General features: G+C 66.7%; 48 protein-coding genes and 1 tRNA gene (2 of these 49 cut by a window edge). 21 read left to right on the top strand and 28 right to left on the bottom strand.

Annotated features, from left to right (window positions below):
- From K4043_RS09485 to K4043_RS09475, 3 genes are all read right to left on the bottom strand, one after another.
- Positions 1 to 127: the 5' end (the start) of an aminotransferase class I/II-fold pyridoxal phosphate-dependent enzyme gene (locus tag K4043_RS09485; RefSeq protein ID WP_152151874.1), read on the bottom strand. Its footprint begins 1,175 nt before the window's first position; only the first 127 of its 1,302 coding nucleotides appear in the window; it begins with the start codon at positions 125 to 127; its stop codon lies off the left edge, out of view.
- A 124-nt stretch (positions 128 to 251) separates the two neighbouring features.
- Entirely contained in the window at positions 252 to 2,837 is a 2,586-nt protein-coding gene (gene clpB, locus K4043_RS09480; RefSeq protein ID WP_123730379.1) for an ATP-dependent chaperone ClpB, read from the bottom strand.
- 105 nt (positions 2,838 to 2,942) lie between these two features.
- Entirely contained in the window at positions 2,943 to 4,259 is a 1,317-nt protein-coding gene (locus K4043_RS09475; RefSeq protein ID WP_265309119.1) for a retropepsin-like aspartic protease, read from the bottom strand.
- Between the two features lie 114 nt (positions 4,260 to 4,373).
- Here K4043_RS09475 and K4043_RS09470 point away from each other — a divergent pair, with 114 nt between their 5' ends.
- Entirely contained in the window at positions 4,374 to 5,084 is a 711-nt protein-coding gene (locus K4043_RS09470) for a glutathione S-transferase (RefSeq protein WP_265309117.1), read from the top strand.
- Positions 5,085 to 5,256: 172 nt separating this feature from the next.
- Here K4043_RS09470 and K4043_RS09465 read toward each other — a convergent pair whose 3' ends face one another.
- The 4 genes from K4043_RS09465 to K4043_RS09450 all read right to left on the bottom strand — a co-directional run bounded on the left by K4043_RS09465 (position 5,257) and on the right by K4043_RS09450 (position 10,168).
- The gene (locus K4043_RS09465; protein WP_265309116.1) at positions 5,257 to 6,855 is read right to left on the bottom strand and encodes a hypothetical protein; all 1,599 of its coding nucleotides are present in this window, start codon (positions 6,853 to 6,855) and stop codon (positions 5,257 to 5,259) included.
- Positions 6,856 to 6,983: 128 nt separating this feature from the next.
- Complete coding sequence (locus tag K4043_RS09460; RefSeq protein ID WP_265309115.1) at positions 6,984 to 8,705, bottom strand: thiamine pyrophosphate-dependent enzyme; 1,722 nt, start codon at positions 8,703 to 8,705, stop codon at positions 6,984 to 6,986.
- An 84-nt stretch (positions 8,706 to 8,789) separates the two neighbouring features.
- Positions 8,790 to 9,650, bottom strand: coding sequence for an SH3 domain-containing protein (locus tag K4043_RS09455; protein WP_265309114.1), 861 nt, complete (start codon positions 9,648 to 9,650; stop codon positions 8,790 to 8,792).
- 35 nt (positions 9,651 to 9,685) lie between these two features.
- A complete protein-coding gene (locus tag K4043_RS09450) occupies positions 9,686 to 10,168 on the bottom strand; it encodes a DUF3574 domain-containing protein (protein ID WP_184997222.1) in 483 nt (160 codons plus the stop codon).
- Positions 10,169 to 10,409: 241 nt separating this feature from the next.
- Here K4043_RS09450 and K4043_RS09445 point away from each other — a divergent pair, with 241 nt between their 5' ends.
- The 4 genes from K4043_RS09445 to otsA all read left to right on the top strand — a co-directional run bounded on the left by K4043_RS09445 (position 10,410) and on the right by otsA (position 16,940).
- Entirely contained in the window at positions 10,410 to 12,860 is a 2,451-nt protein-coding gene (locus tag K4043_RS09445; RefSeq protein WP_265309112.1) for a TonB-dependent receptor, read from the top strand.
- 91 nt (positions 12,861 to 12,951) lie between these two features.
- The gene (gene otsB / locus K4043_RS09440; protein WP_265309110.1) at positions 12,952 to 13,710 is read left to right on the top strand and encodes a trehalose-phosphatase; all 759 of its coding nucleotides are present in this window, start codon (positions 12,952 to 12,954) and stop codon (positions 13,708 to 13,710) included.
- Positions 13,711 to 13,797: 87 nt separating this feature from the next.
- Positions 13,798 to 15,579 (top strand): glycoside hydrolase family 15 protein, encoded by a 1,782-nt coding sequence (locus tag K4043_RS09435; protein ID WP_123730371.1) that lies wholly within the window; start codon positions 13,798 to 13,800, stop codon positions 15,577 to 15,579.
- Positions 15,576 to 16,940: an alpha,alpha-trehalose-phosphate synthase (UDP-forming) gene (gene otsA / locus K4043_RS09430; protein ID WP_265309109.1), complete on the top strand. Its 1,365-nt coding sequence runs from the start codon at positions 15,576 to 15,578 to the stop codon at positions 16,938 to 16,940. Before K4043_RS09435 ends, otsA begins: the two co-directional genes overlap by 4 nt.
- 72 nt (positions 16,941 to 17,012) lie before the next feature.
- Here the strand turns inward: otsA and K4043_RS09425 are convergent, their stop codons facing one another.
- Genes K4043_RS09425 through rluD form a run of 3 tightly spaced genes read right to left on the bottom strand, consistent with a single transcriptional unit; the run spans position 17,013 to position 19,209 of the window.
- Positions 17,013 to 17,438, bottom strand: a complete 426-nt coding sequence (locus K4043_RS09425) for a thiol-disulfide oxidoreductase DCC family protein (RefSeq protein WP_265309322.1) — start codon at positions 17,436 to 17,438, stop codon at positions 17,013 to 17,015.
- Complete coding sequence (gene pgeF, locus K4043_RS09420; protein WP_265309107.1) at positions 17,435 to 18,214, bottom strand: peptidoglycan editing factor PgeF; 780 nt, start codon at positions 18,212 to 18,214, stop codon at positions 17,435 to 17,437. The genes K4043_RS09425 and pgeF overlap by 4 nt, the downstream gene beginning before the upstream one ends.
- On the bottom strand, positions 18,214 to 19,209 hold the full coding sequence (gene rluD, locus K4043_RS09415; protein ID WP_123730367.1) for a 23S rRNA pseudouridine(1911/1915/1917) synthase RluD: 996 nt from the start codon (positions 19,207 to 19,209) through the stop codon (positions 18,214 to 18,216). Before rluD ends, pgeF begins: the two co-directional genes overlap by 1 nt.
- Positions 19,210 to 19,325: 116 nt before the next feature.
- Here rluD and K4043_RS09410 point away from each other — a divergent pair, with 116 nt between their 5' ends.
- Positions 19,326 to 20,210: an outer membrane protein assembly factor BamD gene (locus K4043_RS09410; protein WP_123730366.1), complete on the top strand. Its 885-nt coding sequence runs from the start codon at positions 19,326 to 19,328 to the stop codon at positions 20,208 to 20,210.
- A 211-nt stretch (positions 20,211 to 20,421) separates the two neighbouring features.
- Here K4043_RS09410 and K4043_RS09405 read toward each other — a convergent pair whose 3' ends face one another.
- The 3 genes from K4043_RS09405 to sucC form a co-directional block, all read right to left on the bottom strand.
- Positions 20,422 to 22,056, bottom strand: coding sequence for an NAD+ synthase (locus tag K4043_RS09405; RefSeq protein WP_123730365.1), 1,635 nt, complete (start codon positions 22,054 to 22,056; stop codon positions 20,422 to 20,424).
- Between the two features lie 258 nt (positions 22,057 to 22,314).
- On the bottom strand, positions 22,315 to 23,190 hold the full coding sequence (gene sucD, locus K4043_RS09400) for a succinate--CoA ligase subunit alpha (protein ID WP_123730364.1): 876 nt from the start codon (positions 23,188 to 23,190) through the stop codon (positions 22,315 to 22,317).
- Positions 23,191 to 23,365: 175 nt separating this feature from the next.
- Positions 23,366 to 24,535: an ADP-forming succinate--CoA ligase subunit beta gene (gene sucC / locus K4043_RS09395; RefSeq protein WP_166923844.1), complete on the bottom strand. Its 1,170-nt coding sequence runs from the start codon at positions 24,533 to 24,535 to the stop codon at positions 23,366 to 23,368.
- Positions 24,536 to 24,866: 331 nt separating this feature from the next.
- On the opposite strand from sucC, the gene K4043_RS09390 reads away from it, so the two are divergent.
- Complete coding sequence (locus K4043_RS09390; RefSeq protein ID WP_265309102.1) at positions 24,867 to 26,480, top strand: ATP-binding protein; 1,614 nt, start codon at positions 24,867 to 24,869, stop codon at positions 26,478 to 26,480.
- Between the two features lie 73 nt (positions 26,481 to 26,553).
- Entirely contained in the window at positions 26,554 to 27,939 is a 1,386-nt protein-coding gene (locus K4043_RS09385) for a sigma-54 dependent transcriptional regulator (RefSeq protein WP_123730361.1), read from the top strand.
- Positions 27,940 to 28,006: 67 nt separating this feature from the next.
- Here K4043_RS09385 and pilB read toward each other — a convergent pair whose 3' ends face one another.
- On the bottom strand, positions 28,007 to 29,707 hold the full coding sequence (pilB, locus tag K4043_RS09380; protein WP_265309321.1) for a type IV-A pilus assembly ATPase PilB: 1,701 nt from the start codon (positions 29,705 to 29,707) through the stop codon (positions 28,007 to 28,009).
- A gap of 162 nt (positions 29,708 to 29,869) precedes the next feature.
- On the bottom strand, positions 29,870 to 30,259 hold the full coding sequence (locus K4043_RS09375) for a prepilin-type N-terminal cleavage/methylation domain-containing protein (RefSeq protein WP_321160136.1): 390 nt from the start codon (positions 30,257 to 30,259) through the stop codon (positions 29,870 to 29,872).
- Between the two features lie 362 nt (positions 30,260 to 30,621).
- On the opposite strand from K4043_RS09375, the gene K4043_RS09370 reads away from it, so the two are divergent.
- The 3 genes from K4043_RS09370 to coaE are packed head-to-tail and all read left to right on the top strand — an operon-like array spanning position 30,622 to position 33,374.
- A complete protein-coding gene (locus K4043_RS09370) occupies positions 30,622 to 31,881 on the top strand; it encodes a type II secretion system F family protein (protein WP_265309101.1) in 1,260 nt (419 codons plus the stop codon).
- A gap of 7 nt (positions 31,882 to 31,888) precedes the next feature.
- Positions 31,889 to 32,752, top strand: a complete 864-nt coding sequence (locus tag K4043_RS09365) for an A24 family peptidase (RefSeq protein ID WP_265309099.1) — start codon at positions 31,889 to 31,891, stop codon at positions 32,750 to 32,752.
- Positions 32,753 to 32,762: 10 nt separating this feature from the next.
- The gene (gene coaE, locus K4043_RS09360; protein WP_265309098.1) at positions 32,763 to 33,374 is read left to right on the top strand and encodes a dephospho-CoA kinase; all 612 of its coding nucleotides are present in this window, start codon (positions 32,763 to 32,765) and stop codon (positions 33,372 to 33,374) included.
- A 36-nt stretch (positions 33,375 to 33,410) separates the two neighbouring features.
- On the opposite strand, the gene K4043_RS09355 is transcribed toward coaE, so the two are convergent.
- From K4043_RS09355 to K4043_RS09330, 6 genes are all read right to left on the bottom strand, one after another.
- Complete coding sequence (locus K4043_RS09355; protein WP_123730355.1) at positions 33,411 to 34,775, bottom strand: HAMP domain-containing sensor histidine kinase; 1,365 nt, start codon at positions 34,773 to 34,775, stop codon at positions 33,411 to 33,413.
- Entirely contained in the window at positions 34,738 to 35,415 is a 678-nt protein-coding gene (locus tag K4043_RS09350) for a response regulator transcription factor (RefSeq protein ID WP_019183933.1), read from the bottom strand. Before K4043_RS09350 ends, K4043_RS09355 begins: the two co-directional genes overlap by 38 nt.
- Before the next feature lie 135 nt (positions 35,416 to 35,550).
- Positions 35,551 to 36,033 carry a hypothetical protein gene (locus K4043_RS09345; RefSeq protein WP_265309096.1) on the bottom strand — a complete coding sequence of 161 codons (483 nt, stop codon included), beginning with the start codon at positions 36,031 to 36,033 and terminating at the stop codon, positions 35,551 to 35,553.
- Positions 36,034 to 36,294: 261 nt separating this feature from the next.
- Positions 36,295 to 37,188, bottom strand: coding sequence for a 30S ribosomal protein S6--L-glutamate ligase (gene rimK / locus K4043_RS09340; protein WP_123730353.1), 894 nt, complete (start codon positions 37,186 to 37,188; stop codon positions 36,295 to 36,297).
- Between the two features lie 149 nt (positions 37,189 to 37,337).
- Positions 37,338 to 37,411: transfer RNA gene (locus tag K4043_RS09335), tRNA-Gly, on the bottom strand.
- A 124-nt stretch (positions 37,412 to 37,535) separates the two neighbouring features.
- On the bottom strand, positions 37,536 to 39,365 hold the full coding sequence (locus tag K4043_RS09330) for an autotransporter domain-containing protein (RefSeq protein ID WP_265309093.1): 1,830 nt from the start codon (positions 39,363 to 39,365) through the stop codon (positions 37,536 to 37,538).
- A gap of 205 nt (positions 39,366 to 39,570) precedes the next feature.
- Here K4043_RS09330 and thiS point away from each other — a divergent pair, with 205 nt between their 5' ends.
- Genes thiS through K4043_RS09310 form a run of 4 tightly spaced genes read left to right on the top strand, consistent with a single transcriptional unit; the run spans position 39,571 to position 43,209 of the window.
- Positions 39,571 to 39,771, top strand: a complete 201-nt coding sequence (gene thiS / locus K4043_RS09325; RefSeq protein ID WP_123730349.1) for a sulfur carrier protein ThiS — start codon at positions 39,571 to 39,573, stop codon at positions 39,769 to 39,771.
- 37 nt (positions 39,772 to 39,808) lie between these two features.
- Positions 39,809 to 40,603 carry a thiazole synthase gene (locus tag K4043_RS09320; protein WP_265309092.1) on the top strand — a complete coding sequence of 265 codons (795 nt, stop codon included), beginning with the start codon at positions 39,809 to 39,811 and terminating at the stop codon, positions 40,601 to 40,603.
- The gene (trmB, locus tag K4043_RS09315) at positions 40,603 to 41,337 is read left to right on the top strand and encodes a tRNA (guanosine(46)-N7)-methyltransferase TrmB (RefSeq protein WP_265309091.1); all 735 of its coding nucleotides are present in this window, start codon (positions 40,603 to 40,605) and stop codon (positions 41,335 to 41,337) included. Before K4043_RS09320 ends, trmB begins: the two co-directional genes overlap by 1 nt.
- 24 nt (positions 41,338 to 41,361) lie before the next feature.
- The gene (locus K4043_RS09310) at positions 41,362 to 43,209 is read left to right on the top strand and encodes an SLC13 family permease (protein WP_121039313.1); all 1,848 of its coding nucleotides are present in this window, start codon (positions 41,362 to 41,364) and stop codon (positions 43,207 to 43,209) included.
- 185 nt (positions 43,210 to 43,394) lie between these two features.
- Here the strand turns inward: K4043_RS09310 and K4043_RS09305 are convergent, their stop codons facing one another.
- A complete protein-coding gene (locus tag K4043_RS09305) occupies positions 43,395 to 43,742 on the bottom strand; it encodes a Rieske (2Fe-2S) protein (RefSeq protein ID WP_265309089.1) in 348 nt (115 codons plus the stop codon).
- Positions 43,743 to 43,919: 177 nt separating this feature from the next.
- On the opposite strand from K4043_RS09305, the gene K4043_RS09300 reads away from it, so the two are divergent.
- The 4 genes from K4043_RS09300 (at position 43,920) to K4043_RS09285 (ending at position 47,151) form a co-directional block, all read left to right on the top strand.
- Positions 43,920 to 44,195, top strand: coding sequence for a hypothetical protein (locus tag K4043_RS09300; protein ID WP_121039319.1), 276 nt, complete (start codon positions 43,920 to 43,922; stop codon positions 44,193 to 44,195).
- A gap of 108 nt (positions 44,196 to 44,303) precedes the next feature.
- A complete protein-coding gene (locus K4043_RS09295) occupies positions 44,304 to 45,011 on the top strand; it encodes a fumarylacetoacetate hydrolase family protein (protein ID WP_123730346.1) in 708 nt (235 codons plus the stop codon).
- Between the two features lie 54 nt (positions 45,012 to 45,065).
- Positions 45,066 to 45,479, top strand: coding sequence for a large-conductance mechanosensitive channel protein MscL (gene mscL / locus K4043_RS09290; RefSeq protein WP_123730345.1), 414 nt, complete (start codon positions 45,066 to 45,068; stop codon positions 45,477 to 45,479).
- 250 nt (positions 45,480 to 45,729) lie between these two features.
- Positions 45,730 to 47,151 (top strand): M20/M25/M40 family metallo-hydrolase, encoded by a 1,422-nt coding sequence (locus K4043_RS09285; protein WP_265309086.1) that lies wholly within the window; start codon positions 45,730 to 45,732, stop codon positions 47,149 to 47,151.
- A 307-nt stretch (positions 47,152 to 47,458) separates the two neighbouring features.
- Here K4043_RS09285 and K4043_RS09280 read toward each other — a convergent pair whose 3' ends face one another.
- From K4043_RS09280 to K4043_RS09260, 5 genes are all read right to left on the bottom strand, one after another.
- Entirely contained in the window at positions 47,459 to 48,298 is an 840-nt protein-coding gene (locus K4043_RS09280; protein ID WP_265309085.1) for a TrmH family RNA methyltransferase, read from the bottom strand.
- Complete coding sequence (locus tag K4043_RS09275; protein WP_259259334.1) at positions 48,291 to 49,808, bottom strand: alanine/glycine:cation symporter family protein; 1,518 nt, start codon at positions 49,806 to 49,808, stop codon at positions 48,291 to 48,293. Before K4043_RS09275 ends, K4043_RS09280 begins: the two co-directional genes overlap by 8 nt.
- Before the next feature lie 129 nt (positions 49,809 to 49,937).
- Positions 49,938 to 53,063, bottom strand: a complete 3,126-nt coding sequence (locus K4043_RS09270) for an efflux RND transporter permease subunit (RefSeq protein ID WP_123730341.1) — start codon at positions 53,061 to 53,063, stop codon at positions 49,938 to 49,940.
- The gene (locus K4043_RS09265; RefSeq protein ID WP_265309084.1) at positions 53,060 to 54,148 is read right to left on the bottom strand and encodes an efflux RND transporter periplasmic adaptor subunit; all 1,089 of its coding nucleotides are present in this window, start codon (positions 54,146 to 54,148) and stop codon (positions 53,060 to 53,062) included. The genes K4043_RS09270 and K4043_RS09265 overlap by 4 nt, the downstream gene beginning before the upstream one ends.
- A 225-nt stretch (positions 54,149 to 54,373) precedes the next feature.
- Positions 54,374 to 55,357: a LysR family transcriptional regulator gene (locus tag K4043_RS09260; protein WP_121039345.1), complete on the bottom strand. Its 984-nt coding sequence runs from the start codon at positions 55,355 to 55,357 to the stop codon at positions 54,374 to 54,376.
- A 239-nt stretch (positions 55,358 to 55,596) separates the two neighbouring features.
- On the opposite strand from K4043_RS09260, the gene cysK reads away from it, so the two are divergent.
- Both cysK and K4043_RS09250 read left to right on the top strand, forming a co-directional pair.
- Positions 55,597 to 56,556 (top strand): cysteine synthase A, encoded by a 960-nt coding sequence (cysK, locus tag K4043_RS09255; RefSeq protein WP_265309082.1) that lies wholly within the window; start codon positions 55,597 to 55,599, stop codon positions 56,554 to 56,556.
- Positions 56,557 to 56,796: 240 nt separating this feature from the next.
- On the top strand, positions 56,797 to 57,396 hold the full coding sequence (locus K4043_RS09250; protein ID WP_123730339.1) for an O-acetyl-ADP-ribose deacetylase: 600 nt from the start codon (positions 56,797 to 56,799) through the stop codon (positions 57,394 to 57,396).
- 4 nt (positions 57,397 to 57,400) lie between these two features.
- Here the strand turns inward: K4043_RS09250 and K4043_RS09245 are convergent, their stop codons facing one another.
- Positions 57,401 to 57,671, bottom strand: the 3' portion of a protein-coding gene (locus K4043_RS09245) for a M1 family metallopeptidase (RefSeq protein WP_265309081.1). The gene runs 1,046 nt beyond the window's last position; the window shows 271 of its 1,317 coding nt (coding positions 1,047–1,317); its start codon lies beyond the right edge, outside the window; it ends in the stop codon at positions 57,401 to 57,403.

Below are 57,671 nucleotides of genomic sequence, written 5' to 3'. Positions count from 1 at the left end.
AGGCGTAGGCCACGGTCTGGTAGATCGGCACCGCCACCGCGCGGGTGGTGGGATCGGGCCGGTAACCGCCATGCACCGCGATGGTCTCCGCGCGCCACTGTGATTCGGGACTGCCGTGTTCGGACATATCGCATCGTCTCCAGGTGAATGCCGACGATACCGAACAAAAAACCCCCGCCGAAGCGGGGGTTCATGCCAAACATGCATGGTGTGAGGCCCAACGGTTATCAGGCCGCCGGTGCGCGCAGGGCTCAGCCCTTCACGAACACCAGCTTGCCCTCGGCCGCATCGACCCGGATCACATCGCCGTTGAGGAACTCGCCGGAGAGGATCTTCTGCGCCAGCGGGTTCTCCAGCTGCGACTGGATCGCACGCTTGAGCGGGCGGGCGCCGTAGACCGGATCGAAGCCGACGTTGCCCAGCAGTTGGAAGGCGTCGTCGCTGACCTCGATGCGCAGGCCACGCTCGGCCAGGCGCTTCTCCAGGCCCTGCATCTGGATGCGGGCGATCTGCTTGATCTGCACCTTGTCCAGCGGATGGAACACGACGATGTCGTCCAGGCGGTTGATGAATTCCGGGCGGAAATGCGCCTGCACCACGCCCATCACCGCCGCCTTCATCTGCATGTAGGCCTCCGGGCTGTCATCACTGCTCATGTCCTGGATCTGGTGCGAGCCCAGGTTGGAGGTCATCACGATGACAGTGTTGCGGAAGTCCACCGTGCGGCCCTGGCCATCGGTCAGGCGGCCGTCGTCGAGCACCTGCAGCAGGATGTTGAACACGTCCGGATGCGCCTTCTCCACTTCGTCCAGCAGGATCAGCGAGTACGGGCGACGGCGCACCGCCTCGGTCAGGTAGCCACCTTCTTCGTAGCCTACATAGCCCGGAGGCGCACCGATCAGGCGCGCGACGCTGTGCTTCTCCATGAACTCGCTCATGTCGATGCGGATCATCGCGTCGCTGCTGTCGAACAGGAATTCGGCCAGCGCCTTGCACAGTTCGGTCTTGCCCACGCCGGTCGGACCCAGGAACAGGAACGAGCCGCTCGGGCGATCCGGATCGGACAGGCCCGCACGCGAGCGCCGCACCGCATCGGACACCACCTTGATCGCCTCTTCCTGGCCCACCACGCGGTTGTGCAGCATGTCTTCCATGCGCAGCAGTTTGTCGCGCTCACCTTCCAGCATGCGGTTGACCGGGATGCCGGTCCAACGCGAGACCACCTCGGCGATCTCTTCGGCGGTGACCCGATCCTGCACCAGCTTGAACTCGCTGGTTTCCACTTCCTGCGCGGCCGCCAGCTGCTTTTCCAGCTGCGGCAGCTGCCCGTACTGGATCTCGCTCATGCGGCCGAAATCCTGGCGGCGCTGGGCCGATTCCAGCTCCAGCTTGGCCTGTTCGATCTGTTCCTTGATCCGGGTCGCGCCCTGCAGCGTTGCCTTCTCCGACTTCCAGATTTCGTTGAGATCGGAGAACTCGCGCTCCAGCGCATCGATGTCATTCTCAAGATCGGCCAGGCGCTGCCGCGAGGCATCGTCCTTTTCCTTCTTGAGCATTTCACGCTGGATCTTGAGCTGGATCAGGCGCCGCTCCAGGCGGTCCAGTTCCTCCGGCTTGGAGTCGATCTCCATGCGGATGCGCGAGGCAGCCTCGTCCATCAGGTCGATGGCCTTGTCGGGCAGCTGCCGGTCGGCGATGTAACGGTGCGACAGCGTGGCCGCCGCGACGATCGCCGGGTCAGTGATTTCCACACCATGGTGCACGGCGTACTTTTCCTTGAGCCCGCGCAGGATCGCGATGGTGTCTTCCACGCTCGGCTCGCCCACCAGCACCTTCTGGAAGCGGCGCTCCAGCGCAGCGTCCTTTTCGATGTACTTGCGGTATTCGTCCAGGGTGGTCGCACCGACGCAGTGCAGTTCACCGCGGGCGAGCGCCGGCTTGAGCATGTTGCCGGCATCCATCGCGCCATCGGCCTTGCCCGCACCGACCATGGTGTGCAGCTCGTCGATGAACAGGATCACCTGCCCTTCGCTCTTGGCCAGGTCGTTGAGCACGCCCTTCAGGCGCTCTTCGAACTCACCGCGGAACTTGGCGCCGGCGATCAGCGCGCCCATGTCCAGCGAGAGCACGCGCTTGCCACGCAGGCCTTCGGGCACTTCGTCGTTGATGATGCGCTGGGCCAGGCCTTCGACGATGGCGGTCTTGCCCACGCCGGGTTCGCCGATCAGCACCGGGTTGTTCTTGGTGCGGCGCTGCAGGACCTGGATGGTGCGACGGATCTCCTCATCGCGGCCGATCACCGGATCCAGCTTGCCGCTCTCGGCCCGCGCGGTCAGGTCGATGGTGTACTTCTCCAGCGCCTGGCGCTGGTCTTCGGCGTTTTCCGACTGCACGGTCTCGCCGCCGCGCACCTTGTCGATGGCGGTCTCGATCTTCTTCCTGTCGGCACCGGCGGCGCGCAGCGCCATGCCCAGGGTGCCGCCATCGTCCACCGCGGCCAGCACGAACCACTCGCTGGCGATGAAGGCATCGCCGTGCTGCTGGGCCAGCTTGTCGGTGTTGTTGAGCAGCCGGTTCAGATCGTTGCCGATCGACAGGTTGCCTTCCTGCCCGGAGACCTTGGGCAGGGCCTCCAGGATTTCATTCAAGCGTTCGCGCAATACCGGCACGTTGACACCGGCCTGGGCCAGCAGCGGGCGCGTGCTGCCGCCCTGCTGGTCCAGCAGGGCGCTGAACACATGTACCGGTTCGATGATGTTGTGGTCGCGGCCCACGGCCAGCGACTGCGCGTCGGCCAGCGCCTGCTGGAAACGCGAGGTGAGCTTGTCCATCCGCATGTTCTTGTCCTCGATGTAAACGGGGCTGGCCGTGCCAGCACTGTCCCTGAGATGCGGTTACGCGCGCGTGTTTCAAGGGTGGATGAGATGCCGATTCAGGCGTGGTCAGGCCGTCGGAGGCCTGCCCAGCAGGGGCGGCTCGGCCGGACGCGGCAGCAGGCAGCCGATGCCGCCAGGCAGGTCTAGAAACACCTCATAGCCGCCGGTGACGCCATAGCCGATCCGCCAGGACGAGGGAAACAGATCCGGGGGCTGGAAGGCGATATCCACCGGAATGTGGGTCACGGTGTCGGTCAGCTGCAGAGGGGTATTGGCCTGGGCGTACTCGATGTCCTCCGCCCCGCGGGTGGTGATGACGTTCTTGCGCTGGATCGCGGCAGCGGGCACCGACGAGCGTGGCGCGCCGCGCATCTGGAAGGCTCCGTTGAAGCCAGTATCGACCAGCATCAGGTTGTTGTCCTGGCCGCGGATGGGAAAGCGCTGTTGCTGGAACGGTCCCCACAGCGACGAGGTCACTGCCATCCGGCGCGTGCACGCGGCCGGCGACTGTGCCCCCAGCAGGGTCAGCGTTTCACGCGAGAGCGTGATCCGCCCCAGCGCACGCAGTACGTCCAGCCCGATCAGGTTGAGCTCGCGCGTGGGTTCGCTGTTGAACGACACATCACCCACCCGCTGCCCACCCAACTCGATATCGATCGGTGCCACCAGGCCCGCCTGCTGGATATCGCCCTCGAGGATGCGCGACACCACGAAGTTCTCCGTCACCGCCAAACCAAGCGAGTCGGCCAGCCCGCGGCTGATATGCGAGCGCGGGGCACCCGTATCGACGATGAAGGCCGCCTCGTGGGCGACCGGCGCGCCATCGCGCGTGCCGTGCAGGGTGAGCGTCACCGAGGGCAGCTCATTGCTGAACTGGATCGGCACCGCCACGTCCTGCGCCCGCTCGGCTGCGGGCAGCGCGCTGCGCGGCCAGGTGGTGAAGGACGCGAATGCCGGCCGGGTGACATCGGGTACTTCATCGCCGGCCCTGAGCATCGGCACGATGGTGCGCTGGTAGTCCTCGCGCACGCGCAACATCAGGCTCGCCCATCCGGCGATATCGCCCTCGATCAGCGCATTGCCCGCGAGGGTGGACTCGCACAGGAACGCCAGACCCTGCAATGCGGGTGGGGCATCCCGGGTTTCCTCCAGGCACTGGCGTGCTGCACGGTTGGAAGCGGCCAGTTCACCACGGACGCGGTGGTACCCGGCCGCGCCCAGGTGACGCCGCGGACCGGGTGCGCCGCTCATGTCGCGCAGCGTGGTCAGCTCCGCGCGCAGCACCGCGTCGCTGTAGCCGAACCCATCGTGCAGCGCCACCGGATCGGCCGCTACCGTGGCCGGCATCACCGCTACGCACATGCCCAGCACCCATCTCCGCATCGCGTACTCCCGTCTGCATCCCCGCTCGACCCTAGCACGGGAACCACGCTGCACTCACGCCTGCTTTCGACAGCGCGGGTCATGCTGAAGGCCGATTCGGCACGGAGTGGCGGCATGCATTACGAACTGTATTACTGGACCGGCATCCAGGGTCGCGGCGAGTTTGTCCGCCTCGCGCTTGAGGATGCCGGCGCCGGCTACACCGACATGGCGCGCGTGCACGGCGATGCCGTGATGCAGCCGTACCTGGACGGCAAGGTCGAGGGTCTGCAGCCGTTCGCTCCGCCCTTTCTACGCACGGGCAAGCAGGTCATCGCCCAGGTCGGCGCGATCCTGGATCATCTGGGACCGACGCTCGGCCTGGTGCCCGACGCCAGCTCACGGCGGCAGCAGGCACTCCAGCTGCAATTGACCATCGCCGATCTGGTCGCCGAGGTGCACGACACCCATCACCCCATCGCTGCGTCGAAGTACTACGAGGATCAGAAGCACGAAGCCAAGGCGCGCGCCGCGTCGATGCGCGGCGAGCGCATGCCCAAGTTCCTGACGTATTTCGAAAGCGTGCTCAAGCACAATGGCGGGCGGCATCCGCTGCGTGAGCATTCCTACGTGGATCTGTCGCTGTTCCAGCTGCTGAGCGGGCTGGACTACATGTTCCCGCGCCGCATGCAGGCGCTGTGGCCCACGCTGCCGCAACTGCGTGCTTTGAAGGACCGCGTGGAGACCCGGCCCAACATCGCCGCGTACCTCGCTTCCGAACGGCGTCTGCCGTTCAACACCAACGGCATCTTCCGGCATTACCCGGAGCTGGATGGCGAGCAATGATGCCTCGCCGGCGGCCGCGACGCGTGCAGCGGTAGCTCACGACCGTTGGTCGTGAGCACGTAGTGCCGGCCGCTGGCCGGCTCCGCAGCAGAACGGCCCATTCGGCAGCTCACGACCGTGGGTCGTGAGCGCAAGGAAAAGCAGCCGGCCAGCGGCCGGCACTACCGGGGCGTTACGCACGCTCCGCAGGCTGCTTCTGCAGCGAGAGCAGCGCCAGCAACCCGGCCAGCGCCACATACGCGCCGGTGAACTGCCAGCTGATGATCTTCGGCAGTCCTTCCAGCTGCCACGGCAGGTAGATGCCACCGCGCGGGTCCACCGAGTGGATCAGGCCGAACAGCGTCAGCGCCGCAGCCACCAGCAGGAACCCGGAGGCGCGCAGCAGCTTCCCGTCGATCATCGCCACCACAGCGGCGATCCACAGCATCGAGGTGATGATGAAGCCATTGCCCAGGGTGAAGATCACCGCCAGCTCCGGCAGGCCATGCCCGTCCAGGGTGGTGGTCATCGCTGCCAGCTGTTCCGGTGCGATCCAGCCCGGCGCCTTGATCGCCAGCAGGTAGGCCACCGAGGGCAGGAAACCGAGCACCATCGCGCCGGCATGTTCGCGCGGCGTGGCCTGGAAGGCCTGGGTGGTGATGTCGATCGCCACGTACACGATGATCGGGGCCAGCACGGCCAGCGGCAGCCACTGCACCAGCCCCGAAATCACGCCCAGCATGCCGCCGATGCCGACGAACAGGCCGGTCAGCAGCGTGTAACCGCTGCGCGCGCCCATGTGCTTGTAGGCGGGCTGGCCGATGTACGGTGTGGTCTGCGCCACACCGCCGCAGAAGCCGGCCACCAGCGTGGCGATGGCTTCCACCAGCAGGATGTCGCGGGTGCGGTAATCGTCACCGGCCGCGCGCGCGCTCTCGGAGACGTTGATGCCGCCCACCACCATCAGCAGGCCGAACGGCAGCAGCAGCGGCAGGTAGGTGATCGCGGTCGGCAGGCCATCGATGAAGCCCAGCGTCGGCCACGGCAGCACCACCTGCGGCGGCACCCACTCGGGCACCTTGAAGCCCGGTGCACCCAGCCCGGCAAGCCCGAGGCCGTAATACAGGATCGTGCCGAACACGAACGCGACCAGCACGCCGGGCGCGCGGATCGGCAGCTTGCGCTTGGCGATCAGCACGTACAGCAGCAGGCCCAGCGTGACGAACCCGACGATCGGCGAGCGCAGCGTTTCCAGCAGCGGCAGGAAGCCCATCAGCACGATCGCGATACCGGCGATGGAGCCCAGCAGCGAGGCACGCGGCAGCGCGCGGGTGACCGCTTCGCCGAAGAACGAGAGGATCACCTTCAGCACGCCCATGATCACCAGCGAGGCCATGCCCAGCTGCCAGGTGGCGATGGCCGCATCGTGCGGTGCCAGGCCCTGTCCCTTGAAGGCGAGGAAGGCCGGGCCGAGCACCAGCAGCGCCATGCCGATGCTGGTGGGCGCATCCAGGCCGAGCGGCATCGCGGTGACATCGTCACGACCGGTGCGCGCGGCCAGGCGTCGGGCCATCCAGGTGTAGAGCACGTTGCCGACCAGCACGCCGAAGGCGGTGCCCGGGAACATGCGGCCGAAGACCACATCGGCCGGGAACTGGAAGATGCCGACCAGTGCCATCGCGATGAAGCCGAGGATCGACAGGTTGTCGACCACCAGGCCGAAGAAGCCGTTGAGATCGCCGGCAACGAACCAGCGGGGACGTCCGGAGCGGACGGGAGCAGTGGCGGACATGCGCAGGGCGGCCGTGGGGAGGGGGTAGCCGATGGTAGGGCCTCCCCGCCCCCAGTAACAGGCGCATGAATGGAACACCGGGAGACGCCCGCCGACGGGGGACGCGGCACTACCGGACCGCGTGGGGATCAGGGCTTGTTGAGGAAGTTGTTCGCCAGCAGGTCCCGCACATCCCCGACCCGCCCGCTCAGCAGCGCCTTGGCGGCGTACAGGGCAGTACCGGCCACCTGCTTGGCCTCCACCTGCGGCGGCATCACCAGTTCGGTCGGGCTGGTGTGCACGTCCAGCAGCGCCGGGCCGGGATGGGCCAGGATGTCCTGCACGGCCTGCTCCAGGTCGTCCGAGCGGGTGACCGTGCGCCCGTAGAAACCAATCACTTCGGCCAGCCGGCCGAAATCGGGGTTCTTCAGATCGGTGTAGTTGTCCAGCAGGCCTTCGACCTTCTGCTCCAGCTCCACGAAGTTCAGCGAGCTGTTGTTGTAGACCACCACCTTGATCGGCAGGTTTTCCTGCACGGCGGTGAGCAGGTCGCCGAGCAGCATCGCCAGGCCGCCGTCACCGGACAGCGAGATCACCTGTCGGCCCGGATAGGCCTTCTGCAGGCCCAGCGCCTGCGGCATCGCGTTGGCCATCGTGCCGTGCAGCAGGCTGGTCAGCGTGCGGCGGCGGCCGTTGACGCGGATATGGCGCAGGATCCAGACCATCGGCGAGCCGCCGTCGGCAGTGAACAGCGCATCATCGGCGGCATGGCGGTCGATCAGCGCGGTCAGGTGCTGCGGGTGGATCAGCTCGCCCTCGCCCGGCTGTTCTTCCTTGGCCCGCGTGGCCAGCGCCTTCTCCCGGTGCTGCAGGCATTCGTCCAGGAAGCTGCGGTCCTCGCGCTCGGGCAGCAACGGCAGCAGCGCCTCCAGGGTCGGGCCGATGTCACCGACCACGCCAAGGTTCACGGGATGCCGGCGGCCAAGATGGCTGCCATCGCGATCCACCTGGATCAACGTGGCCTTGTCCGGGTAGTACTGGCCCCACGCGAAGTCCGCGCCGAGCAGCAGCAGCGTGTCGCAGGCCATCAGCGTGTGATACCCGGACTCGATGCCGAAGATGCCGGTCATGCCCATGTTGTACGGGTTGTCGTACTCCACGAAATCCTTCGCGCGCGAGGTATGCGCGATCGGCGCCTTGAGCCGGGCCCCGAGGGCGACCAGCGCATCGTGCGCATGCTCGCAGCCGGCGCCGGCATAGATGCCGATCCGCTTGCCCTCGCCGATCAGCGCCGCGATGCGCTGCAGTTCGTCGTCCGAGGGTCGCAGCACCGGCTGGGTGTAGTGCACCGAGAACGGCGCATCGTGCTTGACCTCGGCTTCGCTGATGTCGGCGGGCAGTATCACCACCGCCACCCCGCGGCGGCTGATGGCGGCCTGGCAGGCAAGGGTCACTACGCGGCGCGCCTGTTCTGCGCTCTGTACCTGTTCGCAGAACACGCTGCAGCTGCCGTACACCGCCTTGAAATCGACTTCCTGCGGGAACTCCATGCCCAGCTCGGCGGTGACCACCTGGCTGGCGATCAACACCATCGGCGCGCGGTTGCGGTTGGTCTCGAACACGCCGTTGATGAAGTGCAGGCCACCGGGACCGCACGAGCCGGCGCAGGCGGTGAGCTGCCCGCTGATCAACGACTCGGCACCGGCGGCGAACGCGGCCACTTCCTCATGCCGCATGTGCACCCACTCGATCTCGCTGTGGTGGATGGCATCGGTGACGTAGTTGAGGGTATCGCCGACGATGCCGTAACAGTGACGGACACCGGCGGCCTGCAGGGTTTCAACCACGATCTCGGCAACGCGCTTGCTCATGACATGCTTCCACGACGAGGGGGAAGGGTCAGCGTAGTCCCGGGCAAGTGACACTCATGTGGGTTTACCCGTGGCAGCGCCCGATCACGGCTGCGTGTTCACCCAGCCCACCACCGCGCCCCGTGTGGGATTGTCATAACGCACCTGCACCCAGCCATCGCGCTCATCCAGCAGTTCCACGCGGTCATCGCGCACCAGATACCGCTTGGTCGTGGCATCACCGGGCCGGCTGTACAGGGGCAGCCGCGCCACCATCACATGACCGGAAATGCGCAGCAGTGGCACGCCGGCACGCGGCGTCTCCAGGCCATCGCCGATGGCGGTCTCCAGCACGTTGCCGTCAGGATCAAAGGTGCTCCAGACCGCCAGCGGACCGCTGTCGGCGGTCTGCTTGATGAACACGTAAGGCTCGAGCACGTCGTCGAGCATCAGCAGGCGCTCGGCACGGTACAGGTACAGGCGCGCACCGTCGTAGCGGTACTGGTCCACGTACCACATCGGACCGCTGCGGCAACTGCTGCTCAGGGTGCGGTTGTCTTCGTCCACGGTCAGACCCATCAGGTCACCGCATTGCGCGCGGTCGTTCGGGATGGGCGCCAGCGCAACCAGTTCCTGTCGCGCTGGAACGTAGCGGTAGACCGCGACCGCTTCGTTGACCATGCCGACCGAGGCACGTGCCACCAGCTCCGGATGGCCATCGAAATCGACGTCCTCGGCGGACAGGCGTGCGTTGCCGTCCGCGTCGGTCACCCCGGGCAGCACCTGACGCTTGCCCGACGGTGCCAGTACGACGGAAATACCGCCGTCGTCCTGCAGCGTCGCCTGCACCTGCACGCCGGCAGCCACCTCGAGCTGAAGCCGGGCCGGGGCGGCAGCCTGCGCGTGCGCGCACGTCACCGCCAGGCCCATCAACAGCGCGGCCAGCATCGCATCCCTGTGTTTCATCATCACTCCGTGCAGCGCCACCGCGGCGCCCTGGCTCAGAACGATACTTCAACCGCCTGCTGTGCCCACAGCACCGACTGGTGCCCGGTGGCCTGTTTCCATGCCAGGCGGATCGCTTCGATGTCGGCGCGGCGCTGCGGGGTGTTCTCGTGCAGGACCACCAGCACCTTGGTGCGCAGGCGGTTTGGCTCGGGCGCACCGCGGAACAGCCACTGGCCGTAGGCGTCGAACACGGTCAGGCCGTCCGGGAAGCGCGGGGTCACTTGCTTGTCGAGGAAGGCGCGCCACTGCGCGTCGGTGATGCCTTCGGTCTGCGGCCGATCGGCCACGCCGGTTTCTTCCCCCACCCCGAAATAGAGCTCGCTGCGGACCCAGCCGGCCGCCGCATCCGGGCGCGCCGCATCGCCCTGCAGGGTGGCCGTGGCGGTGGCGGGCGGGGTCGGCTTGGCAGCCGGGGCGGCGGTGGCACAGCCGCTGGTGGCCAGGACCAGGGCAAACACAATGGCGCGGAACGACATGGACAACTCTCCGGAAACACGGGGACAGGCAGGGGAAGGAGCGTGCCGGACATCCGGGTCCGGCGCAGATCGCCAACGGCTATCTGCTGATAACCACCGCGATGGGACTTGCGTCACACGGGGCGATCACGCGAAGATAATATATCGCTTCATCCGGATGGATTGGTAGTACCGACCACTGGTCGGCAACGCCGGTCCCCCCTCCCCCGTCCCTCCCCCTCGTCGTCCTGCTGGAGTCCGCATGTCCCGTCCGTCCGCGTCCCGCCTTGGCCTTGCCATCGCGCTCGTCCTCTCCTCCCCCCTGCTGGCCCAGGACGTACTTGCGCAGGACGCGCCGAACACTGCCAAAACGCTGGACACCGTGATCGTCACCGGCACCCGCGCCGTCGACCGGACCGTGCTGGAATCGACCTCGCCGGTAGACGTGCTCACCGCCGAGGACATCCGCAAGGCCGGCGTGGTCAATGGCGAACTGGGCAGCGCGCTGCAGGCGCTGCTGCCCTCGTTCAACTTCCCGCGCCAGTCCAACTCCGGCGGTGCCGACCACATCCGTGCCGCCCAGCTGCGCGGGCTCTCGCCCGACCAGGTGCTGGTGCTGGTCAATGGCAAGCGCCGCCACAGCAGTGCGCTGGTCAACACCGACAGCAAGATCGGCAAGGGCACCACCCCGGTCGATTTCAACGCGATCCCGGTCAGCGCGATCAAGCGCATCGAGGTGCTGCGCGATGGCGCCGGCGCGCTGTACGGCTCCGATGCGGTGGCCGGCGTGATCAACGTGATCCTGGATGACGCCCCGGAAGGTGGCGCGTTCGAAGCCAGCTTCGGCGCCAACCACACCGATCTCAAGCCGATCGACCGCACCCTCACCGATGGCCAGACCAGCTACGCCAGCGCCAAGGTCGGTACCGCACTGGGCGACGACGGCGGCTTCCTGCGCGTCGGCCTGGAGCTGAAGAACCACGAGGGCACCAACCGCGCCGGCTTCGATCAGATCCCGCCGTGGGACCAGAGCGATACCAACCTTGCGCTGCAGGGCAAGCGCAACTACGTGCTCGGCGACGGCAAGACCAAGGATCTCAACGCCTGGTACAACGCGCAGCTGCCGTTCGGTGAAACCTCCACGTTCTACAGCTTCGCCACCTTCAACCAGCGCGACAGCGAAGGCGCGAACTACTTCCGCTATCCAGACAGCGATGCCAACTGGGCCCAGGTCTACCCCAACGGCTACCGCCCGATCTCCGAAGGCGAAAACCGCGACGTACAGGCCGTGGCCGGTGCGAAGGGCCAGTGGGGCGAGTGGAACTACGATGCCAGCCTGGATTACGGCATCAACACGTTCACCTACCGCCTGCGCAACTCGATCAACGCCTCGCTGGGCCCGACCAGCCCGACCCGGTTCAAGACCGGCGACTACCGCAATGAACTGACCGTCGCGAATGTCGATCTGGGCCGCGTGTTCTCGCAGGGCGACAGCATCACCCACAGCCTGGGCCTGGGCCTGGAAGCGCGCCGCGACCATTACCAAACCCGCCCCGGTGACCCGAGCAGCTATGCCGCGGGCCCGTTCACGGATCGCCCGACCGGCTCGCAGGCCGGTGGTGGCCTGACTCCGCAGGACGCCACCTCGCTGTCGCGCGATGTGGCCAGCGCCTATGTCAGCCTGTCCAGCCAGTTCGGCGAGCATTTCTCCAGCGATCTGGCGGCGCGCTACGAGCACAGCGACGACTTCGGCGGTGAGCTCACCGGCAAGCTGGGCCTGCGCTACGAATTCACCCCGGCCTTCGCGCTGCGCGGTGCGATCTCCAACAACTTCCGCGCGCCGTCGCTGGCGCAGATCGGCTACGAGTCGACCTCCACCGGCTACAACGCGGCCGGCCAACTGGTGCAGGGCCGCGTGCTGTCGGTCAACAATCCGATCGCGCGTGGCCTGGGCGCCACCGATCTGAAGCCGGAGAAGTCGCTCAACACCAGCCTGGGCTTCACCAGCCGCATCGGCGACCACTTCGATGTCTCGCTGGACTTCTTCCAGATCGACATCGATGACCGCATCGCGCTGTCGGAGAGCATCACCGGTGATGCGTTGACCGACTACGTGCAGCAGCAGTTCGGGGTGGCCGGCCTGCAGAGCGCCAGCTTCTTCGTCAACGCCGCCGATACCCGTACCCGCGGTGCGGAACTGGTGAGCAACTGGCGGCAGTCGCTGGGTGGCGGCGAACTGGTGCTGACCGGCACCTATGCCTATACCAAGACCACGCTGAAGAACGTGCTCGCCACGCCGCCGGGCCTGCTCGCGCTGGATCCGGACTACGTGCTGTTCGGCGTGGAAGAAACCAATACGCTGACCGATGCCACGCCGCGCACCCGCGCCGCGCTCGCCGCCAGCTGGGCCGACGATCATTGGTCGCTGACCAGCCGTCTGAGCCGGTATGGCAGCGTGACCCGCGTGTTCAACTTCGGCGATGGCTACATCCCCCGCCAGACCTACGGCGCCGAGTGGCAGCTGGATGCCGAAGTGGAATACAAGATCACCCCGCAGTGGAGCGTGGCGGTGGGTGGGCAGAACCTGACCGACAACTACTCGGATCTGTCCAACGACGACATCTACTACTTCGGCAACCTGCCGTACGACGTGCTGTCACCGATCGGCAGCAATGGTGCGTATTACTACGGGCGCGTGCGCTATACGTTCTGACGGGGGAGCAGCCGGCCAGCGGCCGGTATCACGGCGTGGATGTGGTCATCATTAACCTGGTAATCACATCCACGCTGGCATGTTGGCCGCTATGGCCAACGACTTCCCCCAACGTCCGCCGCCGCCACTGCTGGACGATGCCTGTGCGCTGTTCCTGGACGTGGATGGCACCCTTATCGAATTCGCGGACGACCCCGAGTCGGTCGTCCTGCTGCCCGATGTGCGTGAAGCCATCGGCCGCATCAGCGACCGGCTGGATGGCGCGGTCGCCCTGATCAGCGGGCGACCGCTGGCCCAGCTGGACGCGCTGTTCGCTCCCTTGAACCTGCCCGCCGCCGGGTTGCACGGCCATGAGCTGCGCAACCATGAACAGCGCGCGCAGAGCAGCGATCCGTCCGCCGATACCAGCGAATGGCTGCATGCCCTGCACCAGCAGGCGATGCGGTTCGCGCACGGCACGCCCGGCGTCCTGGTCGAGGACAAGGGTCGCAGCCTGGCCCTGCACTGGCGCGGGGCACCGCACGCCGCCAATGACGTGCGCGCCTTCGCAGAGCGGCATATCCGCGGCCATGCCGGCTACCGGCTGCAGCCCGGCGACCATGTCATCGAGTTCCTGCCGGAAGGCAGCGACAAGGGGCGCGCGATGCGGCAGTTGATGCTGCAGCCGCCGTTCCGCGACCGCATGCCGGTGTTCGTCGGCGATGACCTCACCGATGAATTCGGCTTCGGCGCCGCCAACGACCTGCATGGCTGGAGCGTGCTGGTCGGTGAACGCGAGCCCAGCGATGCGGTGTTCGCCCTGCCCACCATACGCAGCGTGCACGCCTGGCTTCGCGAGAATGCCTACTGATGCCTTGACCCCCAAGGCCCCCTGACGCCGCGCGCAGGTCTCCCCCACCGGTGTGCCACCGCGGCATGACACGAGACTTTCTGCATCATGAGCGAACCCGATCTGAATCTGGGCGTGGTCGGCAATGGCAGCTTCGGCGCGCTGATCGACAAGCACGCGCGCGTCGTCTGGAGTTGCCTGCCGACCTTCGACGGCGACCCGACCTTCTGCGCCCTGCTCGGCCCCAATCAACAGGAAGGCGGTGACTTCGGCATCGAGCTGGAGGACATGGTCGACAGCGAGCAGAGCTACCTGACCAATACCGCCATCCTGCGCACCGTACTGCGCGACAAGCATGGCGGCGCGCTGGAAATCATCGACTTCGCGCCGCGCTGGCGCCAGAACGACCGCTTCTACCGGCCGGTCAGCCTGATCCGCCAGGTGCGGCCGCTGTCCGGCAACCCGCGCATCATCGTGCGCGCGCGTCCGCTGGCCGACTGGGGCGCCCGCGTCCCCGATGCCACGTGGGGCAGCAACCATATCCGTTGGGTGCTCCCCGACCATGTGCTGCGCCTGACCACCGATGTGCCGCTGCGTTTCGTCCGCGATGGCCTGCCGTTCGTGCTCAACCATCCCGTGCATCTGGTGCTCGGCGTGGACGAATCGCTGAACCGTTCGCTCAGTGGCTACGTGCAGGAATCCTTCCAGCGCACGCGCGACTACTGGCGCGAATGGGTGCGTTATCTGTCCATCCCGCTGGAATGGCAGGACGCGGTGATCCGCAGCGCGATCACGCTCAAGCTCTGCCAGTACGAAGACAGCGGCGCGATCATCGCCGCGATGACCACCTCCATTCCCGAAGCGCCCGGCAGCATCCGCAACTGGGATTACCGCTACTGCTGGCTGCGCGATGCCGCCTTCGTGGTGCGCACGCTCAACCGCCTCGGTGCGACCCGCACGATGGAGCAGTTCCTGGGCTACATCTTCAACCTGGCCACCGCCGATGGCAGCCTGCAGCCGCTGTATGGCATCAGCTTCGAAGCCAAGCTGGAGGAAACCGAAGTCGCGTCGCTGTCCGGCTACCGCGGCATGGGCCCAGTGCGGCGCGGCAACCTGGCCTGGGTGCAGCGCCAGCACGATGTGTACGGCAGCGTGGTGCTCGCCTCCACCCAGTTGTTCTTTGATCGTCGCCTGCAGGATCCGGGCGATGCGCATACGTTCGCGCGGCTGGAGCCGCTTGGCGAGCAGGCGTTCACCCTGCACGACGTACCCGATGCCGGGCTGTGGGAGTTCCGCGGCCGCACCGAAGTGCACACCTACACCAGCGCGATGTGCTGGGCCGCGTGCGACCGCCTGTGCAAGATCGCGGTGCGCCTGAAGCTGGATGACCGCGCCACTTACTGGCGTGAGCGCGCCGACACCATCCACACGCGCATCCTGCGCGAGGCATGGAGCGAGGAACTCGGCCACTTCACCGATACCTTCGGCGGCCACCGGCTGGATGCCTCGTTGCTGCTGCTGGCCGACATCGGCTTCATCGAGGCGACCGATGCGCGCTTCGTCGCCACGGTCGAAGCAATTGGCCGCGATCTCAAGCACGGCAACGCGCTGTACCGCTACGTGGCGCCGGATGACTTCGGTGAGCCGGAAACCAGCTTCACCATCTGCACGTTCTGGTACATCGACGCACTGGCCGCGATCGGTCGCCTGGACGAAGCGCGCGAGATGTTCGAAACGCTGCTGGAGCGCCGCAACCATCTGGGCCTGCTGTCGGAGGATCTGGCCTTCGACAACGGCGAAGCGTGGGGCAACTTCCCGCAGACCTATTCGCACGTCGGCCTGATCACCGCCGCCATGCGCCTGTCGCGCAGCTGGCAGGAGGCCTCATGAGCCGCCTGGTCGTCGTCTCCAACCGGGTCGCCGTTCCCGGTGAATCCCGCGCCGGCGGCCTGGCGGTCGGCCTGCTGGCCGCGCTCAAGGAGCGTGGCGGCCTGTGGTTCGGCTGGAGCGGCAAGTCGGTCCGTGACAACAGCGGCGCCCTGCACAAGCAGGTCGATGGTGACATCCGCTACGTCACCATGGACCTCAACAAGCGCGACGTCGATGGCTACTACAACGGCTTCGCCAACCGCACATTGTGGCCGCTGCTGCACTTCCGGCTGGACCTGGTCGACTACGATCGCGCCACGCGCGAAACCTATCGCCGGGTCAACGCGCTGTTCGCCGAAAAGCTCGCGCCGCTGCTGCGCGAGGACGATATCGTCTGGATCCACGACTATCACCTGATCCCGCTCGCGTCGTTGCTGCGCGAGCGCGGCATCGGCTGCCGCATCGGTTTCTTCCTGCATGTACCGATGCCCTCGGCCGATCTGCTGCAGGCGCTGCCGGATCACCTGCGGCTGTTCTCCAGCCTGTACGCCTACGATCTGGTCGGCTTCCAGACCCAGCGCGATGCGGACCGTTTCCAGTCCTACGTTCGCCTGTTCGGTGGTGGTCGGGTACTGCCGGATGGCGAGCTGGAAGCGCCCGGCGGTCGGCGCTTCCGCGCTACCGCTTTCCCGATCGGCATCGATACCGAGTTCATCGCCCGCCAGGCCAAGGCCGGTGCGAACAAGCCGGCGGTCAAGGACCTGCGCGGGAGCCTGCGCAATCGTCAGCTGGCGATCGGTGTGGACCGGCTGGACTACTCCAAGGGACTGCCCGAGCGTTTCCAGGGGTTCGAACGGTATCTGGAGCGCCATCCGGACCAGCACGGCTCGCTGACCTACCTGCAGATCGCCCCGGTCTCGCGAGGGGATGTCACCGAGTACCGTCACCTGCGCAGCCAGCTGGAACAGATCGCCGGCCACATCAACGGCGGGCATGCCGCACCGGACTGGACCCCGTTGCGCTACGTCAACCAGAACTTCACCCACGCCACCCTGACCGGTTTCTACCGGGCGGCCGCGGTCGGGCTGGTGACGCCGCTGCGCGACGGCATGAACCTGGTCGCCAAGGAGTACGTGGCCTCGCAGGACCCGGAAAACCCGGGCGTGCTGGTGCTCTCACTGCTGGCCGGTGCCGCCGATGAATTGAAACAGGCGCTGCTGGTCAACCCCCATGACCTCGATGGCGTGGCCGATGCGATCGCCACGGCGGCGACCATGCCGCTGAAGAAGCGCGTGGAGCGCTGGCAGGCGATGATGGAGCACCTGCGCACCTACGACATCAATCATTGGCGGCGGACGTATCTGCAGGCGCTGGAAGGGTGATGCCTGCCAGCGGCCGGCACTACCAGGACCGCTTGCGGTAGTGCCGGCCGCTGGCCGGCAACCCGTCCCTGCTTAGTCGAGGAAACGCGCCGCCTGCGCCGGAGTCGGCAGAAAACACGTGTCGTGACGACCGAACCACCGATACCGGTTGCGCGCGAGCGCGCGGTACGCGCGGTCGCGCAGCCTGCGGGGCAACCAGCGCAGCACGCCCAGCACACGCCATGCACCGCCCAACCCGGTCAGCACGCGGAGGATCGCATCGGTGTCCGTCCATGCGCCCCCCTGCTCGAGCAGCAGGAACGACGACGGATCCTCCGGATCCAGCCCGTGCGCCTGCAGCAGGGCGCGTCCGTGCACGCCCTGCATCGCAGCGAAGCGATAGCGGCCGCGCGTATCAAAGCGCAGCAGGAACCGCACCCAGCGGCTGCACAGTGCGCAGACGCCGTCGAAGACGATGACCGCGTCGGCCGCTCCACTCCCCGTCTGTCCAACGGTCAGGGCGCGATCCACGCCAGGGTCGCCATGCGCCCGGTGCGGCGGTCGCGCCGGTGCGAGTAGAACCGCTGCGAGTCGGCCAGGGTGCAGTACTGGCCGCCGCTGATGCGTGCCGGGTCCAGACCCGCAGATTGCAGGCGCCGGCGAGCCAGCGCGTACAGGTCCACCTTCCAGTGCCCCGGCCGGGTCGCCACGAAGGCAGCCGCGGCGCCCTCGTCGCGCTCGACGAAGGCCTCGAACACGTCCTCGCCGATCTCATACAGCGCGGGCCCGGCCGCCGGGCCCAGCCATGCCTGCAATTGCGCGGCCGGGGTCTGCATGGCGGCCACGGTGGCCTCCAGCATGCCGTCGGCCAGCCCCCGCCAACCGGCATGGGCGGCGCCGATCTCACCGCCATCGCGGGCGGCGAAGACCACCGGCAGGCAGTCAGCGGTGAGGATAGCCAGCACCACGCCCGGAACCGAGGTCACCGCCGCATCGGCGGTGGGTTCGGCCTCGACGCCAACGGCCGTCGGCGGCGCGGTGAAGCGACGCACCCCGGTGCCATGCACCTGGCGCAGCCAATGGGGTGCGGAGGGCAAGCCCAGCCCGGGCACGAGCAGATCGCGGTTGCGCTGCACCTGCGCCGGATCATCGCCGTCGGCGGCGTACCGGTTGCCCATGTTGAACTGATTGAACGGCGCCACCGAACCGCCCGCGCCGAAACGCAGGGTGGTCACGGCATGGACCCCGCTCGGGGCTGGCCAGTCGGCGGGCAGCACGGGCACGGTGGTGTCCATCAGCGGCGGTTGCGTTCCTGCTCGGCGAACCGCTTGCTGTCTTCGCGCAGCGCGTGCAGCAGGGCCTGCATGTCGGCCGGCGGCGGTGCGCTGTTGGTGATCTTCTCGCCGGTGATCGGGTGCACGAACTCCAGCGTTTCAGCGTGCAGCGCCTGCCGCTTGAAGCCGCGCAGTTCGGCCACGAGTTCCTCGCTGGCGCCCTTGGGCAGCTTCAGCGCGCCGCCATACAGCTGATCGCCGATGATCGGATGACGCAGGTGCGCCATGTGCACGCGGATCTGGTGGGTACGGCCGGTTTCCAGGCGGCATTCCAGCGCGGTGTGTGCGCGGAAACGCTCGCGCAGGCGGTAATGGGTGATCGCTTCCTTGCCGTCTTCGCGCACGGCCATGCGGATGCGGTCGCGCGGGTGGCGGTCGATACCGGCGGTGGCGGTGCCGCCGGAGACCAGCGCACCGACCACCACGGCCAGGTACTGGCGATGCACTTCACGTGCCGAGAGCTGCTCGACCAGCGCGGTCTGCGCCTGGATCGTGCGAGCGATGACCATCACGCCGCTGGTGTCCTTGTCCAGGCGGTGCACGATGCCCGCACGCGGCAGCACCGACAGCGAGGGATCGCGGAACAGCAGCGCATTGACCAGGGTGCCGGTCGGGTTGCCCGCGCCGGGGTGGACCACCAGGCCGACCGGCTTGTTGATCACGAATACATGCTCGTCCTCGTACAGGACCTCCAGCGGGATGTCCTCCGGCTCGGCGTGGGTCTGCGTGTCGAGCACGACATGCAGGCTGGCCACCTCGCCGCCGCGCACCGGGTCGCGCCCGCGCACGGTGTCGCCGTCCAGCAGGACGTCGCCGGACTTGATCCACTCGGTCAGCTTGGACCGGGAGAACTCGGGGAACAGCTCGGCCAGGACCGCGTCAAAACGCCGGCCGGCGGCGGTATCGGGCACGATGGCCTGGCGGGGGGAATCGGAATCAGCAGGGGTATCGGACATGGGGGCACACCGCAATAGGGACAATTTTGGGGTCCGGGCGACCAGTTTCAGTCGCGGGACAGGCCACTAGGCTATCATCGACCCTTCGTATTCCAGCCGCGTCCCGCCCTGACCCCATGATCCGACGCTCCGTTATGCTGTCCGCGCCCGTCCGCCTCGCCGCCCTGATGCTGGTGCTGCTCTTCGTCGCCACCGGCTGTCACCGCGGTACCAAGGACAAGAATCCGGATGAAGGTCTGCCGGTTCAAACGCTCTATGAGAAGAGCCACAAGCTCATGGAAGGGGGGAACTGGAGCGGTGCCGAAGCCAGCTTCCGCCGCCTGGTAGCCCAGTACCCGTATGGCCCGTACACCGAACAGGCGATGATCGAAAGCGCCTACGCCCAGTACAAGGCCGGCAAGCACGATGACGCGGTGTCCAGCGTGGACCGCTTCATCCGTACCTACCCGACCCACCGCAACATCGCCTACATGTACTACCTGCGCGGCCTGGCCAATGGCAATCGCGACACGGTCTTCCTGCGCCGCGTCTGGTCGCTGGACCCGAGCCGCCGTGACCTGTCCAGCCCGCGCCAGGCCTATGCCGATTTCACCATCGTCACCGAGCGCTACCCCAACAGCCGCTACGCCGCCGATGCGCGCCAGCGGATGATCGCCCTGCGCGACGTGTTCGCCCAGTACGAGCTGGACAACGCCCTGTACTACCTGCGCCGCGAGGCGTACGTCTCGGCCGCTGGCCGCGCCAACTTCCTGCTGGAGAACTACCCGCAGAGCGCGTTCCAGTACGACGCCGTGGCCGCCCTGGGCGAGGCCTACACCCACCTGGGCAACAAGACCCTGGCCGACGATGCCCGTCGCGTGCTCGAGCTGAACCAGCCCGATCACCCGTGGCTGCAGGGCAAGTGGCCGAAGTACCCGTGGATGGTGCGCAAGCTGAACCCGTTTGCCGGCGAGAAGTCCGCCAGTACCGGTGAACGCAACGCCACGATGAACCGCAAGTAATAAAAAAGGCCCCGAAAGGGGCCTTTTTATTACCCGGCGGCGCCGCCGACGGGGGCGTCGCGGCAGCGGCGCCGGTAGAGCCGACCGCTGGCCGGCTGCTCTCTGCGGGTTATACCGGCCATCTCGCCAGCCCCCTCACAGGCCGCCCTTCGCCGCCAGCCCCACGCCCCACCCTGCGCCGACCAACGGTCGGCGCCTACCGGCTGGCGTCTCAGCCCTTGTACCCATTGCTGATCGGGTACCGCCGCTCACGCCCGAACGCCCGGCGCGACACCTTCGGCCCCGGGGCGGCCTGATGGCGCTTCCACTCGCTGGTGCGCACCAGCCGCAGCACACGGTCCACCACCTCGGCGGCGTACCCGGCGGCCACGATCTCCTCGCGCGACTGCTCCTGGTCCACATAGCGGTACAGGATGCCGTCCAGCACGTCGTAGGCCGGCAGCGAGTCCTGGTCGGTCTGGTTGGCGCGCAGCTCGGCCGAGGGCGGGCGGGAAATCACCGCCGGCGGGATCACCGGGGCGCCGCCCACGGTATTGCGCCACTTGGAGAGCCCGAACACCTCCGTCTTGTACAGGTCCTTGAGCGGGGCGTAGCCGCCGCACATGTCGCCGTAGATGGTGGCGTAGCCCACCGCGTACTCGCTCTTGTTGCCGGTGGTCAGCAGCAGCCCGCCGAACTTGTTGGACAGCGCCATCAGGATCACACCCCGGCTGCGCGACTGCAGGTTCTCTTCGGTCACATCGGCCGCCTGCCCCTCGAACATCGGGCCGAGCGCAGCCATCAGGCCCTCGAACACCGGCTCGATCGAGACAGCCTCCAAGGTGACGCCCAGCGCGCGGCACTGCTCGGCCGCCAGATCGTTGGACATGTCCGCCGTGTAACGCGACGGCAGCCGCACCGCGGTGACGTTCGCAGCGCCCAGCGCGTCCACGGCCATCGCCAGCACCAGGGCCGAATCGATACCGCCGGACAGGCCGATCCAGACCTTCTTGAAGCCGTTCTTGCGGCAGTAATCCTGGATCCCGCGGGTCACCGCGCGCCAGGCCAGCGCATCCATGCTCTCGTCGCCGTCGTCCATCCACTCGCGCGGCAGGAAGCGGCGCGCATCGGCGTCGTAATCCACCACCAGCCACTGGTCGGTGAAGGCCGCCGCGGCCGGATGCACCGTGCCGTCGCCGTCTGCGACGACCGAGGCACCATCAAACACCAGCGCGTCCTGCCCACCCACCACGTTGAGGTAAGCGATCGCCGCTCCGCTCTCGCGGGTACGCTCGGCCAGCAGTGCGTCGCGCTGGGCATGCTTGCCACGCTCGTACGGGGAGGCATTGGGCACGATCACCAGCTGCGCGCCGGCACGGACGGTATCGGCCAGCGGTTCGGCAAACCAGAGGTCTTCGCAGACCAGCACGCCGACCGGCACGCCCTTCAGCTCGAACACGCAGCTGCCGCCGTCCGGATCGACATCGAAGTAACGGCGCTCATCGAACACCGCGTAATTGGGCAGCTCGCGCTTGCGGTAGGTGTGTTCGACCTTGCCATCGCGCAGCACGCTGGCCGCGTTGTAGACCACCGCACCGGCGGCCTGTGGCCAACCGACCACGGCCGCGATGCCGGTGGTGGCCGCCGCGATGCGCTCCAGCGCCTGCTGGCAGTCGTACAGGAAGCCCGGGCGCAGCAGCAGATCCTCCGGCGGATAGCCGCTGATCGCCAGCTCCGGGAACACCACCAGCTCGGCACCGTACTCATCGCGCGCCTCGGCGATCATCGCGATGATGGTGTCGGTGTTCTGCGCCACGGCGCCAACCGGAAAATCGAACTGCGCCAGGGCAATGCGGAGCGAGGTCATGGTGTTCCAGCCTGTAGGTGTACTGCGCTCATTGTAGTGCCGGCCGCTGGCCGGCAACCACGCATTCGGCGGCAGCACGATGAGGAGCCGGCCAGCGGCCGGCACTACGTGGCGTGCTTGCCTTCCAGCGACCGGGACCTACCGCTCCGGGTATCGCCTTGAACGCAGAAAGGCCGCCCGGAGGCGGCCTTTCTGTTTCGAGCAGCCGACCAACGGTCGGCTTCTACAGACACGTCAGCCGCTGCGCGGCTGGCGGTCTTATTTCACCAGCTTGGCGATGGCAGCGCCCAGGTCGCCCGGCGAGCGGACGGTGACAACACCGGCAGCTTCCATGGCGGCGAACTTGCCTTCGGCGGTGCCCTTGCCACCCGATGCGATCGCACCGGCGTGGCCCATGCGCTTGCCGGCCGGAGCCGAGGCGCCCGCGATGAAACCGACGACCGGCTTCTTCACGTGGGCCTTGATGTACTCGGCACCGGCTTCTTCAGCGTCGCCGCCGATTTCGCCGACCATGATGATGCCCAGGGTCTGCGGATCTTCGTTGAACAGCTTCAGGCAGTCGACGAAGTTCAGGCCGTTGATCGGGTCACCACCGATGCCGATGCAGGTGGACTGGCCCAGGCCGACTTCGGTGGTCTGCTTGACCGCTTCATAGGTCAGGGTGCCCGAACGCGACACGATGCCGATCTTGCCCGGCATGTGGATGTGGCCCGGCATGATGCCGATCTTGCACTCGCCCGGGGTGATCACGCCGGGGCAGTTCGGGCCGACCAGCACGGTGTCCGGATGGGCACGGGTCAGCACGTTCTTGACGCGCAGCATGTCCAGCACCGGAATGCCTTCGGTGATGCACACGATGACCTGGATGCCGGCAGCGGCCGCTTCCAGGATCGCGTCAGCCGCGTACGGCGGCGGCACGTAGATGACCGACGCGTTGGCGCCGGTGCTCTGCACGGCGTCGGCAACGGTGTTGAAGACCGGCAGATCGATGTGGGTGGTGCCGCCCTTGCCGGGGGTCACGCCGCCAACAACCTGGGTGCCGTACTCGATCATCTGAGTGGCGTGGAAGGTGCCCTGCTGGCCGGTGAAGCCCTGCACGATCACCTTGGTGTTCTTGTTAATCAAAACGGACATTTCGTTGAGTCCTTCGTAATTTTGTTGAACCGGCTCCGGACGCATCGGCATCGACCTTCGGTCAATGCCCGCTGCATGCCACCAGAACCCCCGTCACGTCGCTTCGCGACGCGCCAGCCCCCTTGACTCAAGGGGGCACATCAGGATTCTGCCGACGGTCCGATGCCGTGGAATATCAGGCAGCGTTCTTGACAGCTTCGACGACCTTCTTGGCACCGTCGTTGATGTTGTCGGCCGGGATGATGGCCATGCCGCTGTCACGCAGCAGCTGCTTGCCTTCTTCCACGTTGGTGCCTTCCAGGCGCACCACGACCGGAACCTTGACGCCCACTTCCTTGACCGCGGCGATGATGCCTTCGGCAATCATGTCGCAGCGGACGATGCCGCCGAAGATGTTGACGAAGATGCCTTCGACCTTGTCCGAGGACAGGATCAGCTTGAACGCTTCGATGACGCGCTGCTTGTTCGCACCGCCGCCCACGTCCAGGAAGTTCGCCGGCTCGCCGCCGTTGAGCTTGATGACGTCCATGGTGGCCATGGCCAGACCGGCGCCGTTGACCATGCAGCCGATGTTGCCATCCATGGTGACGTAGTTGATGTCCAGCTCCGAAGCGGTCACTTCGGTTTCGTCTTCCTGGGTCTTGTCGCGCATGGCAACCAGCGCCTTCTGACGGAACGCGGCGTTGTCGTCGCTGTCGAACTTGCCGTCCAGCGCGTACAGGTTGCCGTCGTCCAGGATGGCCAGCGGGTTGATTTCAACCAGGGCCAGGTCCTTTTCGTTGAACAGGCGGTACAGGTTCACCATGATGCTGGCGAACTGGCCGGCCTGCTTGGCGGTCAGGCCCAGCTTGAAGCCGAAATCACGGCCGTGGTAACCCTGCACGCCTTCAACGAAATCAACGTTGAGCGAGTGGATCAGCTCCGGGGTTTCAGCGGCGACCTGCTCGATCTCCACGCCGCCTTCCGAAGAGGCGATGTAGGTGATGGTCTTGGTGCCACGGTCAACCAGCACCGACAGGTACAGTTCCTTGACGATCTCACCGGCGGTGGTCACCAGCACCAGGTTGACCGGCAGCTCAACGCCGGCGGTCTGGTAGGTGGCCATCTTGGTGCCGAGCATCTTGGCCGCAGCGGCCTTCACGTCGTCGGTGGTCTTGCAGAACTTGACGCCGCCAGCCTTGCCGCGGCCGCCAGCGTGGATCTGCGCCTTGACCATCCAGGGGCCCTGGCCCAGGGCGTTGGCAGCGTCAACCGCTTCGTCCGGAGTAGCCGCGACCTTGCCGGCCGGAACGGGAATGCCGTACTCGGCAAGCAGCTGTTTTGACTGGTATTCGTGGAAATTCATGCGTCACCGTGGGAATAGGAACGACCGCACGCATCTCCAAGGCTCCCTCACGGGGGCGCCGGTAAGGACCGCGGCGGGCCCACTATTGTGGACGACCCGGCGCGCGCGCGCAAAGAAGTCAGTCCCAAGACACGCGCGCGGGGCCGTTTCCAGCGCAATTTCAGGCAGTTGCGGGTCGTGCCCGAAGCCGCTGCCCGGCCGGCCAGGCCGGGGCCGCGCAGCCGGCCTGTCCCCGCCCACGGCCCGGCCTTCACGCCCTCGCCCCTGGCGGCAGCCCCCAAACCGGGCCGGACGCCCTACACTGGCTCCGTGCCAGAAGGGGAGTTCCGGCGTGTCACCCAGTGCTTCATTGATCGACCGCATCGAATCGATTCCGCGGCGCGAGCTGTACTTCTTCGCGCTGTACCGCCTGCTGATGGCCTCGGTCATCGCCGCCTTGCTGTTCAGCCCGCTCAGCAGCCTGGTGGGCTCGGCCGAGCATCCGCGCCTGGCCACCATTGTGGTCATTGCCTACCTGGTCGTCGCCCTGCTGGTGCTGCTGTTCGGCCGCAACGAGCGCTGGCTGCGCACCATCGTGGTGTGGAGCGTGGCCTCCGACATCATCGCCGCCACCCTGCTGGCGCATGCCCTGCCCGGCGCCAGCGCGGGCATCTCGATGTCGCTGCTGTTCAACATCGCCGCCGCCGCGACCCTGCTGCCGCTCAGCATGGGGTTGGGCCTGGCAGTCGCGGCCAGCCTCGCCACGGCCGGCGAATACATGTGGAAGCTGGTCGAAGGCGGTGATCCCACCCGCACCCTGGCCGAGCTGGCCATGTTCGTCACCAGCTACCTGGCCATCGCCTTCATCAGCTACCAGGTCGGCAACCGCGCCCGCATGAACCAGCAGCTGGCCAACCGGCGCGGCGATGAAGTGGCCAACCTGTTCCAGATCAACGAACTGATCATCCGGCGCATGCGCACCGGGGTGATCGTGGTCGATGGCGCCAACCGCATCACCCTGGCCAACGAAGCGGCCTCCACCCTGCTCGGCGATGCCGACGGCAACAGTGGCAGCGGCCGCCTGGAACTGGGCAGCGCCGCGCCCGAGCTGAGCCGCCGCCTGCAGCGCTGGCGCAACGGCTGGACCAACGAAGAGCTGCCCCTGCAGCTCTCGCCGGACCAGCCCGAGGTGCAGCCGCGTTTCGCCCGCCTGCTGGCCGGCAGCGACCTGACCCTGGTGTTCCTGGACGACTCCACCGTGGTCTCGCGCCGCGCCGAATCCCTCACCCTGTCGGCGATGGGCCGCTTCTCGGCCAGCCTGGCCCATGAAATCCGCAACCCGCTGGCGGCGATCAACTACGCGGCCCAGCTGCTGGAAGAGTCCACCGACCTCGGCGACACCGACCGCCGCCTGCTGCAGATCATCGGCCAGCAGTGCCAGCGCACCAACGGCATCGTGGAAAGCGTGCTCGGCCTGGCGCGGCGCGAGCGCGCCAACCCGGAGAACGTGGATCTGGCCGCCTTCGTGCGCCGCTTCGTGCTGGAGTACAAGCAGGGCCTGTCGCTGGAAACCGACAGCGTGGAGCCGATCATCAGCGAGACCTCGGTGCATGCCCTGGTGGACCCGCGCCACCTGCACCAGATCCTCACCGTGCTGGTCCACAACGCGCTCAAGTACGGCCGCGTGGCCGAGGAGCCGGCGCGGGTGCGGCTGCGCGTGTCGCGCCAGGACCGCATCGCCATCATCGATGTGATGGACCGCGGCCCGGGGATTCCCGAGACCGTGGCCAGCCAGCTGTTCCGTCCGTTCTTCACCACCTCCGAGCACGGCACCGGCCTGGGCCTGTACATCGCCCGCGAGCTGTGCCGCGCCAACCAGGCCCGGCTGGAGTACGTCTCGGTGCCGGCGGGCGGCGCCTGTTTCCGGCTGATGCTGGCCGGGCCGCACACGATGATGTCGGGATGAACGTCACGCCACATCCGGCCCCCACCGTCAAACATTTGTCGCCAACGACCGCCCTCGGCTATCTTCCTTTCCTATGAATGACACCCGCAGCGCCCTCGTCGTCGACGACGAACGCGACATCCGCGAACTGCTGGTACTGACCCTGGGCCGGATGGGCCTGCGCATCAGCACCGCGGCCAATCTCGCCGAAGCCCGTGAGCTGCTCGCCAGCAACCCCTACGACCTGTGCATCACCGACATGCGGTTGCCCGACGGCAACGGCATCGAACTGGTCACCGAGATCGCGCAGCATTACCCGCGCACCCCGGTGGCGATGATCACCGCGTTCGGCAGCATGGACCTGGCGGTGGAAGCGCTGAAGGCCGGCGCGTTCGATTTCGTCAGCAAGCCGGTCGACATCTCGGTGCTGCGCGGCCTGGTCAAGCACGCGCTGGAGCTCAACAACACCGAGCGTGCCGCCCCGGCGCCACTCGCGCCCGAACAGGCCGCGCGCCTGCTCGGCGATTCGCCCTCGATGGACGTGTTGCGCGCCACCATCGGCAAAGTCGCGCGCAGCCAGGCCCCGGTCTACATCCTCGGCGAATCCGGCGTCGGCAAAGAGTTGGTGGCCCGCACCATCCATGCGCAGAGCGCGCGCGCGCCCGGCGCTTTCGTGCCGGTCAACTGCGGCGCGATCCCCTCCGAGTTGATGGAGAGCGAGTTCTTCGGCCACAAGAAGGGCAGCTTCAGTGGCGCGCACGCGGACAAGCCCGGCCTGTTCCAGGCGGCGCATGGCGGCACCCTGTTCCTGGATGAAGTGGCCGAGCTGCCCCTGCAGATGCAGGTCAAGCTGCTGCGCGCGATCCAGGAAAAATCCATCCGCCCGGTCGGTGCCGCCACCGAGGTACCGGTGGACGTGCGCATCCTCTCGGCCACCCACAAGGACCTGGGCGAGCTGGTCGAAGACGGCCGCTTCCGCCACGACCTGTACTACCGCATCAACGTGATCGAACTGCGCGTGCCGCCGCTGCGCGAGCGCCGCAGCGACCTGCCCGCGCTGGCCGCCTCGATCCTGGCCCGGCTGGCCCGCACCCACAACCGCCCGACCCCGCTGCTCGCGCCCTCGGCGCTGGATGCACTGGCCCAGTACCACTTCCCCGGCAACGTGCGCGAACTGGAGAACATCCTGGAACGCGCCCTGGCCCTGGCCGAAGAAGACCGCATCGGCGCCAGCGACCTGCGCCTGCCGCAGCACGCGCCGCGCTTCGGTGCCAGCACTGTGGCCACCACACAGCAGGAGGCCGTGATCGACCTGCCCACCGGCAGCGGTGCCCTGCCCTCCTACATCGAACAGATGGAGCGCACCGCGATCCAGAAGGCGCTGGAAGAGAACCGCTGGAACAAGACCCGCACCGCCGCGCAGCTGGGCATCACCTTCCGCGCGTTGCGCTACAAGCTGAAAAAGCTGGGCATGGACTGAGCCCACCCGCCGCCACAACGAAAAAGGCCCGCATTCGCGGGCCTTTTCGTAGGTTATGAGGCGACGATCAATCCTTGGTGACGCGATTGATCTCGGCCAGACCGGTCACACCGGCGGCAGCCTTGGCCAGCGCGGACTGGCGCAGGTCGTTCACCCCCGCCTGCTGCGCGGCCTCGGCGATCTGCAGCGCATTGCCACCGGCCAGCACGATCGTGGAGATCTCATCCGTCATCGGCATCACCTGGTAGATACCGGTACGGCCCTTGTAGCCCTCGGTGCACTCATCGCAGCCGACCGGCTCGAACAGCTTGATGCCGGCCTCCAGCTGGGCCTGGGTGAAGCCTTCGGCCAGCAGGGCATTGGCCGGCAGCTCGACCGGGCGCTTGCAGCGGCTGCACAACCGGCGTGCCAGGCGCTGGGCGATCACCAGCGTCACCGAGCTGGTGATGTTGTACGGCGCGATACCCATGTTCATCAGACGCGCGATGGTCTGCGGCGCATCGTTGGTATGCAGGGTGGACAGCACCATGTGGCCGGTCTGCGCGGCCTTGATCGCGATCTCGGCCGTTTCCAGGTCGCGGATTTCGCCGACCATGATGATGTCCGGATCCTGGCGCAGGAACGAGCGCAGCGCCGCGGCGAAGGTCATGCCGCGCTTGACGTTCTGCTGCACCTGGTTGACGCCGGGCAGGCGGATTTCCACCGGGTCTTCCGCGGTGGAGATGTTGCGCGTCTCATCGTTGAGGATGCCCAGCGCGGTATACAGCGACACGGTCTTGCCCGAGCCGGTCGGGCCGGTCACCAGCACCATGCCATAGGGCTTGTGGATCGCATCCAGGAACAGCTTCTGCTGGGCCGGCTCGTAGCCGAGCTTGTCGATGCCCAGCTTGGCCGCGCTGCCATCGAGGATACGCAGCACCACCTTCTCGCCGAACAGGGTCGGCAAAGTGCTGACGCGGAAATCGATCTGCTTGGTCTTGGACAGGTTGAGCTTGATGCGCCCATCCTGCGGGACCCGCTTCTCGGCGATGTCCAGCTGCGCCATGACCTTCAGGCGCGCGGCGATGCGCTGGTTGAGCTTGACCGGGGCCTTGGCCACGTTCTTGAGCAGACCATCGATGCGCAGACGCACCCGATAGTCGTCTTCATAGGGTTCGAAATGGATGTCCGAGGCGCCCTTGCGGATCGCATCGACCAGCACCTTGTTGATGAACTTCACGACCGGTGTGTCGTCGCCCTTGGCATCGACACCGGAGTCGGTTGCGCCGCCTTCCTCATCGCCGGCCGAGACATCCAGGTCGCCCATGTCATCGTCACCCCCGCCCAGCGCCGAGCCCAGGGTGTCCTGGCTGGTCTGCCACTGCTCCAGCGTGCGGCGGATCTGCTCCTCGTCGACCAGGATCGGCTCGACCACCAGGTTGGTGTGGAACTTGATCTCGTCCAGCGAATGGGTCGGGTTGCTGGTGCCCACGAACAGCTTGCCACCACGCTTGAACAGCGGCAGCACGTGGTGCTTGCGCAGCAGCTCCTCGCTGACCAGCTTCATGGCGTTGTGGCTGGTGTCGAACGCGGTCACGTCCAGCAGCGGCATGCCGAACTCCAGCGCGTTGGCCGCGGCCAGCTGTGCGGCGGTGACGAGCTTCTTGTCCGCGAACCACTGCGGCAGCGGCTGCCGGGCAGCGGTGGCGTCGGCCATGGCAGCGCGGGCGACGGCTTCCTCCAGCGCACCGTCCTGGACCAAGCGGCGGGCGATGCCGGTGATCCCCACAAGATTGGCAGTAGCGGCAGCTGCGACAGTATTCATGTGGTTTGCTCGATCAGGACACATCTAGGGTAACAACAAGGCGGCACCGTTGGACCAAAACAGAAATGCCCGCGATCTCTCGCGGGCATTTCCTGAAACTCACTGCATAACCTGACGCCCGATCAATTACGGGGCATTCAGATTGTCGCAATCCTTGCCTTCGTACGTCGCAGCACCGGAATCAACCACAACGCAAGCCCAAGTGATCGGCGTTTCGCCGTTGTCGTCGATGTTGGGAGTAATGGTCACGGTGGCAGTGTTATCGTTCGAAGCACCAGCCAGTACACCCTCACCACTGCACTTGCCAGCGACGATGCCGGTGCAAAGGTCGGCGACTTCAGAGCTGTGGTTCTCACCGACCTTGATCTTCTCCCCGGCAACGCTGGCAACCGCCTGGGCGATCTTGGCGCGGGCAGTGTAGTTCTTGTACTGCGGCAGCGCGATGGCGGCCAGGATCGCAATGATCGCCACAACGATCATCAGTTCGATCAGGGTAAAGCCCTTCTGGTTCTTCATGTGTACATCCCCTAGAGATAGATAATTTTTTAGGGCACTGGGCCGTCGCCGGACCGGCAGGCCGGTTGAGCGGGGCGGGCGCCCTGTGCGGGTGGATCGAAGCAGGTTGCATGCCAACTGGGTCGGCAATGCTCCCCAGCATTCCCCGGCGCAATGATGGCAGCAATCTTCCGGATTGGAACCCCCCGCACAACAAATTGCGATGGACCCGGCAATGTGACCGGGTGCGTCACCTTGTGACACAACCGGTCCAGGCCACCCCATCGCTCCGGGGCACCCGGCAGGACTGCCCAGCGCCCACGGAACCGGCTACCATGCCGCGAGATAGCCCGCCTGGGGATGGTGTGGCTGGGGAGCCTGAAATGTCTGTCAGCCGTAGTGCGATCAAGAAAGAGCCCGTGGTCCGCAACACCATGGAGATGAAGCCGTTTGTCTGGGTGGGGACCGACAAGCGCGGCATCAAGATGAAGGGCGAAACGCCCGCCAAGAACGCCAACCTGCTGCGCGCCGAGCTGCGCCGCCAGGGCATCACGCCCACGGTGGTCAAGCCCAAGCCCAAGCCCTTGTTCGGGGCAACCGGCAGCGCGATCAGCACCAAGGACATCGCCTTCTTCAGCCGCCAGATGGCGACGATGATGAAGTCCGGCGTGCCGATCGTCAGCTCGCTGGAGATCATCGGCAGCGGGCACAAGAACCCGCGCATGCGCAAGATGGTGGAGAGCGTCCGTACCGACATCGAGGGCGGCTCCTCATTGTACGAAGCAATCAGCAAGCACCCCGTGCAGTTCGACGAGCTCTACCGCAACCTGGTGCGGGCCGGCGAAGGCGCCGGTGTGCTGGAAACCGTGCTCGACACGGTGGCCAATTATAAAGAGAACATCGAGGCCCTGAAGGGCAAGATCAAGAAGGCGCTGTTCTACCCGGCCATGGTCATCGCGGTGGCGCTGATCGTCAGTGCGATCCTGCTGATTTTCGTGGTGCCGCAGTTCGAGGATGTGTTCAAGAGCTTCGGTGCTGATCTGCCAGCTTTCACCCAGCTGATCGTGGCCGCCTCCAGGTTCATGGTGGCATGGTGGTGGCTCATCCTGTTCATCGTCATTGGCGGCATCGTGGGTTTCATCTTCGCCTACAGGCGTTCGCCCTCGATGCAGCACGGCATGGACCGCTTCATCCTGAAAGTGCCGGTGATCGGCCAGATCATGCACAACAGCTCGATCGCCCGCTTCGCTCGGACCACGGCGGTGACCTTCAAGGCCGGCGTACCGCTGGTGGAGGCGCTGGGCATCGTGGCCGGCGCCACCGGCAACAAGGTCTACGAGGAAGCCGTGCTGCGCATGCGCGACGACGTGTCCGTCGGCTACCCGGTCAACATGGCCATGAAGCAGGTCAACATCTTCCCGCACATGGTGGTGCAGATGACCGCGATCGGCGAAGAGGCCGGCGCGCTGGACACCATGCTGTTCAAGGTGGCCGAGTACTTCGAGCAGGAGGTCAACAATGCGGTCGATGCCTTGAGCAGCCTGCTCGAACCGATGATCATGGTCTTCATCGGTGTGGTCGTCGGCGGTATGGTGGTCGGCATGTACCTGCCCATCTTCAAACTCGCCTCCGTGGTTGGATAATCAATAAATGGCATTTCTCGACCAGCACCCCATCCTCGGCTACCCCGCCGCGGCCGGACTGGGGCTGCTCCTGGGCAGCTTCCTCAACGTCGTCATCCTGCGCCTGCCCAAGCGGCTGGAGTGGGAGTGGAAGCGCGATGCGCGCGAGGTGCTGGAAGAGCCGGACATCTACGAGCCGCCACCGCCCGGAATCGTGGTGGAGCCCTCGCACTGCCCGCACTGCAAGCACAAGCTGTCCTGGTTCGAGAACATCCCGCTGTTCAGCTGGCTGGCGCTGCGCGGCAAGTGTCGCCATTGCCACGCCCCGATCTCGATCCAGTACCCGCTGGTGGAGCTGCTGACCGCCGTGCTGGTGCTCGCCAGCGTCTGGCAGTTCGGGTTCGGCTGGCAGGGCTTCGGCGCGATCGTGCTGAGCTGCTTCCTGGTGGCGCTGTCCGGCATCGATCTGCGTACCCAGCTGTTACCGGATCAGTTGACCCTGCCCTTGATGTGGCTCGGCCTGATCGCGGCCAGCGACAACCTGTACATGCCGGCCAAACCGGCCTTGCTGGGTGCGCTGGCCGGCTATCTCTCGTTGTGGTCGGTGTGGTGGCTGTTCAAGCAGATCACCGGCAAGGAAGGCATGGGCCACGGCGATTTCAAGCTGCTGGCCGCGCTGGGTGCCTGGTGTGGGCTCAAGGGCATCCTGCCGATCATCCTGCTGTCGTCCATCGTGGGCGCCATCATCGGCTCGATCTGGCTGTACTCGCGCGGCCGCGACCGGGCCACGCCGATCCCGTTCGGTCCGTACCTGGCCATTGCCGGCTGGATCGTGTTCATGTGGGGCGAGCCGTTGATCAACGGCTACCTGAGCTACGCCGGCCTGCGTTGAGGCCGGTGCGATGAGTCGCTTCGTCATCGGGCTGACCGGCGGCATTGCCGCCGGCAAAAGCGAGGTCAGCCGTCGCTTCGAAGCGCTGGGCATCACCGTGGCCGACGCCGATCTGGCTGCCCGCGCGGTGGTTGCACCGGGCAGCGAGGGGCTGGCGCGGATTGCCGCGCATTTCGGGCATGGCATCCTGCTGGCTGACGGCCAGCTCGACCGTGCCGCGCTGCGCGCGCGCATCTTCGATTCGGCGCAGGAGCGCCAGGCGCTGGAGGCGATCACCCATCCGGCGATCCGCCAGCTGCTGCGCCAGACCTGCGAACAGGCCGACGGGCCGTATGCGATCGCCGCGATCCCCCTGCTCACCGAAGCCGGTGGCCGCCAGCAGTACCCGTGGCTGGACCGGATCCTGGTGGTGGACGTGCCGGTGGCCGTGCAGCATGCACGGCTGATGCAGCGCGACGGGATCGACAGCGCCCTGGCCGACCGCATGATCGCCGCCCAGGCCAGCCGCGAGGCGCGCCTGGCCCTGGCCGATGATGTGGTGGTCAATGATGGCCAGCCGGCGCACCTGCAAGCGCACGTGGAGCGGCTGGATCAGGCGTACCGGGTGCTGGCGGCGCGGTAGATCTGGGGGCGCCGACCAACGGTCGGCTCTACCGACTTATGCTGGAGAGAAGGTCAGCGTGGCGATGACGCCGCGCTCTGCGCCGGGGCGGACGTTGACCTGCCAGCCGTAGAGGTCGCACAGGCGGCTGACGATCGACAGGCCGATGCCGCCGCCCTGCGAGTGCCCCGCATGCGTGCCGCGATAGCCGCGCTGGAACAGCTTGGCCGCATCTTCCTCGCTCAGGCCGGGGCCGCTGTCGATCACCTCGACCGCGTTGTTGCCTACACGCACGCGCACGGCGCCTTCCTTGGAGTACTTCACGGCATTGCCGATCAGGTTGCCCAAGGCGACCGACAGGGCCGATTCCGGCGCATCGATCACCAGGTCGTGATTGCCTTCCAGGATCAGCTCCAACGGCTTGCCGCCCAGCTGGGCGCGGTGCGAATCCAGCAACTGCTCCGAGACCCGGGCGACATTGCTGCTGCCCTGCCCGCGCTCGTTGCGCGAGAGCAGCAGCAGCGCGCCGATCAGATCGGTGCATTGCTGTTCGGCACGCTGGATGCGCTGCAGGCGCTGCAGCACCTTGGGATCGAGATCCGGGCGGGTCAGCAGCAGTTCGGTGGCACCACGGATCACCGCCAGCGGCGTGCGCAGCTCGTGGCTGACGTCGGCGTTGAACTCGCGGTCGCGCTGCACCACTTCGGTCAGCCGGGCGGAATAGTCGTCCAGCGCTTGAGCCAGCTGGCCGACCTCATCGTCCGGGAAGCGCGGCGCCAGCGGCTCCGGCTCGCTGGTGCCACCGCGATACGCGCGCAGTCGGGCTGCCAGATCGGACACCGGCTTCATGACCTTGGAGGCCGACCACCAGCCCAGCACCAGCGACAGCACACTGAACACCAGCACCGAGAAGAACAGCGCGCGGTTGAGCTGGCTCTCGCCGCGGATGCTCTCGGTCATGTCATAGGCGAGGAAGAACCACACATCTGGCGTCTTGCGCACCGCGAGCTTGTAGGAAAACGGCTTGCCGCCCTCATCCACACCGCTTACGCCGTGGATGCCATCGTTGAGGTTGTACCAGTCCGGCTGTTCCTGGCGCAGGGCTTCAAACTTGTCCGGCCTGACCAGCCGCGCGTACATCTGCTGCACCGGCAGGTCGGGGCTGCGCGAGGGATCTGCCGCGAAGCGCTTGGCGTACTCGTTGATGTTGCGATTCATCACATCTTCGACCAGCTGGTTTTCCACGCGGGCGCGGGTCCAGTTGGTGGCGAACGCAAACAACGTGGTCAGGCAGAAGCCCAACAGCACGAACGAGACGATGATGCGGCTGCGCAGCCGGCGCCGGTATGGCGCGCGGCGGCGCTCCCCCTTCCCCGTCACCGGATCAGGCTTCCGGCGCGGCGATGCGGTATCCGATGCCATGGCGGGTCTGGATCATCGGCACCTCGAAAGGCTTGTCGACCACAGCGCGCAGGCCGTGGATGTGCACACGCAGGGAATCCGAATCCGGCAGCTCTTCGCCCCAGACGCGGGTTTCCAGCTCCTGGCGGGTGACGACGGCCGGTGAGGCCTCCATCAGTGCCTGCAGGATCTTCAACGCAGTCGGGTTCAGTTGCAGCAGCTTGCCCTGGCGGCGCACTTCCAGCGTGTCCAGGTTGTATTCCAGATCGCCGGTTTCCAGCACACGGGTCTGCACACCCTTGCCGCGACGCGACAGGGCATTCAAGCGCACTTCGACTTCCTGCAGCGCGAACGGCTTGATCAGGTAGTCATCGGCACCGGAATCGAAACCGGCGAGCTTGTTGTCCAGCGAATCGCGGGCGGTCAGCATCAGCACCGGAGTCTGCTTGCGCGCTTCATTGCGCAGCTTGCGGCAGACCTCGATCCCGTCCATACCCGGCAGGTTGAGGTCCAGCACGATCGCGTCAAACTCGTGGACGACCGCCAGATGCAGGCCGGTGACGCCGTCGGCGGCGAAGTCGACGGTGTGGCCGCGGTCTTCGAGGTAATCGCCCAGGTTGGCGGCAATGTCGCTGTTGTCTTCGATGACGAGAATTCGCACTGGGACCTCTGTTTCAGGGTGTTCGACGGAAAAGACTGACCTGCGCCGCTGCGCGGCAGGGCGCGCGGCACGGGTTCAGGCTGAAGATACAGGCTTCATTGTTAACATTAGACACCGTCGAATGCTGAAAGCGCGTCAAAGCGTCATTTCCTTGGGTGCCAGGCGGCGCGGATCGTCCATCAAGCTCTTGGCCCGTTCGGTCGCTTCCCGGCGCTGGGCCACGGTCATGCAGATGCTCTTGTTCATGTTGCTGCCGGTGGCGCGCTCGCGGCGGCAGACCATGCGGCTGTCGGCCTTGGCACGGGTCATGATGGTATTGACCACTTCCTGATCGTTGAATATCTCGGTGAGCTGCTGCGCCGGCAGCTGGTCCATGCGCTCGCGGTCACCCATCCGGTTGCGGATACGGGTCACAGCCGCCTGTACCCGGCTTTTGTCTTCCATGCTGATCTCACTGTAAGCCTCGCTTCCCAGCGCGCGTTCGACATTGGCCAGTTGTTCGGCCACGGGCGCATCGGCGGTGATGGCCACCGCAGCATCCCGTCCCTTGCCGTCGGCGCCGGCCTGCGCGGCCAACGGGAGGCTTGCAAGCAACGCAATAGCGAGCAATCGATACATCCGCGACATCCTTATCCACATGTATGGGCGCCAACTTTACGAGCTTGGAAGCGGCACCCACAAGTTACTGATGGCAGGGTGGAATCTGGGCGCCACCGGCCTTCAATCCGGAAAAAGGCCCGGACAGCTGGCGCTGACCGGGCCTGAAGGTGTTTCCCGATTACCGTTCCTGCTGAGGAGGGCAGAGCTGCGGTTCGACAGAGCCTACGCCGGGATCGATTAAACCGATGTTAAGACCCTCCCCCACTGCAGAAACCCCTGTCAACCCCTTGTATTGACAGGTTTTTTCAACGAAACGACATGGTCGATGATGCGCCCGGCCAGGTCTTCCCGGCAGATCGCCTCGATGCCCTCCAGGCCTGGGGTGGAATTCACCTCCAGCACCAGCGGACCACGGCTTGAGCGGATCAGATCGACTCCCGCCACGCCCAGGCCCAGTGCCTTGGCCGAACGCACGGCCACCTGCTGCTCCGCCCGGCTCGCCTTGGCAGCGCGCGCACTGCCCCCGGCATGCAGATTCGAGCGGAAGTCGCCCTCCGGCGCCTGGCGCTGCATGGCGCCGACTACCTGGTCGCCGACCACCAGGCAGCGCAGGTCCGCGCCTTGGGCCTCACCGATGAACTCCTGCATCAGGAAGTTGGCATACAGTCCGCGCAGCGCCTCCACGATGCCGCGCGAGGCGCTGGCCTTCTCGGTGAGGATCACGCCGCGGCCCTGGGTACCCTCGTTGAGCTTCACCACGTGCGGCGGCGGGCCGAGCATCGAGAGCAGATCAACGGTGTCGTCCGGGTTGTCACCGAACACCGTGACCGGCATGTCGATGCCCTTGGAGGCCAGGATCTGGTGCGCCCGCAGCTTGTCGCGGGCGCGCAGGATGGCATCGGAGGGGTTGGGCGTGCGGGCCCCCATCATCTCGAACTGGCGCAGCACCGCCGTCCCGTACCGGGTGACCGAGGCACCGATGCGCGGGATCACCGCGTCCACCCCGGTGATCGGCCGCCCCTTGTAATGCATGGTGAAGCCGTCCGCCGCGATCCGCATGTAGCAGCGCAGCGGATCAAGGATGCGCACGGTATGGCCCCGCGCGCGCGCGGCCTCCACCAGGCGACGCGTGGAGTACAGCTTGCTGTTGCGGGACAGGATGGCGAGTTTCATCGCGGCGCAGGGGGCGGGAAAGCGCGAAGCATAGCGCGCGCCCGGGATGGTGCGATGACGATCTTCCCGCGATGTTTCAGCACGACAACCGTGCCGACAGCGGGCGGAGAAGATTTAAAAAAGGGGATTCAGCAGAAAGGCGCGGCAGTTGGAGCGGGTGAAGGGAATCGAACCCTCGTCAGTAGCTTGGGAAGCTACAGCTCTACCATTGAGCTACACCCGCAAGGCGCGGCGTAAGTCTATTCGGGCGGGGGCATGAAAGGCAACGGGCGGCACTGGGCCGCCCGTTGTTTCTCGCTTTCCGCTGCCGTGCGCGGTGCCCGCGAACGGGCACTGCGCACGCTGGATCAGAAGCTGGCGCCGAAGCTGGCGAACAGCGACACGTCACGTGCACGCTTCTGCATCGTGGTGGTGCTCATGCCGATGTTGCTGCTGAGGCCCCACAGGTTCAGGCGCGCACCCAGTACGGCGGTGGCGTAGTCCCGATCGAACTCCAGGCCCGGCACCTTGTACATGCCCACGTCCGGCATGCTCTGCAGCCAGGCGCTTGCCTGCTTGCTGTCCTCGAACTCGTGATCGTAGGTGACCTGCACGTACGGCTTGACGTTGCCGCCATCGAAGCGGGCCTGCCAGCCGACGCGGCCGACGGTCGAATCCACGTCCTGGTCGGCATAGCCCAGCGCCGAGGCGCTCGGGTTGGACTCGGCATAGCCATCCAGCTTCACCTTCTGCCAGATCACGGCGGCAACCGGACCGTGGCGGAAGCCGCCCTCGGTGCCGAACTCGTAACCGGCATTCAAGGCCGCGGTCAGGTTGCTGCCTTCCGGCGAGCCCTTGTGGATGCGCGTTGCCGGGCCGAGCTGCAGCTTGCGGGTCACGTCGTAGTCCAGCCAGCTGTAGCTGACCTGGCCGTTGACCCAGGCGCGCTCGCCATACCAGCCGGCGAACAGGCCCAGCGTGGTGTCGGACTGGGTGAAGTCACCCTTGTTGTTGCCGAAATCGGCGTCCATGCGGCCGTAGCCGGCGAAGCCGCCAACTACCATGCCGTCGCGCGCCCAATCCACACCGAACAGGCCGGCCGGCGCCATGCCGTCGTACAGATCGGCGTGCGCGTAGCGCTGCATGTCGCCGCGCAGGTTGCCCCACCAGCTCAGGCCGTCGGCCGGGCGGCCGTCGACGTGCCAGCTGACCTGGTCAGCGCGCGAACGGCCGATGGTCTGTGCCGAGTGGGTCAGGATCTGCTGGTTGCGCGGGGCTTCCAGGATCGACAGCGTGTACTGGCCCAGCATCTCGTGCGTGGCCGTGGTCGGGTGCACGCCGTCGGCGAACACGTAGCTGTTGGCAGCATTCGGGGTGGCGTAGCTGGTCGGGTTGCAGGTCAGCGACGACGCCGTCGTGCAGGCCGGGCTGGTCACGTTGACGAAGCCGTACTGGCCCGGGTTGGCGACGATTTCCTGCAGGATGTGGAAGGTATCGACCGGGATCACCTGCAGGCCGGCGGCCTTCAGGCCACCGAACAGGGCGTCGTTGTACGCCTTGGCCAGCGCGGTGCCGGCGGCCATGCCGGCCGGGCCACCGGCGCGGGCGCCCGGGGTCAGGCCGACGTCCGGAATGGTGGGCACCACGATGTATTCAGCGCCAGCGCCCTTCAGGGTGCCGACGATGCCGACCTGGTCGCGCACGGCGTTGGTCAGGGTCGAGACCAGCGGCGCGCCGGCCTGGATGGCGAACAGATCATTGGCACCGCCCCACACGGCGTACAGCGCGTTCGGGTCGGCCTTGCCGCCGTTGGCCGCCAGGTACTGCGCGGTCTGGGTCTTGAGCGAGTACACCGGAATGGCCGGGGTACCGGCAGCCAGCACCTGGGTGGTGTCCACGCCGACGCGCGCGCCGCCGATGGCGTAGTTGTCACCGGTCTGGCCGTTGCCGTGGGCCGCACCGTTGGTGCCGTAGTAGTTGGCCACGTGCTGGGCCCAGGTCCAGCCCGGGTTGGTGGTGAACTGGCCGGTCACCGGCTGCACCGAGGCGGGCAGCAGCGGACGGAAGTAGCCGGCATCGGTGAGGCTGTCGCCGATGAAGACGGTCTTGGTGTACGGCGACTGCGCCATGGCCGGCACCGCAGCCAGGGCGATGGCCACGGCCATGAGGGAGCGGATCGGGCGTTTGCTGAGCAACATGAAAATTCCTTTAAGGTGGGGAAAACGGCGGACGTACGCCGGCGCACGGTGCCATGTTTCCACTGCACCCCGCCGGCATCACGCTGCGTTGCGGCATGAACTGCCACAGCCCGCCGCCCGGCCATCGTTGGCCTGACGCTCGCGGCACCACTGCCGCGGGGCGCACAGGGTACGCACTGCAGGGTGATTGCGGGACAATACCGTCATGAACATCCAGCTCAACGGCGAGAACCGCCAGCTTCCGCACACCGCCACCGTCCACGATCTGCTGCGCAGCGAAGACCTGCTCGAGCGCCGCGTCGCGGTCGAGGTCAACGGCGAGATCGTGACCCGCAGCCAGCACGCCAGCCATGGCCTGCGCGAGGGCGACGTGGTCGAGATCGTGCATGCGCTGGGCGGTGGCTGAGGCAGCATCGTGACGCGCGATAGGCGATAATTCGGCCATGAATGCACCTGCCCCCACTGATTCGCTGGTGATCGCCGGCAAGACCTATGCTTCCCGCCTGCTCACCGGCACCGGCAAGTTCAAGGATCTGGAAGAAACCCGCCTGGCCACCGAGGCCGCTGGCGCCCGGATCGTCACCGTGGCGATCCGCCGCACCAACATCGGGCAGAACCCGGGCGAGCCGAACCTGCTCGACGTGCTGCCGCCGGACCGTTACACCATCCTGCCCAACACTGCCGGCTGCTACACCGCCGAAGATGCCGTGCGCACCTGCCGGCTGGCCCGCGAGCTGCTCGACGGCCACAACCTGACCAAGCTGGAAGTGCTGGGCGACCAGAAGAGCCTGTACCCGGATGTGGTGCAGACCCTCAAGGCGGCCGAGCAGCTGGTCAAGGATGGTTTCGAGGTGATGGTCTATACCTCCGATGACCCGATCCTGGCCAAGCGCCTGGAAGAGATCGGCTGCGCGGCGGTGATGCCGCTGGCCGCGCCGATCGGCTCGGGCCTGGGCATCCAGAACAAGTACAACCTGCTGCAGATCATCGAAGACGCCAAGGTGCCGATCATCGTCGATGCCGGCGTGGGCACGGCCTCCGATGCAGCCATCGCGATGGAACTGGGCTGCGACGGCGTGCTGATGAACACCGCCATCGCCGGCGCGCGCAACCCGATCCTGATGGCCAGCGCAATGCGCAAGGCCGTGGAAGCCGGGCGCGAGGCCTTCCTGGCCGGGCGCATTCCGCGCAAGCGCTACGCCAGTGCGTCCTCGCCGATCGACGGGGTGATCGGCTGATGACCAATCCTTTCGACAGCGCCGGTGCCAAGGCACCGCCCAAGCCCTTCACCATTACCGAAGGCCGCCGCGAGGTCCGCAGTTTCGTGCTGCGCCAGGGCCGCTTCACCCCCGCCCAGCAGCGTGCATTCGACGACCGCTGGCCGCGCTTCGGGCTGGACTTCACCGGTGAGCCACGCGATCTGGATGCTACCTTCGGGCGCGATGCACACAAGGTGCTGGAAATCGGCTTTGGCAACGGAGCCGCGCTGCGCTTCGCCGCGCAGCAGGACCCGAGTCGCGATTACATCGGCCTGGAAGTGCACGCCCCCGGCGTGGGCCGCCTGCTCAACGCCCTGGCCGACGACAATGCCGACCATGTGCGCCTGTACCACCACGATGCCGTGGAGGTGCTGGAGAAGGAAATCGCCGATGGCGCGCTGGATGAAGTGCGCATCTATTTCCCGGACCCGTGGCACAAGAAGCGCCACAACAAGCGTCGCCTGATCCAGCCTGGCTTTGCCGAGCTGCTGGTGCGCAAGCTGCGCGTCGGTGGACGCCTGCACTGCGCCACGGACTGGGAAGACTATGCCGAGCAGATGTGGGACGTGCTCGATGCCACCACTGGGCTGACCAACCGCGCCGGTCCGCGTGGGCAGGTCGAACGTCCGCAATGGCGCCCGCAGACCCACTTCGAAACCCGTGGCCAGAAGCTCGGCCATGGCGTGTGGGACCTGTTGTACGACCGCACCTGATCCCACAAGGAACCGCGCCACCCCATGGATACCGCGCTGACGCTGACTACCGACATGAAGCTCGTCCTCGGGCTGGTCGGCTTCACGATGGCGATGTTCCTGTTCGAGCGCATCCGCGCCGACGTGGTGGCGCTGGTGGTGCTGGTGGTGCTCGGTGTCACCGGGCTGATCGCGCCGGAGGAGATCTTCGGTGGTTTCTCCGGTAACGCGGTGATGAGCATCATCGCCACCACCATCCTCGGCGCGGGCCTGGACCGCACCGGGGCACTGAACCGGTTGGCGGCGTGGCTGCTGCGGCGCGGGCATGGCGTGGAGACACGCCTGCTGATGATGACCACCGCGATCGCCGGCTTGAACTCCTCGTTCATGCAGAACCCCTCGGTGATGGCGCTGTACCTGCCGGTCGCCTCACGGCTGGCCGCACGCACCGGGCTGACCCTGCAGCGCCTGCTGCTGCCGATCGCCGCGGCCATCGTGATGGGGGGCGCACTGACGATGGTCGGCAATTCGCCGCTGATTCTGCTCAACGATCTGCTGGCCTCGGCCAACAACAACCTGCCCTCAGGCCTGGCCACGATCGAGCCGCTGCGGATGTTCGCGCCGCTGCCGATCGGCGTGGCGCTGCTGATCGCCTCGCTGCTGTATTTCCGCTACTTCGGTGATCGCAAGCTGGTGGAGGAAGAGACGCTGGCCAACGATGGCGTCACCCCGTCGCGCACCGAAAGCTACTTCGCCAAGACCTACGGCATCGAAGGCGATGTGTTCGAGCTGGTGGTCACCGCCGAGAGCCCGCTGGTCGGCATGACCCTGGGCGAGGCCGAGAACGTGCACGATGCACCGCTGCTGCTGGCGCTCAAGACCGGCAATGACACCCGTCTGGCACCGCCGGCGGAGATGCGCATCTGGGTGGGCAGCGTGCTGGGTGTGATGGGCGCGCGCCAGCAGGTCAGCGATTTCGCACAGAACCAGTTCCTGCGGATGTCCTCGCGGTTGAAGCACCTGGGTGATCTGTTCAACCCGAGCCGCGCCGGCATTTCCGAAGCGGTGGTGCCGCCCACGTCCGACGTGATCGGCAAGAGCGCTTCGGACCTGCGCCTGCGCAAGCAGCGCGGCATCAGCCTGCTGGCGATCAACCGCGACAAGCAGGTGATCCGCGAAGACGTGCGCAATGTGGCCCTGCGCGCGGGCGACATGCTGGTCTTCCACAGCATCTGGACCGATCTGGCCCAGGCCGCCAAGAGCCGCGACTTCGTGGTGGTGACCGATTACCCCAAGGGCGAGCAGCGGCCGCACAAGTTCAAGATCGCGATGAGCATCTTCGCCATCACCATCCTGATCGCGCTGACCTCCAAGCTGCCCGTGGCGCTGACCCTGATGACCGGCGTGGCCGGCATGCTGCTGACCGGCGTGCTGCGCATGGACGAGGCCTACGCCTCGATCAACTGGAAAACCGTGTTCATGATGGCTGGGCTGATTCCGCTCGGCTGGGCGATGGACAGCAGTGGCGCGGCGGCGTGGATCGCCGGGCACACCATCGACCGCCTGCCGACCGGCATTCCGGTGTGGGTGCTGGAAATCGCGCTGGCGTTGTTGACCACGATGTTCTCGCTGGTGATCAGCCACGTGGGCGCAACCATCGTGATGGTGCCCATCGCGGTGAACCTGGCGCTGGCCGCCGGGGGCAGCCCGACCGCGTTCGCACTGATCGTGGCGTTGTCGGCCTCGAACAATCTGATGACCGCCTCCAACCCGGTGATTTCGATGATCACCGGCCCGGCCAATTACACCCCGCGTGAGCTGTGGCGCGTCGGCGCCCCGCTGTCGTTGATCTATACGGCGGTGGTGGTGCTGATGATCAACCTGATGTTCTAGGGAGTGCCGGCCGCTGGCCGGCCCGCCCGATGCCCCAGGTAGTGCCGGCCGCTGGCCGGCTCCACGTACGGTTGGCCGTCAAGAGCAGCCGGCCAGCGGCCGGCACTACCGGTCGGTGGGCGACATCCGAGGCGTAGAGACCAACGGTCGCTATCTACCGATGGGGCCCGGCCCAACGGTCGTTGTCACGCCAACCAGACCTGCCCGTCGCGCACCTGCACGGGCACCGCGCGCAGGCGATCACCACGGCATGGCCCTGCGACACAGTCACCGGTGTCCAGCGAGAATGAAGCGCCGTGCGCTGCGCAGACCAGGTGCCCTTCCTTGCTTTTCAGGAACTGCCCCGGGGCCCAATCCAACCGGCGGCCGGCATGGGGGCAGATGTTCAGCCAGGCGCGCACCTGGTCGCCGTCGCGGTACAACACCACCGATTCGCTGTCCCCCTCAATGCGGGCATCGGTTTCGGCGAACCCCCCGTCGGCCATGGCGTCCAGGGCGATGAGGGCGGCGGCGGCGGTCTCTGGAACGGACATGGCATCTACAAGAGGCAGTGGAGGCACAGTGTCTCACGCGCTCATGTCACTGGCTGCCGGATGAATACAAGTCATTGATTTGCAATGCGTGCGGGGGGCGTTTAACGCTTTTTTCACTCAGTCACAAAGGTCAGCACGGATACTCGTCCACTGCTGACCTCAGCCAAAAAGAGTGCCATGTACAGCCGCATCTTCCAGTTCAACCAGTTCCGTGCCCTGTTCGCGCCGCGCAAGCCGCGCCACCCGTTGGTGCGCGTCGCGGTCGGTCTGTTGGGCCTTGCGATCCTGGCCGCGCTGGTGTTCGTCGGTGTGTTCGTGGGCGCGGCGATGATCATCGCCGGTCTGGCATGGAAGCTGCTCGCCCAGCGCAAGAGTGCGCGCACCGTTCCGTCGCAGGTCGTGGACGGCGAGTACCGGGTGGTCCGCAAGCAGGCCTTGCCGATGTCGCGTTGATCAGCGCGCATTCCTCCTGATGACGGCCGCGCCCTGCGCGGCCGTTTCTGTTTCTGGCAGCGGGAAAACGCTCTAGACTGCGGCGAAACCTCTCCACAGGACGCGCGCATGACCGATGTAATTCCCACGCCCGAGCAACCCCGTATTCCGGTCGCCGGCGGCGGTACCTTCCCGGTGCGTCGTATCTACTGTGTCGGTCGCAATTTCGCCGATCACGCGCGCGAGATGGGCGCGGCCGTGCCGTCCGCCGATGATCGCGGCCGCCCGATGTTCTTCAGCAAGCCGGCCGATGCGATCGTGGTCGGCCATGACGATGTAATCCCCTACCCGCTCGCCACCCAGGACCTGCACCACGAGGTGGAGCTGGTGGTGGCGATCGGCAAGGACGCGCCTGCTGGCGAGCTGCCGGTCGACCAGGCCGAGTCGCTGGTGTTCGGGTACGGCGTCGGCCTGGACCTGACCCGGCGCGATCTGCAGGCGCAGGCCAAGGCCAAGGGCCACCCGTGGGATCCGGCCAAGGGTTTCGATCAGTCCGCCCCCGTGAGCGAGCTGGTCCCGGCCGGTGAAGTCGGCGATCTGGCCGCCCTCAATCTGTCGCTGGAGATCAACGGCGAAGTGCGCCAGCAGTCGCTGCTGGACCAGATGATCTGGAACGTGCCGGAGATCCTGCATGAGCTGTCCAAGTTGTGGGCGCTGCGCGCAGGCGATCTGGTGTTCATGGGCACGCCGTCCGGCGTCGCCGCCTTGAAGCCGGGCGACCGTTTCAGCGCGCGCCTGGAGAACGTGGCCGAGCGCCACGGCATCATCGCTGGATGACATCCGCTGCGTTACGCTGCGGCGTCTTTTTCCCCACTGCGACAGGAGAGCCCGATGGGTGTACTGACTGAGTTCAAAGAATTCGCCATGCGCGGCAACGTCATCGATCTGGCCGTCGGTGTGGTCATCGGTGCGGCGTTCGGCAAGATCGTCACCGCGCTGGTGGACAAGATCATCATGCCGCCGCTGGGCTGGATGATCGGCCGCGTGGACTTCTCCGAGCTGGCCTGGACCCTGGCCCCGGCCCGGGTTGCGGCCGATGGCAAAGAGATTCCAGCGGTGGTGATCGGCTACGGCGACTTCCTCAACACCGTGGTGCAGTTCGTGATCGTGGCCTTTGCGATCTTCATGGTCGTGAAGTTCATCAACCGCCTGGCCCGCAAGAAGCAGGCCGAGCCGGCCGCCCCGGCGGCGCCGAGCGAAGAAGTGCTGCTGCTGCGCGAGATCCGCGACAACCTCAAGCACTGAGGCGGCTATACGGGTAGTGCCGGCCGCCGGCCGGCAGCCCGGAAACGGTAGTGCCGGCCGCTGGCCGGCTCACCGGATAACCTGCATCGCGCGGAGCCGGCCAGCGGCCGGCACTACCTTGAGAACCCCGCTTTGGCGGGGATTTCGCTTTTGGAAAACAGCATTCGGCGGAGCATGACCTACCGCCCATGTGCGTCTGGGAGAGGCTGGTAAGCTCGGACGCTTCCGCCCCGTTTCCCGGAGTTCGTCCATGCGTCGCCGCGTCCTCGCCATCGCATCTTCCCTCGCCCTGCTGGCCGCACCCGCGTTCGCGGCGACCGGCATCACCACGCTGCCGCCCAAGTCGCTGGCCACTGCTGCCGAGCTGCGCGAGCAGGCGCTCAAGGACGACACCGGCTGGAAGGTGGTCGAGTCGCTCACCACCGAGATCGGCCCGCGCATCGCCGGCAGTGAAGCCGACGCACGCGCCGTGGCCTGGGCGGTGGCCAAGTTCAAGTCGCTGGGCTTTGACAAGGTCTGGACCGAGCCGGTCACCTTCCCCAAGTGGGAGCGCCGCAGTGAGCACGCTGAAGTGATCGGCAAGCATGCCCAGCCGCTGACGATCACCGCCCTTGGCGGCAGCCCGGGCGGCACGGTGGAGGCTGAAGTCGTGCGCTTCGCCGACCTGGCCGCGCTGCAGGCCGCGCCGGAAGGCTCGCTGAAAGGCAAGATCGCCTTCGTCGATTACCAGATGACCGCCTACCGCGATGGCCGCGACTACGGCAACGGTGGCGCGGTGCGCAGCAAGGGCCCGTCCGAGGCGATCCGCAAGGGTGCGATCGGCTTCGTGATGCGCTCGGCCGGCACCGATTCGCACCGCGTGCCGCATACGGGCATCACCCGCTTCGATGACGGCCTGACTCCAGTCCCGGCCGCGGCACTGTCGGTGCCCGATGCCAACCAGCTGGCGCGCCTGGTCGCGCTCGGCAGCACCACGCTCAAACTCAGCCTGGATTGCGGCTGGGACGGCAAGGCGACCTCGTACAACGTGATCGGCGAGATCACCGGGCGCAGCCTGCCCAAGGAAGTGGTGGTGATCGGCGGTCACCTCGATTCCTGGGACCTGGGCACCGGCGCGGTGGATGACGGCGCCGGCGTGGGCATCACCATGGCAGCCGGCCATCTGATCGGCCAGCTCAAGCAGGCGCCCAAGCGCACCATCCGCGTGATCGCCTTCGCCAACGAGGAGCAGGGCCTGTACGGCGGCAAGGCGTATGCCGAAGCGCACGCCAAGGATGTGGTACTGCACCAGCTGGCGGCCGAGAGCGATTTCGGTGCGGGCCGCATCTACGCCTTCAACACCGGCTCGCCGAACCCGGCCAACTCGCGCGAGGCCACCCGCCAGATCGCCGAGGTGCTCAAGCCGCTCGGCATCGAGTACGCCGCCGACAAGGGCGGCCCAGGGCCGGACGTGGGTCCGCTGGCGGCCAAGGGCGGTGCATGGGCGTGGCTGGCGCAGGATGGCAGCGACTACTTCCACCTGCACCACACCGCCGACGACACGCTCGACAAGATCGACCCGGCCGCACTGGCGCAGAACGTAGCGGCCTACACCGTGTTCGCCTATCTGGCGGCCGAGGCCGAGGGCAGCTTCGGCAGCGAAGCCAAGCCGACCACACCACCGAGCGAATGATCCCGACACGCAAGTGATGGGTACAAAAAAAGCCCGGTCGCACAGCGACCGGGCTACCGGGATACATCACACCCCACGCGGTGAGCGCCGCTAGACCCTCGCGGTCCGGACAAGCGGGGCGCCGCGCTGCGGGGGTGTCTCTCCTCACCCACGCAGCACCGCGTCCGCCCGGCACTGTGCGCAGTTTTCACTGCATGCACTATGCGATTAATCCGAAAGCGATGTAGTCACGACGAGTTCGGTGAAACCGATCACACCGTGGGCAGCGCGAATGATGACGCGCGTCCCCGAAACATGCGGCCAATGGTCAAACGCGACGGCGTCCAAACCACTGCGCCAACAGTACCGCCGTTGCCGAGGCAACGTTGAGGCTTTCCACCGCACCGGTACCGGGAATCGATACCTGGTGATCGCAGTCCTGCGCCAATTCGCGATCCATGCCTTCGCCTTCGGCGCCCATCACATAGACCAGGCGCGACGGCAGCGCGCTGGCGAACAGATCTTCGCCACCATCCACCAGCGTTGCGGCCAGGCTCAGCCCGGCTGCACGCAGCTGGGCCATGGCCTCGGGCAGTTCCGGCAGGCGCACCAGCGGCACCGATTCAGCGCCACCCTCGGCCACGCGCGCGGCCGCGCCGGACAACGCCAGCGTCGACCCCGGCGGCAGCAGCAGCCCGGCCACGCCGAAATGTGCCGCCGAGCGCAGGATCGCGCCGAAGTTGTGCGGGTTGCCCACGCCATCCAGCCACAGCGCCAGCACCGGTTTGTCGGCCGGCAGCGTAGCGAGCCACTCCTCCAGCTCCAGCATCGGTGCCCGCAGCACATCGGCCACCAGGCCTTCGTGATGCGTGGTTGCGGCGAGCTTGTTCAGATCCCCCTCTTCCACCACGCGGTAACCGACGCGGTTGGCCACGCACCACTTCAACACCGGCTGCATGCGCGGGATCAGCGACTCGGTCAGGTACAGCTTGCGCAGCGCCTGCGGGCGATGCTCGAACAGCGCCTGCACGGCATTCCAGCCGTACAGGCGCAGCTCGTCGTTGCCACGGCCGGGCGGCGGCGGGGTGCCACCTTCGCGGGGGGGCAGCGGCGTGGCGCGCGGCGGCCGTGCGGACGGACGGCGCGCATTCTTCCAGGGATCATTCACTACGGGACAGCTCCAGCTTGCGTTGACGCCAGAAATCGGCGTTCTTGATGCCCAGGGCATCGGGGTCGAAGGTCGGATCCAGGCCGAGCTTCTTTTGACGCTCATAGTCGCGCAGCGCCAGCATCGCCGGCTTCTGCACGATCAGGATCGCGATGATGTTCAACCACGCCATCAGGCCCACGCCGATGTCGCCCAGCGCCCACGCCATGCCGGCATTGTGGAATGCACCGAAGATCACCATGCCGATGATGCCCAGGCGCAGCAGCAGCACGGTCAGCGGGCGCTTGGCGTTGTTGTTGACGTAGGTCAGGTTGGTTTCGGCCATGTAGTAATAGGCCATGATCGTGGTGAAGGCGAAGAAGAAGATCGCGATCGCCACGAAGGCCGCGCCGAAGCCCGGAATGACGGTTTCCACCGCCGCCTGCGCGTAGCCCGCGCCCTCGGCGACACCGGCCAGGCCGGCGAACACGGGCGCGCCGCCCGGGACCGGGGAATACACGTTGTAGGTGCCCGCCGCCAGGATCAGGAACGCGGTGGCGGTGCACACCATCATGGTGTCGAAGTAGATCGCGAAGGCCTGCACGTACCCCTGCTTGGCCGGATGCGAAACCTCCGAGGCGGCCGCTGCATGCGGGCCGGTACCCTGGCCGGCCTCGTTGGCGTAGATGCCGCGCTTGACGCCCCACTCCACCGCCAGGCCCATCATCGCGCCGAATGCGGCATGCGCACCGAAGGCGCTGCTGAACACCGTGCGGAACATGTCCGGCACGCGGTCGTAGTTGATGATCATGATGGTGATGGCCATCAGGATGAAGGCGGCGGCCATGAACGGAACGACCACCTCGGCGAAGTTGGCGATGCGCTTGACGCCGCCGAAGATCACGACCGACAGCAGCAGCGCGACCACGATGCCGATGCCCAGCTTGAGCGCCTGCACCGATTCCAGGCCCATGAACTGCCCATCCAGCGGCCCGCACAAGGCGCCGCCACGGCAGGCATTGATGATGCTGTCGGCGATGGCATTGGCCTGCACGCCCGGCATCAGGAAGCCAGCGGCGATGATGGTCGCCACGGCGAATGCCAGCGCGTACCACTTCAGGCCCATGGCCTTTTCGATGTAATACGCCGGGCCACCGCGGTAGCGGCCTTCGGCATCCTTGGTCTTGTAGATCTGCGCCAGGGTGCACTCCACGTACGACGTCGAGGCGCCGAGGAAGCCCATCACCCACATCCAGAAGATCGCACCGGGGCCACCGAAGGCGATCGCGGTGGCGACACCGGCGATGTTGCCGATACCCATGCGCCCGGCCATGGACATGGCCAGCGCCTGGAACGAGGAGACACCGGCGTCGGATTTCTCACCCTGTACGGTGAGGCGGCACATCTCCACGAACCCGCGGATCTGCATGAAACGGGTACGGGCACTGAAGTACAGACCTGCGGCAAGACACAGGAAGATCAGCGCTTTGCTCCAGATGATCCCGTTGATGAAACTGACTACTTCTTCCACGCGCTCTCTCCAGTCGGCGGAAACAAAAGGAACGTCCCCGTCGGCTGGGACCCGGTCGATTCTCCACGATCCGGGCCGGACTGCGTAGTGGCAATTTCAATGAATGGGCGGCATTGCCGCCCATTCGGGTCAGGCATGGCCACCGACCGAAGGCGTTTCCGCTTCCTGGCGGGCCAGTTCGCGGGCCACGGCTTCCGGCGAGCGGGTGTACGGGGCCAGCAGCGAGTAGAACGCCGGCACCACGAACAGCGACAGGAAGGTGGACACGGTCACGCCGAAGATCACCACCACACCGATCGTGCCGCGGCTGGCCGAACCCGGGCCCCCGGCCACCACCAGCGGGATCGCACCGACCACGGTGGCGATGGAGGTCATCAGGATCGGGCGCAGGCGCACCATCGCCGATTCGACGATGGCCTGGTGCACGTTGCGACCTTCATCGCGCAGCTGATTGGCGAATTCCACGATCAGGATGCCGTTCTTGGCCGCCAGGCCCACCAGCATCACGATGCCGATCTGACTGAACAGGTTGATCGTGCCACCACTGACATACAGCCCCAGCAACGCGCCGAGCACGCCCAGCGGCACGGTCAACATGATCACCAGCGGATGGATGAAGCTCTCGAACTGCGCGGCCAACACCAGGAACACCACCAGCAGGGCCATCGCGAAGGTCAGCAGCACGGCGCTGCCGGCATTCTGGTACTCGCGCGATTCGCCCTTCCAGCTGATCTGTGCGTGCTGCGGCAGCTCCTCGCTGGCCACCTGCTGGGCCCAGGCGATGGCCTCGCCCAACGGGTAGCCCGGGGCCAGGCCGGCGCTGATGGTGATCGAGCGCAGCCGGTTGAAGCGGTTGAGGCTGCCGGCTTCGGCCACTTCGCTGAGCGTGACCAGGTTGGACAGCGGGACCAGTTCGCCGCCACTGGCACGCACGCGGATCGCGGCCAGATCGGCCGGCGAGGCACGGCCTTCGCGACCGGCCTGGACCAGCACGTCGTACTCCTCGCCGTTGTCGACGAAGGTGGTGACGCGGCGCGAGCCCATCATGGTTTCCAGCGCGCTGCCGATCGCGGTGACCGACACGCCCAGATCGGCCGCACGCTGGCGGTCGATGTTCACGCGCATCTGCGGGCGGGTTTCCTTGTAGTCCGAGTCGGTGCCGACCAGGCCCGGGTTGTCGGCCATGCGCAGCAGCATGCGGTCGCGCCACTGTGCGATTTCCGCGTACTCCGGGCCCCCCAGCACGATCTGGAACGGCTGGCCCTGGCTGCGCACCAGGCCACCACCGACCTGGGTGCGCACGCGTACGCCCCGCAGGTCATTGAGGTGGGTCTGCAGCTCGGCCGCCACATCCGGGGTGGACACATCGCGTTGGCGCCATGGCTGCAGGAACACGCTGATGCGGCCGGTGTGCATTTCTTCGCTGGAGCCCCAGCCACCGGGCACGCGCGGGTTGGCGCGCACGATCGGCTCATCTTCGCCAACGAAGCCGGAGACGATTTTCTCGACCTGCTGGACCTGGCCGACGGTGTAGTCGAAGCCGGCACCTTCCGGGCCATCAATCATGATCTGGAACGAGCCACGGTCTTCGGCCGGGGCCAGCTCGGACGGCAGCACCTTGAGCAGCAGCGCGCTGGCCAGCAGCGAGAGGATCATCACCACGATGTAGACCCACGTGCGGGTCACATGCGCTTCCAGGAAGCGCCCGTACGCCGCCGACAGGCGATCCAGATTGCGGTTGATCACCCCGTGCAGGCCCTTCGGTGCCTGGCCGGTATGCGGCTTGAGCAGCTTGGAGGCCATCATCGGGGTCAGCGTCAGCGACACGAACGCCGACAGCGCCACCGCCGCGGCCAGCGCCACGGCCAGCTCGCGGAACAGACGGCCGGTATTGCCTTCCAGGAAGCCGACCGGCAGGAACACCGCGACCAGCACGGCAGTGGTGGCGATCACCGCGAACGCCACCTGGGTGGTACCCCGCTTTGATGCGACCAGCGGTGGCTCGCCCAGATCGATGCGACGCTGCACGTTCTCCACCACGACGATGGCGTCATCCACCACCAGGCCGATACACAGCACCAACGCGAGCAGGGTCAGCAGGTTGATCGAAAAACCGAAGGCGTACAGCGCGATGAAGGCGGCGATCAGACAGACCGGCACCGTTACCGCGGGAATCAACGCCGCGCGGAAACTGCCCAGGAACAGCCAGATCACCGCCAGCACCAGCAGCATCGCCTCGACCAGCGTGGCGTACACGCGATCGACCGCCGCCTCGATGAAGGTGGTGTTGTCGAAGGCCACGAAGATGCGCGTGCCTTCCGGCAGCGTGCTGCTGATCCGGTCGGCTTCGGCGCGTGCTTCGCGGGCGACATCCAGCGCGTTGGCAGTGGAGGTCTTGACGATGCCCAGGCCGATGTTCGGCTCACCGTTGCTGCGGTAGTAGGCCCGGCGTTCGGACGAGGCCAGTTCGATCTTGGCCACATCGCCCATGCGCACGACGTAACCGTCGGTGCCCTTGCCGAGCGGGATGCCGGCGAAGTCCTCGGGTTTGACGTAGTTGCGCTCCACCCGCAGGGTGAAATCGCGGTCGGCCGATTCGATGCGGCCGGCCGGCAGTTCCACGTTCTCGTTGCGCAGCGCGCTTTCCACATCGCCTACGGTCAGACCGCGCGCAGCGAGCTGGTCGCGGTCCAGCCAGATCCGCATCGCATAGCGCTGGCGGCCACCGATGCGCACCTGGGCGACACCATCCAGGCTGGAGAAGCGGTCGACGATGTAGCGGTCGGCGTAGTCGCTCAGCTCCAGCGTATCCATCGAGGTCGAGCTCATGTTGAGCCAGATGATGGGGTCAGCGTCGCTCTCGACCTTGGCGATTTCCGGTGGCCGCGCCTCTTCGGGCATGCGGTCGGCAACACGGCTGACCGCATCGCGCACGTCGTTGGCGGCCGCTTCGATATCGCGGTTGGAGGTGAACTCGATACTGACCTGCGAGCGCCCGTTGGAGCTGCGCGCGTTGATCGTGTCGATGCCTTCAATACCGGCCAGGGCATCTTCCAGCACCTGGGTGATGCGGCTCTCGATGACCGCCGCCGAGGCACCGGTGTAATCCACCGAGACCGACACGATCGGCGGATCGATGGCGGGCAGCTCGCGCAGGGTCAAGCGGGTGAACGACATGAAGCCCAGCACGACCAGCAGCAGGCTCATCACCACGGCGAAGACCGGCCGCTGGATGGAAATGTCGGAGAGTTTCATCCGGCGGTGTCCGGCTGGGTGGCAGGTGCCGGTGCAGAGGTCGCGGGCGCGGCCTCATCAGCCTGCACTTTCAGGCCCGGGCGCAGCTTGCCGGTGCCGTCCACCACGATGCGGTCGCCCGCGGCGAGGCCTTCGCGGATTTCCACCACACCGCTGCGACGCCCACCGGCGATGATATCGGCGCGTTCCACGCTCTGGTCCTGCTTGACCCGGAACACGTAGGAATCGCGACCGACCTGGACCACCGCGATCTCCGGGATCACCAGCGCCTGGCGCTCCGGGCGGAACATGCGCACGTCCAGCAGCATGCCCGGGCGCAGTGCGTGGTCGGCATTGATGAAGTCCGCGCGCACGGTAACCGCACGCGTGCCGGGATCGACACGGGTATCGATGGTGGCGACCTCGCCTTCGAAACTGCGACCCGGGTACGCCACGCTGGTGGCAGTGACCTTGTCGCCGTTGCTCAGCGAGGCCAACTCGGCCTCGGGCACCTGGAAGTCCACGTGCATGCGCTCGATGTCGTCCAGGGTGGTGATCGCGGTGCTCGGCGTGACCAGCGAACCGGCGCTGACCTGACGGATGCCGAGCACGCCGGCGAACGGCGCGCGCACGCGACGGTCACCGATGTCCGACTGCATTTCACGCACACGCGCCTCGGCGGCATCGCGGATGGCGCGCTGCGTATCCAGGGTGGAGCTGGCCACCAGCTGCTGGGCCGCGAGTTCGCGCTGCCGCTTGTACAGCTGATCGGCTTCCTGGAAGGTCGCCTGGGCCTGCAGCAGGGCCGCTTCCTGGGCCTGGCCGCGCAGGGTCACCAACGGCGTACCGGCGCTGACCTGCTGGCCGCTCTCGAAGTGGACCGTTTCGATGATTTCGCTGACCTTGGCGGTGACCGTCACCGACTCGCGCGCCTTGGCCGTGCCCAGCGCCTGCAGGGTGTCGCTCCATGCCGAGGTCTGCACCACCTGGGTGGTGACCGGTACGGCGTCTGCCTGCCGGCGAGCGGCCTCGTCTTTGCTGCCACACCCTGCCAAAGCGACCAAGGCGATGCCAGCGGCGAAGCGCGCTGCGATGCGTCCCAACATGTAATGCAATCCCGGTTGTTTCTCGACCGCCGAGTGTATAGAGGGCCCGGGTGAAGGCATATGTGCCAAGCGTTTACCGGCGTCTTCACATCTACCGGTGACGGGCGAAAGCCCTTTCGTGCTGGGGGGCCTGGCGCGTGTAACGCCATGTATCAACGCATGTCGAAGTGCGCACTGCCTGCGACGCGGGGGAACGGTGGAATGCGCTGGCAGCCATCACCCTCTTTAGACGGTGATGGTCTGCGTCAGCGATTCCCAGGTCGGCGGCAGCGGCCAGTTGGCTTCCTGGTTGCCGTCGATCACCCGGCGCAGGTCGCGGGTATCGATCTGCGGGGCGAGCACGTGCACCAGTTCCAGCGCGTAATCACGCAGCACGCGGTCGCGCGGCAGCACCGCCCAGGCGATGCACTCGTCGATCGGCGCCGGGGCCGGCCAGGACCGAAGGTCTTCATCGCTGGCGTTGACCGCCATTTCCGCCAGCAGGCCCACGCCAAGGCCGGTGCGCACGTAGGTCTTGATCAGGTCCGCATCGAGGGCGGTCAAGGCGATGTCCGGGGTCAGCCCGGCGCTGGCGAAGGCGCGCTGCAGCGAGGAGCTGCCGCGGGTGGAGGATTCGTAGCTGATCAGCGGGTGGCTGGCGAGCGCCTGCAGGTCCGGCGCCGCGCCCGGGCGATCCAGCGCGTGCCCACGCGGCACCAGCACCAGCCGGCGCCAGCGGTACAGCGGAATGGCCAGGCCGGCCGTGGGCTCACCGCCCGCGGTGCTGATGATGGCGATGTCCGCATCGCCCTGGCTGAGCAGGTCCAGCGCGTCGCTTTCAGCGGCCTGCTGCAGGTGCACGCTGACCTGCGGGTAGGCCTGCTTGATGCGCGCCACCGCCGGCGGCAGCACGAAGCGCGCCTGGGTGTGGGTGGTGGTGAGCACCAGTTGGCCCTGGCTTTCACGGCGCTGGTTGGCCGCATAGGTCCGGATATTGTTGGCCTCGCCCAGGACGGCGCGGGCACGGCCGATCACTTCCACGCCCGCCGGGGTCACCGCTTCCAGGCTGCGGCCCTTGCGCACGAACAGCAGAAAGCCGAGTTCATCCTCCAGCTGCTTGAGCTGTTTGGACAGGCCGGGCTGGGTGGCGTGCACACGGGACGCCGCCAGTGTGATGTTCAGCTCGGCGTCGGCGATGGCGACCAGGTAGCGAAGTTGAGTCAGCGTCATGGGCGGGCGATACGGCGCATGGAGAGGGGGCCATCCGACTGTAGGGCAAATGCCGTCACCAGCTTATAACCAAACGTTGTTTAAGAAGGTAATCAGGTCATTTCGCGCGGTCATATGCCAGCGGTACGGTCTGACCGACCCCCGGCCCGGCCGCGCGCGGGCGCCTTGCGCCGCCACCGGCCCGACCCTTCCCCTGCCGCACGGCCCCCGGGCGGCACCGACTTCTCCGGAGCATCCCCATGGCCCTGTACGACTCCATCCTGGACACCATCGGCAACACCCCGGTGGTGCGCCTGCACCGTCTCGCCCCCAAGCACGTCAGCCTGTATGCCAAGGTCGAGTCGTTCAACCCCGGCGGCTCAGTCAAGGACCGCCTGGCGCTGGCGATCATTCTCGACGCCGAGGCCAAGGGCCTGCTCAAGCCCGGCGATACCATCGTGGAAGCGACGTCGGGCAACACCGGCGTGGCGCTGGCGATGGTGGCCGCCGCGCGCGGCTACAAGTTCGTGGCCACGATGGTGGAGACCTTCTCCATCGAGCGCCGCAAGCTGATGCGCGCCTATGGCGCCAAGGTGATCCTGACCCCGGCCGCCGAACGCGGCTCGGGCATGGTGCGCCGGGCGAAGGAACTGGCCGAGGAACACGGCTGGTTCCTGGCCAGTCAGTTCGCCAACCCGGCCAACCCGGCCTATCACCGCAACACCACCGCCCCGGAAATCCTGCGCGATTTCGCCGGCAAGCGACTGGACTACTTCGTGACCGGCTGGGGCACCGGCGGCACCCTGACCGGCGTCGGCGAGGTGCTCAAGGTGGCGCGACCGGAGACCCGGATCGTCGCCACGGAGCCGGAAGGCGCCGCCCTGCTCAAAGGCGACGAGTGGAAGCCGCACAAGATCCAGGGCTGGACCCCGGACTTCGTGCCGGAGGTGCTCAACCGCGGTGTCTACGATGAACTGCTGACCATCGACGACGCCCGCGCGATCGAGACCTCGCGCCGGCTGGCGGCCGAGGAAGGCATCTTCGTCGGCATCTCGGCCGGTGCCACGGTCGCCAGCGCGCTGGACATCGCCGCCAAGGCCGCACCCGGCTCGGTGATCCTGGCGATGCTGCCCGACACCGGCGAGCGCTACTTCTCCACCCCGCTGTTCGCCGACATCAACGAAGGCTCCGACGACGACTGGCTGGCCGGTCTGCCCTGATCCCGGCGTTGGTCCGTATGAACGAAACGCCCGCCTTGATCGGCGGGCGTTCTGCGTGGTGACGCGCTTCATCTTCCGTGAAGCGATCCGGCGGCATCGTGTGAATGTCAGCCAGCGCCCGCCGGGTCGCACTGCCTGAGACGACGATGACGCAGCCTAGATGTCGCGCAGGTTACGGTGCAGCGCAGGCACGTCATTTCGTTGTATGGACCCGGTATCAGCACGTAAGGAGCGGTACGCATGAAGATCGAAGTGTGGCAGGGCGACATCACGACCCTGGCGGTGGATGCGATCGTCAATGCGGCCAACGAATCCCTGCTCGGCGGCGGTGGCGTGGACGGCGCGATCCATCGCGCGGCCGGCCCGCAGCTGCTCGACGCCTGCCGCGCCCTGCCGGAGATCCGCCCCGGCATGCGCTGCCCGACCGGGGAAGTACGCGAAACTCCGGCGTTCGATCTGCCGGCAAAGCACGTGTTCCATACGGTCGGCCCGGTCTGGCAGGACGGTCTGCGCGACGAGCCGGCGCTGCTGGCCAACTGCTATTGGAAGTCGCTGCAGCTGGCTGAAAAGCTGGAACTGGAATCCATCGCCTTCCCGGCGATCAGCTGCGGGGTGTTCGGGTACCCGCTGCACCAGGCCGCCCATATCGCCGCCACCGAAACCCTGACCTGGCAGCGCTCGCACCACCAGCCACGCCGGATCATCCTGGTGGCGTACAACGCGGCCACGTACAAGGCCTACCAGTCGGCGCTGGCCGCGCTGGGTCAGCCGGTCGAGCCGTCAACCTCGGCGATCTTCGCGCCGCTGGCGATGGGATTACCACCGGCGGCGGCGCACTGAAGCGTCAGCCCACGCCATAGACCCACTGCGCGAAGAACGGCTGCAATGATCGGCCGGCCGCGGTTTCCATCGCACGCTGGAAATCGGCGGTCACCACCGACCGCCCATCATTGGCCTGCGTGTACGCACGGATGCCGCGCCAGAACGCGGCCTCGCCCATTTCGCCGCGCAACAGGTGCAGTACGTACGCGCCCTTCTGGTACACCACCGCGCGGTCATCGCCGGTCGGCGCGCTCCAGTCCGCGTACACCAGCGCATGATCCGCGCCCTTGGCA

The sequence above is a fragment of the Stenotrophomonas sp. SRS1 genome (assembly GCF_026130205.1).
GTDB lineage: Bacteria > Pseudomonadota > Gammaproteobacteria > Xanthomonadales > Xanthomonadaceae > Stenotrophomonas > Stenotrophomonas rhizophila_B.
This window is presented reverse-complemented; position numbering and strand designations above follow the sequence as displayed.

Coding starts and splice junctions, on each gene's coding strand:
- clpB (WP_123730379.1), bottom strand. CDS start 2,837: ATGCGGATGGACAAGCTCACCTCGCGTTTCCAGCAGGCGCTGGCCGAC.
- K4043_RS09475 (WP_265309119.1), bottom strand. CDS start 4,259: ATGCGGAGATGGGTGCTGGGCATGTGCGTAGCGGTGATGCCGGCCACG.
- K4043_RS09470 (WP_265309117.1), top strand. CDS start 4,374: ATGCATTACGAACTGTATTACTGGACCGGCATCCAGGGTCGCGGCGAG.
- K4043_RS09465 (WP_265309116.1), bottom strand. CDS start 6,855: ATGTCCGCCACTGCTCCCGTCCGCTCCGGACGTCCCCGCTGGTTCGTT.
- K4043_RS09460 (WP_265309115.1), bottom strand. CDS start 8,705: ATGAGCAAGCGCGTTGCCGAGATCGTGGTTGAAACCCTGCAGGCCGCC.
- K4043_RS09455 (WP_265309114.1), bottom strand. CDS start 9,650: ATGAAACACAGGGATGCGATGCTGGCCGCGCTGTTGATGGGCCTGGCG.
- K4043_RS09450 (WP_184997222.1), bottom strand. CDS start 10,168: ATGTCGTTCCGCGCCATTGTGTTTGCCCTGGTCCTGGCCACCAGCGGC.
- K4043_RS09445 (WP_265309112.1), top strand. CDS start 10,410: ATGTCCCGTCCGTCCGCGTCCCGCCTTGGCCTTGCCATCGCGCTCGTC.
- otsB (WP_265309110.1), top strand. CDS start 12,952: ATGGCCAACGACTTCCCCCAACGTCCGCCGCCGCCACTGCTGGACGAT.
- K4043_RS09435 (WP_123730371.1), top strand. CDS start 13,798: ATGAGCGAACCCGATCTGAATCTGGGCGTGGTCGGCAATGGCAGCTTC.
- otsA (WP_265309109.1), top strand. CDS start 15,576: ATGAGCCGCCTGGTCGTCGTCTCCAACCGGGTCGCCGTTCCCGGTGAA.
- pgeF (WP_265309107.1), bottom strand. CDS start 18,214: ATGGACACCACCGTGCCCGTGCTGCCCGCCGACTGGCCAGCCCCGAGC.
- rluD (WP_123730367.1), bottom strand. CDS start 19,209: ATGTCCGATACCCCTGCTGATTCCGATTCCCCCCGCCAGGCCATCGTG.
- K4043_RS09410 (WP_123730366.1), top strand. CDS start 19,326: ATGATCCGACGCTCCGTTATGCTGTCCGCGCCCGTCCGCCTCGCCGCC.
- K4043_RS09405 (WP_123730365.1), bottom strand. CDS start 22,056: ATGACCTCGCTCCGCATTGCCCTGGCGCAGTTCGATTTTCCGGTTGGC.
- sucD (WP_123730364.1), bottom strand. CDS start 23,190: ATGTCCGTTTTGATTAACAAGAACACCAAGGTGATCGTGCAGGGCTTC.
- sucC (WP_166923844.1), bottom strand. CDS start 24,535: ATGAATTTCCACGAATACCAGTCAAAACAGCTGCTTGCCGAGTACGGC.
- K4043_RS09385 (WP_123730361.1), top strand. CDS start 26,554: ATGAATGACACCCGCAGCGCCCTCGTCGTCGACGACGAACGCGACATC.
- K4043_RS09375 (WP_321160136.1), bottom strand. CDS start 30,259: ATGAAGAACCAGAAGGGCTTTACCCTGATCGAACTGATGATCGTTGTG.
- K4043_RS09370 (WP_265309101.1), top strand. CDS start 30,622: ATGTCTGTCAGCCGTAGTGCGATCAAGAAAGAGCCCGTGGTCCGCAAC.
- K4043_RS09365 (WP_265309099.1), top strand. CDS start 31,889: ATGGCATTTCTCGACCAGCACCCCATCCTCGGCTACCCCGCCGCGGCC.
- coaE (WP_265309098.1), top strand. CDS start 32,763: ATGAGTCGCTTCGTCATCGGGCTGACCGGCGGCATTGCCGCCGGCAAA.
- K4043_RS09355 (WP_123730355.1), bottom strand. CDS start 34,775: ATGGCATCGGATACCGCATCGCCGCGCCGGAAGCCTGATCCGGTGACG.
- K4043_RS09345 (WP_265309096.1), bottom strand. CDS start 36,033: ATGTATCGATTGCTCGCTATTGCGTTGCTTGCAAGCCTCCCGTTGGCC.
- rimK (WP_123730353.1), bottom strand. CDS start 37,188: ATGAAACTCGCCATCCTGTCCCGCAACAGCAAGCTGTACTCCACGCGT.
- K4043_RS09330 (WP_265309093.1), bottom strand. CDS start 39,365: ATGTTGCTCAGCAAACGCCCGATCCGCTCCCTCATGGCCGTGGCCATC.
- thiS (WP_123730349.1), top strand. CDS start 39,571: ATGAACATCCAGCTCAACGGCGAGAACCGCCAGCTTCCGCACACCGCC.
- K4043_RS09320 (WP_265309092.1), top strand. CDS start 39,809: ATGAATGCACCTGCCCCCACTGATTCGCTGGTGATCGCCGGCAAGACC.
- trmB (WP_265309091.1), top strand. CDS start 40,603: ATGACCAATCCTTTCGACAGCGCCGGTGCCAAGGCACCGCCCAAGCCC.
- K4043_RS09310 (WP_121039313.1), top strand. CDS start 41,362: ATGGATACCGCGCTGACGCTGACTACCGACATGAAGCTCGTCCTCGGG.
- K4043_RS09305 (WP_265309089.1), bottom strand. CDS start 43,742: ATGTCCGTTCCAGAGACCGCCGCCGCCGCCCTCATCGCCCTGGACGCC.
- K4043_RS09300 (WP_121039319.1), top strand. CDS start 43,920: ATGTACAGCCGCATCTTCCAGTTCAACCAGTTCCGTGCCCTGTTCGCG.
- K4043_RS09295 (WP_123730346.1), top strand. CDS start 44,304: ATGACCGATGTAATTCCCACGCCCGAGCAACCCCGTATTCCGGTCGCC.
- mscL (WP_123730345.1), top strand. CDS start 45,066: ATGGGTGTACTGACTGAGTTCAAAGAATTCGCCATGCGCGGCAACGTC.
- K4043_RS09285 (WP_265309086.1), top strand. CDS start 45,730: ATGCGTCGCCGCGTCCTCGCCATCGCATCTTCCCTCGCCCTGCTGGCC.
- K4043_RS09270 (WP_123730341.1), bottom strand. CDS start 53,063: ATGAAACTCTCCGACATTTCCATCCAGCGGCCGGTCTTCGCCGTGGTG.
- K4043_RS09265 (WP_265309084.1), bottom strand. CDS start 54,148: ATGTTGGGACGCATCGCAGCGCGCTTCGCCGCTGGCATCGCCTTGGTC.
- K4043_RS09260 (WP_121039345.1), bottom strand. CDS start 55,357: ATGACGCTGACTCAACTTCGCTACCTGGTCGCCATCGCCGACGCCGAG.
- cysK (WP_265309082.1), top strand. CDS start 55,597: ATGGCCCTGTACGACTCCATCCTGGACACCATCGGCAACACCCCGGTG.
- K4043_RS09250 (WP_123730339.1), top strand. CDS start 56,797: ATGAAGATCGAAGTGTGGCAGGGCGACATCACGACCCTGGCGGTGGAT.